Consider the following 54817-nt stretch of genomic DNA (forward strand, 5'->3'; position numbering starts at 1 on the left):
GCGTCGATTCCCTCCTCCGCCTCGCGATCGCACGCACCAGACCCCGCCGACCCCTCCCTCCCGGGCGGACGACGCCACTTTGACGACACTCCCTAGGCGCCCCCCGGGGCGGTTCCCGGGAGCGGGCGCCTCAGCGGGTCGGCCGTTCGGCCGCCCGTACGGCGCCCGCCAGGGCGATCCAAACGAGCAGCACCACCGCCGGCGCCAGGGCCCAGCGCGGTCCGTGGTGGATCGTCAGCAGCCCGCCCGCCAGCGCCCCGCAGAACAGGACCGCCACGGAGACGCCCCTCCGTACGGCGGCCCTGTCCCACGGGTCGGCGGCCAGGCCCGTCAGCGTCCGGGTGACCACGGTGGTGGTCAGATCCGGCACGCCCAGCCGGTGCACGACGGCGTTCTGCAAGCCCATGCCGAGCGCCAGCAGCCCCACGACCGCCAGCGTCCCCGCCCCGGCCGCCGACACGGCGAGCGCCGCGGCCACCAGCACGGCCTGCGCCGCGACCAGCGGCGCGAACGTCCGCGCCGGCTCCCGGCCCCGGCGCAGCCGCCCGCCGGCCGTCGCGCCGGCCAGGAACGCGCCGAGCGCCAGCAGGGAGGCCGTGGCCGACAGCTGGCGGTCCCCGGCGAGCGCGAACCCGAGGAAGGCCACGTTGCCCGTCATGTTCGCCACGAAGGTGTGGTCGAGCCCGAGGTAGCTCACCGCGTCGACCACCCCGCTCACGAAGGTGAGCGCGACCAGCAGCGCCGGCAGCACCCCGTGCGGCCCGTGCCCGCCCTCGGGCCCCGGCGGGAAGAGCAGCGCGGTCAGCCGCCGCAGCATCCCGGGCCGGCCCGCACCGGCCGTCACCGCGGCGGACCCGCCGCCCCGGGCCCGGCGGTTCGGGCCAGCAGTGCGAGTTGCAGCCGGTTCGCGGCGCCCAGCTCGGCCAGCATCCGGCCGACCAGATCCCGTACGGCGCCCTGCGCCCTCCCCAGCCGCTCGCCGATCTCCCGGTTCGACAGCCCCTCGGCGACCAGGCCCAGCACCTCTGCCTCCCGCGGCGGCAGCAGGTCCAGCCGCTCCCTGGCCCGCCGGCTCCGCGCCGCGGCCGGAGCGCCCAAGCCCTCCAGGACCTGCCGCAGCGCCTCCGGGGACAGCACGGCGTCCCCGTCCCGTACGGAGCGCAGGGCGGCGAGCAGCTCCTCGCGCGGGGTGTCCTTGCGGAGGAAGGCGTCCGCGCCGAGGGCCAGGGCCCGCTCCACGTCCGCGTCGAGCCCGAGACCCGTCATGAGGACGATGTGCGCGGCCGCCTCCGCGGCGTCCGGTTCCGGTGCGCGCAGCTCCGCCGTGGCCTCGACGCCGTCCAGCCCGGGCATGCGCAGGTCCAGCAGCAGGATGTCCGGCAGGTGCGCCCGTACGGCCTCCACCGCCTCGTGCCCGTCGCCGGCCTCGGCCACCACGTGGAATTCCCCCGTCGACTCGACGGACGTCCGCAGCGCCCTGCGGACGACGGGTTCGTCGTCGGCGAGGACCACCCGCCCCACGTGGCCGAACTCCATGCACCAACCCCGTTCCGAAAGGGACTTCCGGGGAGAAACCGTACCCGCCGAACGAGCGGCATCGGCGGAACGACCCGGCGTCCCGGGACGGCTTCCGGGGCCGTTGTCCGTGCTCCTCAGTAGGGTCCCTCCCATGGCATACACATTCCAGGTGACCATCGACTCCGCCGACCCGCACCCCCTCGCCGACTGGTGGGCCGAGGCCCTCGGGTGGGAAGTGGAGCCGACCGACGAGGAGTTCATCCGCAAGATGGTGGCCGAGGGCCAGGCCTCCGAAGAGGACACCACCACCCACCGCGGGGCCCTCGTCTGGAAGGTCGGCGCCGCCATCCGCCACCCCGAGGGGATCGAGCGCGCACCCCGGGTCCTCTTCCAGCTCGTCCCCGAGTCCAAGACGGTCAAGAACCGGGTCCACCTGGACGTCCGCACCGGCTCCGACGATCCGAAGCAGGTCGTCGAGCGCCTGATCGCGAAGGGTGCCCGCCACCTCCACGACAGCAGCCAGGGGCCGTACACCTGGACCACGCTCGCCGATCCCGAGGGCAATGAGCTCTGCGTCTCGCACTGACCTTCCGGCGCCGGTGTCCGGTCCCGGAGCCTGCGGCCCCGGGACACAACCGGCGGGGCCACGAAGCCCCCCGGACCAGCGATAATTCGGTACCGGGCCACGCCTCCCGCACGTGAGAATGAGCCATCTCGAACCGGGAGGAACCCATGGGCCAGAGCCAGGCCTACCCGACCCTGCACGACCTGCTGCCGCGCCAGGAGCTGGCGGCCGCCATCGACGCCGGGTACGTGACCCGCAAGTCGCACCCCGAACTGCCGCTGTCCATCTACACCTACACGCGGACGGCGCAGTACGAGCACGTCTGGAACCGGGTCACCGTGCGCTGCCGCGGACTCGTCGCCGACGACGACACCGGCGCGATCGTCGCCCTGCCGCTGCCGAAGTTCTTCAACGTCGGCGAGCACGAGTCCGGCCGGCCGTACGCACCGGCCCTGCCCGACGAGCCGTTCGAGGTCTACGACAAGGTCGACGGCAGCCTCGCCGTGGTCTTCCACTACGCGGGCAGCTGGCGCGTCGCCTCCAAGGGATCCTTCATCAGCACCCAGGCCGCCCGGGGCCAGCGCCACCTCGACGGCCGCGACACCTCGGCCCTGGTCCCCGGCGTGACCTACCTCGCCGAGATCCTCTACCCGCAGAACCGTATCGTCGTCGACTACGGCGACCGCCGGGACCTGGTGCTCCTCGCCGCGTTCGAGACGGACGGCACCGAGGTCCCGCTCGCCGAGGCGGCGGTCCACTGGCAGGGCATCGGCTCCGTCGTCACGGTGTGGCCCGCCATGCCGCTCGCCGAACTGCTGGCGCTGGCCGAGTCGAACACCCTGCCCGGCGGCGAGAACGCGGCCGGTACCGACGCCGAGGGCTTCGTGCTGCGGTTCGCCTCCGGCGTGCGCGCGAAGGCCAAACTGTCCGAGTACGTCCGCCTGCACAAGCTGGTCACCGGCGTCACCGAACGGGACATCTGGCGCACCTACGGCATCGAGCGCTTCGCCGGCCTGCCCGCCAAGGATCTGGCGCAGGGCCTGAACTGCTCCGCCGCCGACATCGAGGCTTCGGGAGGCAAGCCGCTCGAAGCGCTGCTCCAGCAGGTGCCGGACGAGTTCGACAGCTGGGTGCGCGCGGTGGTCGCCCGTCTGGAGGACGCGGCGGCCGAGCGCGAACGCGCCATCGACGAGGCGTATGCACGGCTGGCCCATCTGGCGGGGGACCGGGGCGCGTTCGCCCGAGCCGCCAAGGCGCTGCCCGACCCCCGGATCCGCGCCGCGGTGTTCCTGCGCCTGGACAGCCGGTCCACCGAGCTCGTCGTATGGCGGCAGGTGCGGCCCGAGGCGTCCGACCCCTTCACGACCGATGAGGAGAACTGACCAGTGTCCGAAGACCCCGCCCGCCCCGTCGTCCACGTCATGACGGGGCTGCCGGCCTCGGGGAAGACGACGGCCGCGCGCGCCCTGCAGGCCGAGGCCGCCGGCCGGATGCGCCGCGTCAACCTCGACGACCTGCGGGCCATGCTCGACCTGCCCGACCCGGAGCGCGGCCGCTCGTACCGGCACGAGCAGACCGTCCTGGCGGTCCAGGACGCGGCCGTCCGGGCGGCCGTCGAGGGCGGGTTCGACGTGGTCGTGGACAACACGCACCTGACCTCGAACATCCCCAAGCGGCTCAAGGCGGCGGTCGCCGGGCTCGCGACCTTCGTCGTGCACGATTTCACCGACGTGCCGGTGGAGGAGTGCCTGCGCCGGGACGCCGCGCGGGAGCGGCCGGTCGGCGAGGAGATCATCCGGATATTGAACGAGAAGCACCTGAGCGCCAAGAAGGGCGGCTGGCGGCTCACCGAGCAGTGGCTGAACGACCAGCCCGTGGTCGAGCCCTACGTGCCCGACCCGGCGCTGCCCTCCGCGGTGATGTGCGACATCGACGGCACGCTCGCGCTGACCGGCGACCGCAGCCCGTACGACTTCTCGCGCTGCGAGATCGACGCGCTCAACGAGCCGGTGCGGTACGCGCTGGACGCCTTCCGGCGCGCCGACGGCGACACGATCGTGCTGCTGTCCGGGCGCGGGGAGGAGCACCGGCCGCAGACGCAGGCGTGGCTGCGCCGGCACGAGGTGCCGTACGACGAGCTGTGGATGCGGCCGCTCGGCGACACGCGCCGAGACGACGTGGTGAAGGCGGAGCTGTTCGACGCCCACGTGCGCCACCGGTACGCGGTGCGGGTGTCGCTCGACGACCGGGACCGGGTGGTCGCGGTCTGGCGCCGGATGGGCCTGCCGACCTGGCAGGTCAACTACGGCGACTTCTAGCAGCCCGAGGCGCCGCCTGGCTGCCCATACTGGGAGCATGAGCGTGTTGATCGTGGACGCCGCGAACGTCGTCGGATGCGTACCGGACGGCTGGTGGCGGGACCGGCGGGGCGCGGCCGAGCGGCTGCGCGACCGCCTCGCGGAGCGGGACCGGGCCGCGGGCGGGGAGTTCGAGGGGATCGGGGCGGTCGAGGAGATCGTCCTCGTCGTCGAGGGCGCGGCCCGGGGCATCGAGTCCGTGCCCGGAGTACGGGTGGACCCTGCGCCCGGCAGCGGTGACGACCGGATCGTGGAACTGGCCGCCGCCCACGCGGAGCGCGGCTGCGTCGTGGTCACGGCGGACCGGGAACTGCGCGAGCGGGTCCGGGCGTACGGGGCGCGGTGTGTGGGGCCGCGGACCGTACGCCCGGCGGACTGACCGTCCGGTGCGGGGACCGGGAGGTCAGTCGCACCACTCCACGCGGTCGAGGTTCTTCACGTAACGGGCGGTGACCCAGGCCTGCTTGCGGTCCTTGTCGTTCATCACGTCCATGCGGTCCCGCGCCGGCCCACCGTCCGAGGCGTCCGTGCCGTCCTCCCTGCCCGAGGCCTCCGGCCGGCCCATGGGATCCCGGCCGTCCCGCTCCTTGACGTGGAGGAGGTACCAGATGTCGTTGCCGTCCACCTTCTCGCCGCGCACCTTGCACTCGATGGCGACCTTGTGGTCCGGCTTCACGTGCCCGACGGACTTCGAGCGGCTGGTCGGCTTGGAGCGGAGCGTCAGCGGCGCGTGCGAGACGACCTTGCCGACGGAGTACTCCCTGCCCTGGTAGCTGCCGGCCTGGTCGCCGTCCGGTTCGAGAACGACCAGTTCCTGCGACGGGCCGTCGGCCATCGGGCCCTCGTCCGCCACGGCGGCGCCCGCCCCGGCCCCGCCGAGCACCAGGCTTGCGGCGGCGAGAGCGAGGATGGTCCTGGTGGGCTTCCGCATGTGCAGGCTCCTCTGCGAAGACATCCGCCCGGCCGCGGTGGACCGCGGGCCGGGGTGGCGGCCAGTCGGCTGCCACGGTCGACTATGGCCAGAGGGGGTCGGGCAGCCCCGGTGACTCACCGTCGTTTAGCCCGAAATGCCCAATAAGCGCCTTATTATCGCTAAGGTCGGATCATCGGGACATCATCCGGTCGAGGCACCCATTCGAGGGACTCCCGTGCCCCGTACATCTGGCTAGCATTCCTGTCATGCAGATCAGCAACGGCGTGCTGGCCGGCGCGGTTCCCGGCGTGGTGTGGATCAAGAGCAGTGCCAGCGTGGGCAACGGCAACTGCGTGGAAGTGGCCTCCCTCGCGGGCGGTGACGTGGCGGTGCGGAACTCGCGGTTCCCCGACGGCCCGGCGCTGGTGTTCACCGCCGCCGAGATCGAGGCGTTCCTGCGCGGCGCCAAAGACGCGGAATTCGACCACCTGACGGGATGACGACGGGGGCCGTACGGCTCCCCGCGAAGCCGGAGCACGAGGGGGTGGACCGATGGGCGGCGATCGGGTCCGGGCGGCGGCCGACCGCATGCTGGGGAGGGAGCTGCGCAGGTGCCGTGAGGCCCGTGGCCTCACCCTGCGGCAGGTGGCACCGGTCATCCGCGGCTCGGTGTCGAAGATCAGCAGACTGGAGCGCGGCGAGAGCCCGCCCAGACCGCGCGACGTACGCGACCTCGCCCGCCACTACGGCGTCGACGCCGAGGAGATGCGCGCGCTGGAACGGCTCCTGGAACACGCGCGGCACTCCGAGTGGTACGAGCAGTTCGGCGATGTCACCCCCGATTTCCTCAAGCGCCTGATCCAACTGGAGGGCGATGCCGAGGAGATCTGCGTCTACGAGAACCTCGTGGTTCCCGGCATCCTCCAGACCCGCGCCTACTCCCGGCACACGGTGCGGGCGGTCATGCCGGGAGCCGGCCGCGAGGAGGTCGACCGGGTCGTCGAACTGCGCGCAGAACGGCAACTGCGCCTGATGGACCGGCCGCTGCCCAAGGTGACCGCCCTGCTGGAGGAAGGCGTACTGCACCGCCGCTGCGGGAACGCCGCCGTGATGGACGAGCAGCTGACCCACCTGCTGCGGGCCGGGGACCGCGGCAAGGTGAGCATCCGGATCCTGCCGATGGCCCGCGCCTGCGGGGCCACACCGCCCTATGCCATCACCCACCTGCGGTTCCGCGACGGGGAGCACGCCGAACTGGCGTACGTGGAGCACATCAACGGCGCGACCTACGTGACCCGGCCGCGCGCCCTCGACGACTACCGCGACGCCCTGGCCGGCCTGCGCCGCGCGGCGGCGGCGGAGGAGGAGAGCGTCGAGCTGATCCTCGCGGCGCGGCGCCGGTTCAGCGCCGGAGAACTCCGGGTGGGCTGAACGCCCGCCCGAAGGCCCGCTCCCGAGGGGGCCGGTGATCGTACGCGGGCCGTGCCCGCCCCCGAACGGGCACGGCCGCGCGGCGGGGCCCCGGGGGGCAGGGCCGGTGCCGGCTCGGGCCGGCTGAAGGGAATCTACGCGCGCCGCCCGGCGGCCTCGCCCATCCAGGGGGTGAAATCCGCCTACCCCCCAGGGGAGTCACCCTGTACAACCGGGGGTGTACTCAAGGGGGGTGACGTGCAGCTGTCCGCACATCCGGCGATGGTCCGGCTCCGAGCCGTGCTTCCGGCCGTCGGCGAGATCGTGTACGCCATCGGCTCGCTGTGGATCTCGGCCACCATGCTCCGCAACTGGCCCGACCCCCAGGACTACTGGCGCGACACCGACGCATGGGCCTACGCGCTGCTCGCCGCGATCTACCTGCCGCTCGTCCTCCGCCGGCGCTACCCGGTCGCGATCCTGGTCAGCACCGCCCTCTGCGTCGCCTGCTACTTCACCCTCGGCTACTACCACGTCGTCGCCGTATGCGGCCTGGCGCTCGCGCTGTACACCGTGGCCTCGCTCCGAGACCGGCGAGTTTCGGCCAGATGTGCGGCCGGTGCCCTGCTCGTCCTGCTCTGGGGCACCCGGCTCGCCGAACCGGGCATCGGACCGCTCAGCGTCGGCTTCGTCACCGTCACCACCATCGTCTGCCGGGTGACGGGTGACGGCTCCCGCCGACTGCGCGAGCTCACCTTGCAACTGCGCCGGGAGCAGGTGGAGAAGGCCCGGCGGGCCGTCATGGAGGAGCGCATCCAGATCGCCCGCGAACTGCACGACGTCATCGCCCACCACGTCTCGGTGATCTCCGTCCAGACCGGCCTCGCCGGGTACGTGTTCTCCCTCCGACCCGCCGACCGCCCGCCGGGCCCTGGACACCATCGGGGACAGCGCCCACGAGGCCCTGGCGGAGATGCGCCGGATGCTGGTCGTGCTCCGGGACGACGGCCGGGCGCCCGCGGGGCCGGAGACGGCCCGGGGCGCCGGGCTCGGACGACTCGACGAACTGGTCGAACGGGTCGGCGAGGCCGGTGTCCCCGTCGAGGTGTCGATCACGGGGACCGCATACCCGCTGCCGCCGGGGATCGACCTGTGCGCGTACCGCGTCGTACAGGAGGCACTCACCAACGTGATCAAGCACGCCCCGGCGGCGCGCACCACCGTCCGCGTCCACTACGGCGAGGACGAGGTCCGCGTACGGGTCAAGGACGACGGCAGCGCCCGCGCGGCGGCCCGTACGGGGGCGCGCGTTTCGGCCGCCGCCCCCGGCGGCACCGGTCAGGGCTTGATCGGCATGCGCGAGCGGGCCACGATCTACCACGGCACGGTGACCGCCGCACCGGCTCCGGGAGGCGGTTTCGAAGTCAGCCTCCGGGTCCCGGTGCCCCGGGCCGCCGCCGAGGCCCGGGCACGGAGAGAGTAGAAGAGGCGCCATGCTGCGTGTGCTCGTCGTCGACGACCAGTTCCTGATCCGCTCCGGGCTGACCGCGCTCCTGGGCGCCGCGCCCGGCATCGAGATCGCCGGTGAGGCGGCGGACGGCGAGGAGGCCGTCCGGCTCGCGGCCGAGACCCGCCCCGACGTCGTCCTGATGGACATTCGCATGCCGGGCACCGACGGGATCACCGCCACCGGGCGGATCCTCGCCGAGGCCGACGCCCGGGCCGCCTCCGAGGCCGGTGCGGATGCCGGTGCGGATGCCGACGGGGGTGCCGACGGGGGTGCCGACGGGAGTGCCGGGCGGGCCCGCCCCAAGGTGCTCGTGCTGACGACCTTCGACTCCGACGAGTACGTCTTCCGGGCCCTGCGCGTCGGCGCGAGCGGGTTCCTGCTGAAGGACACCCCGCCCGACCGGCTGCTCGCCGCCATCGCCACCGTGCACGCCGGCGAGATGCTGTTCAGCCCCAGGGCGCTCCAGGGGATCATCGCCGCGTACGCCGCCCCCGTCGCCCGGGACCCGCACCCGGGACTGGCGGCCCTGACCCCGCGCGAACGCGAGGTGCTCGGCCTGGTCGGCGCCGGCCTGTCCAACGCCGACATCGCCGAGCGGCTCGTGCTCAGCGCCGCCACCGTCAAGACGCACGTGCACCGCTGCATGAGCAAGCTCGGGGCGTCCAGCCGCGCCCAGGCCGTGGTCCTGGCCCACGAATCGGGACTCGTCGCCCGGCCGTCCTGACGCGGACGCGGAAGCGGACGCCGCCGCCGACACGTGCGCCGGAGGCGGCCGGAACGGGCCCCCTCCGGATGCGCGGGCCCGCGCCCGCGCCCAGAGTGGTTGCCATGGGTATCGAAGATTACAGCGGCGGCCCCGGGGCCCAGCAGACCGGCGTCCTGGTCGTGACGACGAACGACGTTCCCGGGTACCGGGTCGAGCAGGTCATCGGTGAGGTCTTCGGCCTCACCGTCCGCTCCCGCCACCTCGGCAGCCAGATCGGCGCGGGCCTGAAGTCGATGATCGGCGGCGAGCTGAAGGGCCTGACCAAGACCCTGGTGGAGACCCGCAACCAGGCCATGGAACGGCTCATCGAAGCGGCGAAGGCCCGCGGCGGGAACGCCGTCCTGATGATGCGCTTCGACGTGACCGAGGCCGCCGACGTCGGGACCGAGGTGTGCGCGTACGGGACGGCCGTGGTGATCACCCCGGCCGCCTCCTGATCCCCGGCACCCCCACCACCCCCACCACCCCCACCACCCCCACCACCCCCACCACCCCCACCACCCCCCCTTCACCCACCTCCGTAAGTCCAGGACGGGGCTCCGCTTTGTCCATGGGCCTGCGCGGGCGCGGTCCGCAAGCTGACAGGTCAGTGAGCGGACCGCGGGCCTCCGTGCCGTGCGGTCTTCCGCCCAGGAAGCACCGACCCCCGGAGGCCCGATGCGCACCCCCCTCTGGCCGACCGCAGCCGCGGTCGCCGGTCTCCTCGCCACCCTGGTCGTCTCCGTGCCCGCGGCCTCGGCCGCCGGTCCCGCCGCAGCCGCCGGCGCACCCGTGACGATCAGCTCGCCCGAGCTGTCCGTCAGCGTCGACAGCGGCTTCCCCCGGGTCGTCGGCTACACCCGGCGGGCCACCGGCGACGTCCTGGACGGCAACGAGGACACGCTGAGCACGGTCCTCGTCGACGGCACCGCCTACACCCCCACCGTGACCTCGACGCGCTCCGCCTCCGCCGTGGACTACGTGCTGTCCTTCTCCGGGGTGACCATCAGATCCCGGCTCTCGGTGACCGGTTCGGTCGTGGAGTTCAAGGTCACGGCGATCGAGGACACCGCCGCCCTGCGCGTCCACAGCCTCGCGATCCCGGACCACACCCTCGTCAGCGTCCGCAGCGACCAGCCCGGCGCCGCGCTGGCCACAGCGAACATGTACACCGCCACCACCGGCACCGGGGACACCTTCACCCCCGTCACCGCGAACACCCCGGTCGACCCCGCCGCGACGACGGTGATGTACGCGCTGGCCAACACCGCGAAGCTGGCCGCGGCCATCGACTCCAACTCCCTCTACGACACCCCCTCCGGCGGCACGGCCCGGGAGAACGGCCGGATCAGCGAGCGGGTCACCGACAAGGGGACCCACCGCCGCGCCGGACTGTGGAGCGGGGCCTGGCTCCACCGGGCCGCGGGCGCCGCCGACACGGACACCGAGCCGCTCCCGTACGCGCGGATCGCGATCACCGGGGACCGCAACGGCGACGGGGCCGTCGACTGGCAGGACGCCGCCGTCGCCTACCGCGACATCTGGACCCCGCCCACCGGCTGGCAGCAGACCGCCGACCGGGTCGTGCAGCGCATCCCGTTCAACTTCGCCTCCCAGGCCACCCACCCCTTCGCCGAGACCCTCGACGAGACCAAGCGCGTCAGCCTCGCCACGGACGGCCTCGGCCAGTTCGTCCTCCTCAAGGGATACGCCTCCGAGGGCCACGACTCCGCGCACATGGACTACAAGAACATCGGCTCCAACCAGGGCGGCGTGGCCGGCCTGAACGCCCTCACCACCGCCGGGCACGCCTACAACGCCGACTTCGGGGTCCACGTCAACGCCACCGAGGAGTACCCGGTCTCCGCCACCTTCGACCCGGCCCGTCAGAGCGGGGGAGCGGGCTGGGACTGGCTCGACCAGTCGTACTACGTGGACACCCGCAAGGACGGCCAGTCCGGCGACCGGCTGAAGCGGCTCCAGGACCTCAAGGCGGCCGCGCCCGGACTCGACTTCCTGTACGTGGACGTCTGGTACGGGGACGGGTACGTGTCCCGCAAACTCCAGCGCGAGATAGGCGGCCTCGGGTTCCAGCTCGCCACCGAGTTCCCCAACACCCTGACCGAACAGTCCCTCTGGCACCACTGGGCCGCCGACGTCGACTACGGCGGCAGCGACCTCAAGGGCATCAACTCCACGATCGCCCGCTTCATCGCCAACCACACGAAGGACGACTGGATCGCGGCGAACCCGCTGCTCGGCGGCGCCGAACTCGCCGCGTACGAGGGCTGGCAGGGCAAGAAGGACTACCCAGCCTTCCTGAACACCACCTTCGCCGTCAACCTGCCGACCAAGTACCTCCAGGAATCCCCGATCGTGAAGTGGACGGCCGACACGGTCACCCTCGCGAACGGCACCACCGCCACCACCGCCGGCGGCGCCCGGAAGATCACCACCGCCGGGCGCACCGTCCTCAGCGGCGGGAGCTACCTGCTCCCGCGCGACGGAAAGCTCTACCACTGGAACGACAAGGGCGGCTCCAGCACCTGGACCCTGCCCGCCGGCTGGTCCGCGCCGCGGCTGTACAAGCTGACCGACACCGGGCGGCAGCCGGCCGGCGACCTCACCGTCAGCGGCGGCCAGGTCACGATCAACGCCGCCGCGAAGACCGCCTACGTCGTCACCGACGGCGCCGCGCCCGCCCAGGGCGACCCGAACTGGGGCGAGGCGACCGCGGTCAAGGACCCCTCCTTCTACGCGGGCGATCTGAACGTCTGGACGGTGACCGGGACCGGCGCCGCAGTCACCCGCAACACCCAGGGCCAGAGCGAGCTCACCTTCGCCGCCGGGACCGCCCCGACCGTCTCCCAGCAGCTCACCGGCCTGACCCCCGGCACGTACGCCGCCTCCGTGTGGGTCTCCACCCCGACGGGCCGGGCGGCGACCCTGACCGTCGCCCCGGCGGCCGGCGCCCCCGTATCCGTGTACGCCGACTCCTCGCCGCTGACGAACGACCTGGGCGGCAGCGAGAAGAACGGCACCGGGATGCAGCGCATGAAGGTGCTCTTCGACGTACCGGCCGGACAGTCCTCGGCCACCCTCAAGCTGTCCGCCGCGGCCGGCTCCGGCACCGTCCACCTGGACGACGTGCGGGTGGTCCGTTCGGCCCGCACCCCGCTCTCCGGCCACTGGTTCACCGAGGACTTCGAGAACGTGGACGCCGGCTGGGGCCCCTTCGCCTTCGGCGGGGCCGGCGGCTCGGCCACCGACCCGCGCACGCACATCGCCCAGCGCAACGCCCCTTTCACCCAGGCGGGTTGGAGGGGCAAGCTCGTCGACGACGTGATCTCCGGGCAGAACTCGCTCAAATCGCACGAGGAGCGCCAGGGCCTGGTCTACCGCACCCTTCCGCAGACGCTGCGGCTCACCCCGGGCCGCTCGTACAAGGTCAGCTTCGGCTATGAGAGCGGCTTCTCGGGCGACTACCGGTTCATCACCGGCTCCGGCGGCACCGAGACGGCGACCGCGCTGAACCAGGCGCGGACGGCGACCACCTTCACCAAGACCTTCACCGCCGGGGCCGACGCCTGGATCGGCATCCGCAAGGTCACCGCCGAAGGCTCCCACGACGAGGCGGACTTCATCCTCGACGACCTCGCGATCGACGACCTCGGGCCGGCGGGCGGTGGTGAACGCCTCGTCCCGCAGGGGCAGATGGGCGTGGAGGCCGTCGACAGCCAGGAGACCGCCGGCGAGAACGGCAGCGCCGCCAACGTACTGGACGGCGACCCCGCCACCATCTGGCACACCCAGTGGTACGCGGCCACCGCGCCGATGCCGCACGAGATCACCCTCGACCTGGGGAGGTGGGCGGCAACCCCTGGACCTCGGTCGCGGAGCTCAACATCGGCTATCTGCCCTGAGGCCGGGGAAGCGTCGACTGCTGCCGGCGGAAGCGGACGGGCGCCATGCCCACCCTGCGGCTGAACAGCCTGCTGAAATAGGCCGCATCCTCGTACCCGACCCGCCGGGCGATCCCCGCGACCGGCAGGTCGGTCCGGGCCAGCAGCTCCTTCGCCCGGCTGAGCCTGATCCCGAGGAGGTACTCCTTGACCCCCTCCCCGGTGCTGCGCCGCACGGCCGCGCGCAGCTCGGGCAGGGGGATCCCGAGCCGGGCCGCGTGCTCGGCCACCGGGATCGGCAGCAGCGCGTCGCGGGCCAGGGCGTCCATCACCGCGTCCCCGTGCCGGGACACCTCGGCGCGGGCGTAGCGCAGGGCCACGAGCAGTCCGTGGACGGCCGCGGCGGCCTCCACCTCCAGCAGCGGTCCGCCGCGCCGGGCCGCGCGTACGATCCCGTCGACCACGTGCCGTACGCCCTCCGTCCCGCTCAGCGGCACCAGCGGGCGGTCCGGGGTGACGTAGCCGAGGTCGGTGTACGCCTCGACGCCGCGCCCCGCGAAGTCCACGAAGCACTCGTCCCAGCCCGTCTCCGGGTCCGGTCCGTAGTGGTGCTCCACGCCCGGCACCAGCCACAGCAGCGCGGGCGCGGCCACCGGCTGCGGCGGTCGCCCGCCGTGGCTGAACCAGCCCCGCCCCCGGGTGACGACCACGGCGACGTGGTGGTCCAGGGCCCGGGGTCCGACCACCGGCAGCAGGCCCTGCTGCACCCCGACGCCGAGACAGACCAGGCCCAGGCGCCGGTGGTTGGCGGTGGGGGAGAAGTACCGCATCCAGCTGCTGTACGGGGGCTTCGGCATCTGCGGATTGTGATCCACCGGGCCGGGCCCCCTCAAGGGGACGCGGGAGCCCGCTCCTCGTGCGGCCGCGGCCGGCTCGGCACGGGCCCACGTCGGGGGCCGCGGAGCCCGGCCGCCAGCCCGGCGACCACCACGACCAGGCCCAGCCAGACCGGCGGCCCGGGCGTCCCCCCGCCGCACAGCGCCCCGATGGCGGCCGCGGCGAGGGGGGCGACCCCGGTCAGCAGTCCGGCACGGCCGGCGCCCACGGCGGCCACCGTGCGGTACCAGAGGAGGAAGGCCACCGCGGTGACCATGACGGCGAGGTACCCGGCGGCCGCCCACCGGGCCGGCCCGAGGGACAGCACGTCCGCCGGGCGCTCGGTGAGCAGCGTCAGGACCGCCAGCAGCACGGCCCCCATCCACACCGCGTGTACGGAGACTCCCCACGGGCCGTGCCGGCGCAGTACGGGTACGGCGAGCAGGGTGAACGCGGCCTCACAGGCCAGGGCGAGCGCCGCCCAGGACACTCCCGCGGCGTCCGTCCGGCCCGTGCCCTCCACGAGGACGGCCCCGGCGACGACCACGACGGCCGCCACCAGGATCCGGCGGCTGGGCCTGCGGCCCTCCAGCAGCGGACCGAGCACGCCGAGGAGAACCGGTACGGAGGCCACCGCGACGGCGATGACGGCCGGTTCGGCGTGCGCGACCCCTCGGACGACGGCCACGTTGAACAGCACGAGCCCGGTCGCCGCGATTCCGGCCAGCCACAGCCACTCCCGGCCGCGCGGACGCAGGACGGGTACCCGCGCGACCCGGGCGAACACGATCAGGAGGAGCGTGGCGGCCGCGTAGCGGACGGCCTGGGTGGCGAACAGCGGGGCGTGGACCAGGGAGCGCGAAACGCAGACGCTGCTGCCGACCAGCACCATGCCGAGGGCGCCGGGGGCGAGGTCGCGCAGCGGGCCGCGCGGGCGGGGAGCGGAGGTGTTCATGAGGTTCAGGCTCTGTCAGCATTGGACCCGTGGACAGTGCCGATGAGGAGCGATCCGAGGGGTCCGAAAGGCCCGTACGCGCCGCCGCCACCGGCTCGGACTTCCTCCAGCTCGACCTGGACCAGGCCCCGCCGGGTGGCCGCACCGAGTGGCTGACGGCACGCATCCGGGCCGCCATCGCCGACGGCACCCTCCCGCTGGGCAGCCGGCTCCCGTCGAGCCGGGTGCTGGCGGCGGAGCTCGGCGTCACCCGGGGCCTGGTCACGGAGGCCTACCAGCGCCTGGCGGACGCGGGCCAGGTCCAGGGCAGCGGCCGCTCGGGCACGCGGGTGGTGGCCGTCCCGCTGCCTCCGCCCATCCCGACGGGAGGGCCCGGACAGTCCCCGCCGGGTACGGGTGGGCCGTTCGGGCCGGGGGCCGACGGGCCGCTGGTCGACGTACTGCGGGCCGTGCCGTGCCGGATCGACCTTTCGCCGGGGATGCCCGACCTGACCGCCTTTCCGCGTACCGCCTGGCTCCAGGCCGAGCGGCGCGTGCTCGCGGGGCTCACGGCCGCCGACTTCGGGTACGGCAACCCGCAGGGCGCCGCCGCGCTGCGGGCGGCGGTCACCGGCTGGCTCGCCCGCAACCGCGGGATCCGCGCCGACCCCGACGAGGTCGTGATCGTCGCGGGGGTGGCCCAGGCGCTCGCCCTGGTGGCGCACGTCCTGCGCGAACGCGGCGTGCGCAAGGTCGCGGTCGAGGACCCCGGCTCGCTCGGGGCGCGACAGCAATTGGAGTACGGACGGCTGGAGACCGTACCGGTGCCCGTGGACGAGCGCGGGCTGGACACCGCCGCGCTGCGGGCGAGCGGAGCCCGCGCGGTGCTGCTGACCCCGGCGCACCAGTTCCCGACCGGGGTCGTCCTCGACGGAAAGCGCCGCCGGGAGCTGCTCGGCTGGGCGGCGGCCGGGGGACTGGTCGTCGAGGACGACTACGACGCCGAGCACCGCTACGACCGGGCGCCCGTCCCCGCCCTGCGCGCCCTGCTGCCCGAAGGGGTCTGTTACGCCGGGAGCGTGTCCAAACTGCTCGCCCCGGCGCTGCGGCTCGGCTGGCTGCTGGTCCCGCCGCGCCTGCACGACGCGGTGGTCGCCGCGAAGCGCTACGCCGACCTCGGCAATCCGGTCCTCGCCCAGCTGGTGCTGGCCCGGCTGATGGACTCGGGCGAGCTGGAGCGCCACCTGCGCTTCGTCCGGCGCCGTCACCGCCGCCGCCGGGACGCCATGCTCCGGGCCATCGCCCGGCACCTGCCGGGGGCCCGGGTCCACGGCGCGGCGGCGGGCCTGCACCTGGTCGTGACCTTCGACGGCGCGGACTTCGAGGACACCGCCCTGGCGGCCGCGGCCCTGGAGCTCGGGGTCAAGGCCCACCCCCTGTCCTGGCACCGCGTACGGCCGGGCGCCCCCGGACTGGTCCTCGGCTACGCGGCGGGCCCGCCGGGCGAACTGGAAGAGGGCACCGCCCTCCTCGGCCGCGCCCTGTCCCGCCTCCGCTGAGGGCGGCCCCCTCCGAAGGCGCGGAAGCGGAACTTTATGCTCAGCTGCATGCACCACGCGTCCGTCCCCGACATCACCGTGATCATCGCCGTCTACAACGCGATGCCCTACCTGAACGAGTGCCTCGACTCCGCGCTCGGGCAGAGCCTCGGCGTCGAGCGGCTGGAGGTCATCGCCGTCGACGACGGCTCCACGGACGGCAGTGGCGCCGAGCTGGACCGCTACGCCGCCCGGTACCCCCAGCTGCGCGTCCTGCACCAGCCGAACTCCGGCGGCCCCGGCGGCCCCCGCAACCGGGCCCTCGACCTGGCCCGCGGCCGGTACGTCTTCGTCCTCGACGCCGACGACCACCTGGGCCCCGAGGCCCTGGAGCGGCTCCTGGACATGGCCGAGGCCCAGGACAGCGACGTCGTGCTCGCCAAGCAGGTCGGGCTCGGCCGGCCGGTGTCGGACAAGGCCCACCGGCACGCCGAGGAGGCCGGTCTCCACACCTCCGAGGTCTACCGCTCCCTCCACTCGGCCAAGCTGATGCGCCGCCGGATCATCGAGGACGCCCGCCTGCGCTACCCGGAGGACCTCTGGTACGGCGAGGACCAGGTCTTCGTGACCGAGGTGTACCTGGCAGCCGGGAAGATCTCGGTCGTCGGCGACTACGACTGCTACTTCCTGCGCCGCCGCGAGGACGGGCAGAACATCACCGCGCGCCCCCGCACCGCGGCCGAGACGGTGGCTCACATCGAGCGCGTCATGGCCCTGGTCGCCGAGCGGGTGCAGGACCCGGTCGGGCGGCGCCGGATGCTCGGCCGGCACTTCCGCAGCCTGCTGCGCACGGCGCTTCGGCCGGCCGTCGAGGCGCGCCACGACAACCCCGGCTTCACCGCCGAGGTGTACGAGCGGGCTCGGGCGCTGGTGCAGACGTACTGGCGGCCGGAGATGGGCGGCGAGCTGCCGACCGTCGACTGGATCCGGCTGTACGCCTTCGCCTGCGGCCCGCTGCCCGCCTTCGAGCAGCTGATGGAGTACGACCCGGCCCTGGAGCCGGCGCCGCGGGAGATCGTCGACGACGGCCGCGTGTACCGCTGCTACCCGCTGTTCCGCGACCCGGCGGCGGGACTGCCGGACGTGCTCTTCGACGTGACCGACAAGCTCAAGACGCAGCACCGGCTGGCGTCGCTGACCTGGCAGGGCAGCCGAGTACGGCTGACCGGGCACGCGTACGTCCAGTCGCTCGGGACCGGCCGCATGGAGACCGAGCTCGTGCTGCGGTCGAGGGAGACGGGCGACGAGCACCTCGTGCCCGCTCTGGCCCGGCCGGCCCCGGAGCTCACCGAGCAGAACCCGGAGCTGATGATGGCCGGGTTCCTGGCGGAGCTCGACCTGGCCACGCCGGCCGGCGGCGGGCCGATATCCCCCGGCACCTGGGACTGCTTCCTGAACGTACGGGTGGACGGGGTCACGCGCACCGTCCGGCTCGGCCGCCGGCACGCCCCGGAGCTGGACCGGACGGCCCGCCGGGCCAAGGTCCTGGCCCGCGACGCGGGCGGCGCCACGGAACTGACGGCCGCCGCCTTCTTCACGACGTACGGGAATCTGAGCTTCGAGGTGGTCCGCAGGATCCCGCTGCCGACAGCCTGAGAAAAATTCTTCGGAATCGGCGGCAACCTCCCGGGGGGTCGCGCGTCGTGCGGGGGTGAAGGGCGGCATTGCGAGCCCTGCACCGGATGTGACCGTGACCCGACCGTGGAGAACCACTGTGATGAACCTGAAGCGCGTCCCCTCGACCGTCCGCCGGGCGGCCGTCACCGCTGCCGCCGCCGGGGCGGTCCTCGCGCTCGCCGGACCCGCCTTCGCCGCACAGGCCGCCTCGGCCACCCCGTCGCCCGCCCCCAGCACCTCGCCGACCGCCCAGCCCACCCCCTCTCGGAGCGTCCCGCCGACCGCCCAGCCCACCCCCTCTCGGAGCGTCCCGCCGACCGCCCAGCCCACCCCCTCGCGCAGCGTCCCGCCCACGGCGGCGCCGAGCGTCCAGCCGACGGGCGGGACCGACGCGGTGCCCACCGCCGCGCCCTCGCCGGCCGGGGACGAGCTCGCGAAGACCGGTTCGTCCGCGACCACCGCCGCCATCGGGGGCGGGGCCGCCGCCCTCATAGCCGCCGGGGCCGGCACGCTCTACGCCGTCCGGCGCCGCGCCAACGGTTAGGAACCCAGGACTCCAGTGCTCCATCTCGTACCACCAGCACCATCCGCACGCCCCGTCATGCTCGGCTTCGGCCGGTCGTGGCGGGGCCGGCGGTCGTGGCGGGGCCTGTGGTCGGCGGTGCTGCGCCGCGAGCGCACGACCCCGCCGCGGTCCGCGCAGCCTTACGGGCAGGGGACCGCGTACGGGGCCCGGGCGGGGGCGGGTGCCGGGTACGACGGCGACGCGCCGCAGCCCACCGTCACCGAGCTCTACCACGCGCACCGGCTGCGCATGGTCCGGCTGGCGGTGCTCCTCGTCGACGACCTGGCCACCGCCGAGGACGTGGTCCAGGACGCCTTCACGGCCCTGTACCGGCGCCACGGGGAGCAGATCAGCGAGGTCGACAACGCGCTCGGCTACCTGCGGACCGCCGTCGTCAACACCTCCCGGTCCGTGCTGCGCCGCCGCCGCACGGCCCGCGCGTGGACGCCGCCCGCGGCGGCCGAGGTGCCGTCCGCGGAGGACCACGTCGTCCTCGACGAGGCACACCGCGAGGTCCTCGCCGCACTCGCCCGGCTGACCCCGCGCCGCCGCCAGGTCCTCGTACTGCGCTACTGGGCCGAACTCAGCGAGGCGGAGATAGCGACCACCCTCGGGATCAGCCGGGGCGCGGTGAAGTCGAACGCGAGCCGCGCCCTGGACGCGCTGGAACGGATTCTGGAGGGACGGACATGACGCACGGCGAACGCCCCGTCGAACGCAGGCTGCGCCAGGCCCTCGACGCCCGCGCGGCCGGGGTCACCGTCCGCGAGCTGCGCCCCGCGCAGCCGCCGGGTCTGCCCGCCGGGCGGCTGCCCGCCGCGCGACTGCGGATGAGCCTGCGCCGGTACGCGCTGCCGCTCGCGGGACTGGCCGCGGCCGCCGCCGCGGTGACCGGGTACCTCGTACTGGGCCCGGACCCGTCCCCGCCCCGGCCGGTGCCGCCTGCCTCGCCCCCCGAGATCACCGGCCCCGGGCCGACACCGGATTCCGGTACGGGAACCGGCAGCCCGCGTCCGTCGGTGGCGCCGTCCCCGCTGCCCTCCACGGCCCCCGGGACGCGTTCGGCGCACCCGCCCGAGGCGACGCCGACCCCGTCGGGGGCGCGCTCGCCGCTCACGCCGTCGAGGTCGCCGTCCACCGCCCCGTCGTCCACCCCGGTCCGTTCCTCCCCGCCCCCGAGCCCCAGCGCCTCCAAGGGCTAGGGGGTGTTCTCCACTGCCGCGACCAGCGGGGCGAGTTCCGGGTTGCGGCCGGCCTCGGCCAGCGCCTCGCGCAGCGCGCCGTCGTTGGTCGGCCGGGCGGCGGCCAGCAGGGCCAGGCCGGCCTCGCTCACGTCGGTGTAGATGCCCCGGCGGTCCGTATCGCAGATGTAGCGGTTGAGCAGCCCGCGGTCCTCAAGCCGGCTGACCAGCCGGGTGGTCGCGCTCTGGCTGAGCACCACCGAGTCGGCCACCTGATGCATCCGCAGGTGGCCGCCGGGGCCGCTGTGCTGGCGGCTCAGGACGTCCAGCAGCGAGTACTCGCGCACGCTCAGCCCGTGTCCGGCCTGCAGGGCCCGCTCGATGTGGGACTCGATCCGCCCGTGCAGCAGGGAGAGGGCGCACCAGCCCTGGGCGAGGCCGGTGAGTGCGCTGTCGGTGGCCGTCATGGCTGCTCCCTGCTCCTTCACACCGCTTCCGGTGTTCCCGTACCGCGTACCCGTGTTCCCACGGGTGCCCTCCCAGGATAGGTCACCCGCGCAATAGCCCGCGCTTGCAATTATCCCGCGTCTGCAATTAATGTGGACGCACGTAAGCGGCGCTGGCAAGTGCTGCGAAACCGCACCACCACCTCCCCTGAAGGGCACTCCCCTCATGCCTCTCGCACTCCTCGCCCTGGCCATCGGGGCCTTCGGGATCGGCACCACCGAATTCGTGATCATGGGTCTGCTCCCCGAGGTCGCCGCCGACTACGGCACCTCGATCCCCACTGCCGGCTTCCTGGTCACCGGATACGCCCTCGGCGTCGTCCTCGGGGCCCCGCTCATGACCGTCCTCGGCACCCGCGTCCCCCGCAAGCGCATGTTGATGCTGCTCATGGGCCTGTTCATCGCGGGCAACGTGATCTCCGCGCTCGCCCCCGCCTTCGGCGTCATGCTCGCCGGGCGCGTCGTCGCCTCCCTCGCCCACGGCGCCTTCTTCGGCATCGGTTCGGTGGTGGCCGCCGGGCTCGTCGCCCCCGAGAAGAAGGCCGGAGCGATCGCCATGATGTTCACGGGCCTGACCGTCGCCAACGTCGTCGGCGTCCCGCTCGGCACCCTGGTCGGCCAGAGCCTCGGCTGGCGCGTCACCTTCCTGATCGTCGCCGCCCTCGGCGTCCTCGGCCTGGTGGGCATCGCCAGGCTGGTCCCCGAGCTGCCCCGCCCCGAGGGCGTCCGGATCCGCCACGAGCTGGCCGCCTTCCGCAACGTCCAGGTGCTGCTCGCGATGGCGATGACCGTCCTCGGCTTCGGCGGCGTCTTCGCCGCGATCACCTACATCACGCCGATGATGACCAACGCGGCCGGGTTCGCCGACACCTCCGTGACCTGGCTGCTCGTGCTCTTCGGCCTCGGCATGGTCGCCGGCAACCTCATCGGCGGCCGGTTCGCCGACCGCGCCCTGATGCCCATGCTGTACGTGTCCCTGGGCGCCCTGGCCGTCGTCCTGGCCGTGTTCACCGTCACCGCCCATCACAAGATCGCCGCCGCCGCCACGATCGTGCTGATCGGCGCGCTGGGCTTCGCGACCGTGCCGCCGCTGCAGAAGCGCGTGCTCGACCAGGCCGCCGGCGCCCCCACCCTGGCCTCCGCCGTCAACATCGGCGCCTTCAACCTCGGCAACGCGCTCGCCGCCTGGCTGGGCGGGCTCGTCATCGCCGCCGGGCTGGGCTGGACCGCCCCGAACTGGGTCGGCGCCGCGCTCGCCGCCTCCGCCCTGGTCCTCGCCCTCGTCTCCGGCGGACTGGAGCGCCGTACGGCCGCCCGCGCGGGCGCCGGGGGCCGGGTCGTGGCGGGCGGAGCCGCGAGCGCCGCCCCCGTACCCGTCCACCACTGATCCACCACCCATCGTTCCCTTCCCCCCCGCACCTCGATTCAGGAGAGCCCGCATGGCCGCCACCACCACTCCCGCCCGTACCGCCGTCGCCCCGCTGACCACCGAGGACGCCGAGCTGCTCGTCTCCGCCGCCCGCGCCGCCGCCGAGGGGGCCGGGGCCACGGTCAGCGTCACCGTCCTCGACGCGGGCGGCCACCTGCTCGCCTTCCGCCGCGACGACCGGGCCGTGCTGATCTCCGGCGAGACCAGCACCCGCAAGGCCTTCACGGCCCTCCAGCTCGACGCCCCGACCGCGGACCTCGTCGGCGCCGTCCAGCCCGGCGGGCCCTTCCACACCCTGCCCACCGCCCTCGACCGGCCGCTGCTGTTCATCGCGGGCGGGCTGCCCGTCCACCGCGACGGCCGCCTCATCGGCGCCGTCGGCGTCGGCGGCGGCGCCCCCGACCAGGACCACGGCTTCGCCGCGGCCGCCCTCGACGCGCTGGTCTGACGCTTCCCGCCCGGCCTCCGGGTCGCGCGCCCGGGTCCCCCGTGCCAGGTTGGTACGGGGGACAGGGGTGCATGATGCGAGAGTCGATTCAGGTCAGGTCCGGTCAGGTCGGGTCCATGCGGGGCAGGTCCATGAGGGTCAGGTCCATGAGGGTCAGGTCCGGGAAGCCCAGGCGGAGCCACGCCATCGCGACGGCGGTCGCCGCCGCGCTGGTCACCCTCGCCGTACCCGGGTGCACGGCCGCTTCCGAGGAGCCCCGCGGTTCCGGGGAGGCCAGCGCCACCGGCTCCGCCGCCACGGTGTCCGCACCCACCGCCCCGCCCCCCTCACCCACCCCGTCGTACGCGCTGTCCAGCGCCCCGCGCACCATCCCGGCCGTACGGGAGCACACCCCGGCCCGCGGCCCCGGCTGGAAGCCGGCGGCCGGTGCGCGGGTCGTCGTACCGCCCGCGAACGCCGCGGCCCTCGCCGACGAGGGAAAACTGCTCGCCGGTGAATTGCGCATGGGCTTCGCCGAGACGGCCGACGCGCGTCCGGGAGACGTGGAACTGGCCCTCGGCGCCAAGAACTCCGGGGCGCCCGAGTCGTACACGCTCACCGTGCAGGGCAACCGGGTGCGGGTCACCGGCCCCGACGAAGCCGGGGTCTTCTACGGCACCCGCACCCTCAAACAGGCGGTGAAGTCCGCGGGTTCGGCCCCCGAGGGCACGGTGCGCGACGCCCCGGCCAAGCCCCAGCGCGGTCTGAACCTCGACATAGCGCGCAAGAACTTCACCGTCGGCTGGATCGAGGACGAGCTGCGCCGCATGGCCGACCTCAAGCTCAACCAGCTCGGCCTGCACTTCTCGGACGACCAGGCCTTCCGGATCCAGTCCGACACCCACCCCGAGATCGTCTCCACGCCCCACCTCAGCAAGGCCGAGGTCCGGCAGATCAACGCCCTCGCAGCCCGCCTGCACATCACGGTCGTCCCCGAACTCGATTCGCCGGGCCACCTGGGCGCCGTGCTGCGCGCCTACCCCGCCCTCCAGCTGCGCGACGTACAGGGCAGGGCCGTGAAGGGCGCCGTGGACATATCGAACCCGGCCTCGGCCAAGCTCATCGACGAACTGCTCCGCGAGTACCTGCCGTTGTTCCCCGGCGCGTTCTGGCACCTGGGCGCCGACGAGTACCAGGCGCTGGTCTACCGCGACCCGCAGGCCTCCTTCCCGCAGCTCGCGCAGGCGGCGCGGCAGAAGTACGGGCCCTCGGCGCGCATCCAGGACCTGGCGGAGGGCTGGCTGAACGACCGGGCGGACGTGGTGCGTCCGGCCGGCAAGGTGCCCAAGGCGTGGAACGACGGCTTCTTCACCGGGGGCGTGGTCCAGGCGGCCAAGGACATCCAGGTCGAGTACTGGACCGGCAAGGAGAACGGGGCCCGGCCGCCGCTGGAGTACCTGCGGGAGGGCCGCAAGCTGGTCAACCTGAACGACGAGTACCTCTACTACGTGCTCGGTCAGCCCAACCAGTTCACCTATCCCACCGGCAAGCGCATCTACGAGCAGTGGACCCCGCTCGTCCTGCGCGGCACGACCCCGGTGCCCGCGCAGTACGCGGCGCAGATACTCGGCGCCCGGCTCGCCGTGTGGTGCGACCTGGCCGGAGCCCAGACCCAGGCCCAGGTCGCCGAAGGGATACGGCTGCCGCTCGCGGCGCTCGCCCAGAAGGTCTGGGACGCCCGCCCGCCGCAGCCCGCCTGGCCCGAGTTCAAGGCGCTGGCCGACCGGCTCCAGCCGCCGGGCTGACCCGGTCCGGGTGGCGCCGGATATTCGCTGGCCGGACCGGAGCCCGCGTTGCTTGGATGCGGGGATGAACAGTGAGCTTCCGGACGGCCATGAGCTGTCCACCGACCCCGCCCGCCTCGACGCCGAGCTGGTCCACCGCTGGCTGTCGCAAGACGCGTACTGGGCCCTGGGACGCAGCAGGGAGAAGCACGACCGGGCCGTCGAGCAATCCCTGAACTTCGGGGTCTACGAAACCGTTTCGGGTGCTCAGGTGGGCTATGCCCGCGTCGTCACCGATCTGGCCACCTTCGGCTGGCTGTGCGACGTCTACATCGACCGGGCCGCCCGCGGCAAGGGCCTGGGCACGATCCTCGTCGCCGCGATCCGCGACCACCTGGCCCCGTACGGGCTGCGCCGGGTGATGCTCGCGACGGCCGATGCGCACGCCGTGTACGCCAAGGTCGGGTACGCGCCGCTGGCGGACGGGGAGAAGTGGATGCTGTACGGCGAGCAGTAGGAGAGCGGTCGCCCGCCGGAGGCCTGGCAGCACCTCCCAGAGCCCCCAGAGCCGCCGGAGCCGCTAGAGCCGCTCGGCGTGCTCGCGGCGCTGCCAGCGGCGGCGGATCCACTGGCCGACCAGCGGCAGGGCCAGCACCACGGTCAGCGTCCAGGCCGCGGCGAACCCCCAGATCAGCGGGAGGGACACGGTGACCGCGGCCGCCACCAGGAGGGCCAGCGTCACCGCTCCGAGCAGGCAGGCGGCCAGGGTGCGGTGGCGCGGCCGGGTGTGCGCGGCACGCAGGATCCGCTGGAGGGAGCGGTCCGCTTTCAGATCGGCCTCGATCGCCGAGAGGGCGCTCCGCTCCTGGTCGGACAGTCCGGCTCCGTCCATGACGACCTCCATCGGCCGGCGTCGCCGGGCGGCGCGCACCACAGCCTCTGGCCTGCGAATACCCGACCAGGGGCGGCCCAACCCTCGTGGGCCGTCCCCGGTCCGCCGGGGGAGTGTCACCAGATGGAGTTGACCCACTCCGGGTGGTCGATGAACGGGTTCCGGTTGTGCTGGAACTGGTCGAATATGACCTGGTTGCGGCGCTGCTCGAAGGCGTCCGGCGGGTCCTGCTGGCTCCACTGCTTGAGCACGCTGATCCGGCCGATGGCGGGGGCGCTGCCGTTGTCGACCTTGTCGTTGACTTCCAGGTTCGCGAAGCCGTCGCCACCGTCGTAGCGCACGGCCATGTAGAGGAGCATGCGCGCGACATCGCCCTTGACCGCGTCGCGCGGCTCGAAGGAGTCGGAGTCGGTGAAGCTGCCGGGGGCCTCGGCGACGGGGCTGCCGCCCATGTCGAAGTCCTTGTTGCCGCGGGTGCTGTTGACCGTGACGTCCTCGGGGCGCAGGTGGTGCAGGTCCGTGCCCGGGCCGGTGGCGGTGCCGAAGTCGCCGTGGCTCTTGGCCCAGACGTGCTCGCGGTTCCAGTCGTTGACTCCGCCGCCGTTGGTGGACTTGGACTGGGAGCGGCCCGAGTAGACGAGGATGACGTTGTTCGGGTTCGCCGGGTCCTGGTCGGTCACCTTCAGCGCGTTCCACACGCCTTCGTAGGTCACCTTGGACTGGGTCTTGATGATGTTGTGGAGCGCGGTCTTCAGCGCGGCTCCGGTCTTGCCCTCGGCGGCCGCGTAGTACGCGTCCACGGAGGCGGCGGTGGTGGCCGCGGTGACGGCCGAGCCGGAGGCGGCCGCGTCGGCGTGGGGAGCCGCCGTCCGCTGCGAGCCGGCCGACGCGGTGGCCGGAACCAGGGCCAGGGCCGCGACGGCGAGGCCGGCGACCCAGGGGGCGCGTGGGGAGATTCTCATGATGTGGGGGATACCTCTTCGCAGGCACCGCCCCCGCCATGGCAGTTGGCGGGGCATCAGGTGGCAGAGCTGAGGCTCACATTGTCATGTGCCTTACAGGTAAAATCCATGTGTCGGAAGGCCGGATTCTGCCCCCGCCGCCGACGGGGCCGAACGGGTGAGGTCCTCTTGGCAGATCGCCTCGCCGCGGGCACGGTGGCGGTGGCCCTGGACGGGGCCGCTCGGACGTGCACACCGTGAACACCCCCACCGGGAGCAGCCCATGGCAGCGAAGATCCTCATCGTGACCGGCGACGCGGCGGAGTCGCTGGAGGTCCTCTACCCCTACCAGCGTCTGCGCGAGGAGGGGTACGAGGTGCACATCGCGGCCCCGGCGGTCAAGAAACTGCGGTTCGTGGTGCACGACTTCGAGGAGGGCTTCGACACCTACACGGAGAAGCCCGGCTACACCTGGCCCGCCGACGTGGCGTTCGCCGACGTGGCGCCCGAGGAGTACGCGGCCGTGGTCGTACCGGGCGGCCGGGCGCCGGAATACCTGCGCAACGATCCCGAGGTGCGGCGGATCCTGGCCGCCTTCACCGGCTCGGACAAGCCGGTCGCCCAGATCTGCCACGGCCCGCTGATCACGGCCGCGAGCGGCGGGCTGGAGGGCCGCCGGGTGACCGCGTACCCGGCGCTGGAGCCCGACATGAAGGCGGCGGGAGCCGCGTACGAGGACTCCGAGGCCGTGGTCGACGCCGCCATGGTCTCGGCGCGCGCCTGGCCCGACCACCCGGCCTGGATGCGGGAGTTCCTCAAGGTGCTGCGCGCCAAGGCTCCGCTGGCCTGACGTACGCGTACGCGTACGCCGGCGCGGTCTTCGGTCCCGGCCGGCCGGAACCGAAGACCGCGCCGGCGGGCGTCAGCTGCCCGTCGTGATCTGCGGGGCGGGCTCGTTCTTGTAGTTGGCCGGGCCGAAGTTCTTCTTCACCGCGGTCTCCCAGGAGCCGTCCTGGACCATCTTCTTCAGGGCGGCGTTGACCTTGCTCTGGAGGTCCTTGTTGCCCTTCTTCACGCCGATGCCGTAGTTCTCGTTGCTCAGGCTCAGCCCGACCAGCTTGAACTTGCCGGTGTTCTCCTTCTGGGCGGCGTATCCGGCCAGGATGGAGTTGTCCGTCGTGAGGGCGTCCACCAGACCGTCCTGGAGCGCGACGACGCACTCCGAGTACCCGTCCAGCTCCAGGACGCTGGCCTTGGGAGCGAGGGTCTTCTTGACGTTCTCGGCCGAAGTGGAGCCGGTGACCGAGCAGAGCTTCTTGTTGTTGAGGTCCTCGGCCTTGGTGATCGACGTGTCGTTCGCGCGGACCAGCAGGTCCTGGTGCGCGAGGAAGTACGGGCCGGCGAAGTCGACCTTCTCCTTGCGCTTGTCGTTGATCGAATAGCTGGCCGCGACGAACTTGACCTCGTTGTACTGGAGCAGCAGCTCGCGGTCGGAGCTGTCGACCCGCTTGAATTCGATCTGCTCCGGCTTGTAGCCCAGCTCCTTGGCGATGTACGTCGAGACGTCCACGTCGAAACCGGAGAAGGTCCCGCCCTGCTCGCGCAGCCCCACGCCGGGCTGGTCGAATTTGATGCCGATCGAGAGGTTCCCCTGGGGGCCGCTGTCACCGCCACACCCGGAGGCGGTCAGGGCGAGGCCGACCACTGCGACCAAAGCACCGGCCTTGGGAACCTTCATGCTGCACTCTTTCCTCAGGGCCGCGGGATGCGCTGCGGGGATCGCCGGCAGCGGGGGGAACCGCGGATTGGTACGAAGCGTCAAGAAGAGTCGTGACGCGTGTACCAGGAAGCTAGGAATACGCCCGGCGCGGTGTCACTGCAATTGAGCAAAACTTGAGGTAACGATCCGGCGCGGCCGACATTTCTCCGTCGAATTGTGTGGCGAACGGGATAAAGGGGCCGGGCGCGTGGCGAATTCGTCGGATTCGGTACGGGTGGCAGGGAACGCATTGCTACGGGGCTAAAAGGTGCGGATCGGCGCCATCAGTACATTTCGCCTGCCCGAATCAGGGAGCCGGCCGCCCCGCCCCCGCCGGTCGACCGGCCCGCGTCCTCTCAAACTGGTGATCGATTCCAGGCCTGCCGGTGGGTATGATCTCCCGCAGCAAGGCCGTAGCGCAGAGGTCGTCGCGCCCACGCATCGAGCTGGAGGACGTCGGTTCGAATCCGACCGGTCTTGCGTCTTCTTCATGCTTTTTCCCATGCCGTTGTGGACGCCGGGCACCGGCGCAGGAACCGGTGGAATGGTGATGACACAGCCCACACCCGTACGGTGCCCCGCGATCGAGCACCCCGACGTGCCGCTCGCCGACCCCGCCTGCCTCGACCCCCTCCTCGCGCGGCTCGCCGCCGGAGCCCCCGTCGAGTCCGACGAGACCTTCCCGATCGGAACCCTGCGCGCCGACGGCCGCGTCGACCTGTGCAAGCAGGGCCTCGGACCGGCAGGGGCCGCCCGGGTGGCCGCCGTCGCCGCCGGTTCCGCCCACGCCCGGCACCTCCTCCTCGGCACCAACTCCATCGGCGACGAGGGCGCCCGTACGCTCGCCGGCGCCCTCACCGGCGGACACGGACTGCGCACCCTCTACCTGGGATGCAACCGCATCGGCCCCGACGGCGTGGCCGCACTCGCCGGCGCCCTCGCGGACGACACCGGCGTCAAGGCCCTGTGGCTCAAGCGCAATCCGGTCTTCGAGGACGGCGCCCGCACCCTCGCCGCCCTGCTGCGCCGCAACCGCACCCTGCGCACCCTCGACCTGGTCAACACGGGCATCGGCATCGAGGGCGTACGCCTCCTCCTCGACGCCCTGCGCACCCGCGAGACCCCGCTCGAACGCCTCTTCCTCGGCGGCAACGGCCTCGGCCCCGAGGCCGCGCCGCTGCTCGCCGCCCTCCTCCGGGAGGCCGGAGTGCGCGAGCTGTACCTCCCGGCCAACCACCTCGGTGACGAGGGCGCCGCCATCCTGGCCGCCGCCGCGGCCGCCGACCCCGCCCGGCCGGTCCGCCTCGGACTCGGCGGCAACGGCATCGGGGCCGCCGGCGCCCGGGCCCTCGCCGGGGCCCTCGGCGGGATCGAAGCCCTCGACCTGGGCCGGGCCATGTCCGAGCGCAGCCTCGGCTCCGCCGGCAACGACACCGGCGACGAAGGCGCGCGCGCCCTGGCCGCCGCCCTCCCCGGCAGCCCGCTGCGCCGCCTCGAACTGCGCCACACCGGGCTCACCGGGCGCGGCGCCAAGCACCTGCTGGCCGCGGTGACCGAGGACTCCCCGCTGGAGTACGTGGGCCTGGGCCCCGGACTGCCCCGCAAGGTGAAGCGGTCCTTCACCGCCCGGCTGCGGCCCGCCCGGCCCGCCCACCCCGACCTCGGCGCCATCACGAGCGTGTACCGGTGAGCCCGCACCCGCACCCCGAACTCGACGAGCTGCCCGGGGGCTTCCGGACGGAGGACGGTCCCGCCTGGCAGCGGATCCGCCGCCACGCCGTACCCGGCTGGATGATCGAGCGCGCCACCGCGCACCGGCTGGCCGGCGACTGGCGGGCGGCCTGCGCCGCCGCCGCCGTGGACCTCGTCTTCGACCTGCCCGGACTCGCCGCGCGCCACGGGGCCCCCGTCGCGGAGGCGGTGGAGGAGGACCTGCGCCACCTCGCCCCGGACCTGGTGCGCTGGCACCTGCCCCGGGTGCTGGGCGGCCGCACGACCCTCGACCCCGACGTTCGCGTCCTGCTCGCCCGCTACGGGTCCGGTGCCGGCGCGCCCGTACTGTCCGTCACCACGGGCTCGATGATCGAGGGACCGCAGCGGCTGCGGCTGGACTGCGGACCGCTCGCCACGCCGCGGCGCACGTACTCCCTCGTCCCCCAGCCGCGCGCCGAGGACTGGACGGCGGCCCGCCCGCTCTGGGACGCCCGCCACGGCGCCGCACTGCGCGAGCGCCTCGGCGGCGGCGCGGGCCGGCTGCCCTTCTTCGCCCCCGACGGCACCCCGCTGCGACCGGACGAGCTGCCCGCCTGCGACCCCGGCGTCGCCGACCCGGCCGGACACGCCGAGTGGATCGCCCTCCTGGGCGTCCGCGACGAGGGCGCCGCGGCGTACGAGGCGGCGGGTCTCGAACGCGACGAGACGGCCCCGCGGCCCTCGCGGTACGGGCGGCCGTTCGACCCCGGGGCCTTCCTGCTCTCCGCCGACATCGACCTGACCCGGCTGGCCTCCGAGCTGCGGCGCCTCGCGGAGAGCGGGGCGGGGCAGCGCTGGCTGATCGGTTCGTTCTACCCCCACGCCCTGCTGGAGCCGACCGGCCCGGGTCCGGCCGACCGCATCCGGGTCAGGGTCGTCGAGCGCGAGGAGGCGAAGGGCGTGCCCCTGCTGCCGCGGTTCGCCTGGAAGCGCCAGCCCGACCTCGAACTGGTCCGTACCGGCCGGATCGCCCCGCGCGAGCTGCACCCGCTGGTCAGCGCCGCGCTGTTCCCCGGGGCCGGTCCCGCGGACGGTCCGCCCGGCCCCGCCGGGGCGAAGCCCGTACGGGTGCGCTGTCGCGGCGAATGGCACGAGGTCCGCTCCCGGGACGGCGTACTGGACCTGCTCCCGCACAGCCGGGAGGAGCAGCAACGGGAGCGCGCCATGCGGGCGTTCGGCGGCGCGATCCAGGGCTGCTTCGCCGTTCAGCAGATCTGGACCACCGGCGAGGGGCGGCTTCCCCGCGCCCTGCGGGAGGAGCGGCGCGAGCTGTTCCTGCGCGTCCAGCACGGGGACACCCCGGGCGTCGTCGCGTTGCTCGACGCGGGAACGGACCCCCGCGTCCGCGACGGCCGCGGCCGCACGCTGCTGCACGAGCTGCACCTGCTCGACCACGAGGAGCTCCTGCCCCGGCTGCTGGCGGCGGGCCTGGACCTGGAGGCCCGGACCAAGACGGGGCTCACCCCGCTCCAGATCGCGGTCCAGTGCGGCGGCTCCGCGGAGCTGGTCCGGGCGTACCTCGCGGCCGGCAGCCGGATCGACGTCGTCGACGACGCGGAACTGTCGCTGGCCCAGGTGGTGCGCCGCTACCGGCGCGCGGACCTCGCGTTCCTGCGCGCCCGGGTGGAGGAGGAGTTCCCCGACATCGGCTCCGAGTGGTTCGACGAGTACATGGAAGAGCGCGAGGCCGAAGAGGAGGGCGAGGACGCATGAGCACCCGGCCGCAGCGAGTGCCGCAGCCGCAGCGGGGGTCGCATCCGCGGCCCTCGGGCGCCCTGGCGGCCGCCGACGCGCTGGGCGCCCGGCTCCGCGCCACCCGTACCGAACCCGCGACCAACCCGCAACTGGAGGCACTGGCACTGGCCGTGACGGCCAATCAGCCCGTGCTGCTGTGGGGCGAGCCGGGCATCGGCAAGTCCGCCGGCATGCAGCAGCTCGCCACCGCCCTCGGTGTCGAGCTGGAGACCGTCATCGCCAGCGTCCACGAGCCCTCCGACTTCGCGGGGCTGCCCGTCGTCGGCGACGACCCCGCCACCACCGGCGTGCCCATGGCCCCGCCGGACTGGGCGGTCCGCCTCGCCCGCACCGGCCAAGGACTGCTGTTCTTCGACGAGTTGTCCTCCGCACCGCCCGCCGTGCAGGCGGCGCTGCTGCGCGTGGTCCTGGAGCGCCGGATCGGCAGTCTCGTCCTGCCCGAGTCCGTACGGATCGTTGCCGCCGCCAATCCGCCGTCCAGTGCTGCGGACGGCTGGCACCTCAGCCCGCCGCTGGCGAACCGCTTCGTCCACCTCGACTGGACGCACAACCCGCGCACCGTGGCCCGCGGCCTGGCGGGCACCTGGCCCGAGGTGGCCATCCCGGCCGTGGACGCGGCCCGCGCCCGCGGGGCCGTCGCCCGCGCCCGCGGCGTGGTCTCCGGCTTCCTGACCGCCCGGCCGGGCCTGGTCCACCACATGCCGAACGAAGCCGAGGGCCGCGGCCGTGCCTGGCCCTCCCCGCGCACCTGGGAGATGGCGCTGCGGCTGCTGGCCACCGGGTACGCGTCCGGCGCGGGCCGCGAGGCCCTGGCCGCCGCGCTCACCGGGGCCGTCGGGGACGCGGCCGGCATCGAACTGCTCTCGTACGTGGAACACCTCGACCTGCCCGACCCGGACCGGGTGCTCGCCGATCCCGACGCCTTCGCCCTGCCCGAGCGCGGCGACCGGCAGCTGGCCTTCCTCATCGCCGTGGTCGCCGCCGTCCAGGGCGAGCTCACGCGCCCCCGCTGGGAGGCCGGCTGGGCGGTCCTCGCCAAGGCGGTCGACGCGGGCGTGCCGGACGTCGCGGCGCGGGCGGCCACCGACCTGGCCGCCATGCGCGACCTGGACTGGCCGGTACCCGCCGGGATCGACGCGTTCGCCGAACTGCTCCAGCTCTCCGGCGCCCTGCCGGGCGGCGGCTGACGGGCCGATGGCGCTGCCCGCGGACCACGCGTCCGCCGACGGCCCGTCGGCGGACGGCGGGCGCCTGGACCGGGCCAAACTGCTGGCCGCCCGGTACAAGGCGGCCGAGGCCCGGCCGTACCTCGCCTCCGCCCTGTACGCGCTGACCGTGGTCCCCGCGGCCGCGGTCCCCACGATGGGCGTGGACCGGCACTGGCGGTGCTACGTCTCGCCCGCCTTCGTCGACGCCACGCCGGTCGCGGAACTGGCCGGGGTGTGGATCCACGAGGTGGCCCACCTGCTGCGCGACCACCACGCCCGCGCCGACCGGCTCCCGGCCGCCGACCAGCGTGACCGGGTCCGCGTCAACATCGCCCAGGACTGCGAGATCAACGACGACCTGATCGCCGACGGGCTGGCGCTGCCCGCGGGCCGGATGGAACCCTGGCTGTTCGGGCTCGCCACCGGCGGGATGTTCGAGACGTACCTGTCCGCGATCCCGGCCACCCCGCCGCACGCACCGGACTGCGGCTCCGGCGCCCACTGCACGCCCATGCCCTGGGAGCTGGGCGAGGGAGCCGGTCCCGCCCGCATCGGCCCGGTCGAGGCGGAGGCGCTGCGCCGGCAGACGGCCCAGGCCGTGCGCGCCCACCAGCGCACCCGCGGCCGGCTCCCGGCCGGCTGGCAGCGATGGGCGCAGGAGCTGCTGGAGCCCACCGTCGACTGGCGCCGCGCGCTGTCCGGGGCGGTCCGGGAGGCCGCCGCGTGGGCGGGCGGCGCCGTGGACTACACCTACCGCCGTCCCTCGCGCCGCACTCCGGCGCTCGGCGGCCGGGTGGTGCTGCCCAGCCTGCGACGGCCGCTGCCGCGGGTCGCGATCGTCGTCGACACCTCGGGGTCGATGGGCGAGGACGAGCTCGCCGCCGCGCTCGGCGAGGTCACCGGCGTGCTGCGGGAGGTGGGGGTGCGGGGCAACCGGGTCGCCGTACTGGCCTGCGACGCCGACGTGCACGCCGTGTCCCGGGTGACGAGCGCCGAGCAGGTGACCCTGGCCGGGGGAGGAGGAACCGACCTGCGCGTCGGAATCCGCGCGGCGCTGGCGGCGGCGGAGCGGCCGAACATCGTCGTCGTCCTGACCGACGGGTACACGCCGTGGCCGGACGAGACCCCGTCCTGCCGGCTGATCGCCGCGCTGATCGGGGCCGAGGCACCGCAGCCGCCGGGCTGGGTGGAGACCGTACGCGTGCTGCCGGCAGCACGGTGAGGCCGTATCCGGCTCAACTGGCCGAAAGCGTACGACAGTCCGGCCCGCAGGGGCCGTCGCATGACAGCATGGGCGGGCAACACCCGGTAAGCGGAGGGGGAGTTCGGTGAGCACGTCCACGAGCGGCGTACGCAAGGGCCTGGCCAAGGTGGAGATCGCACTGCGGTGGGATCCGAGCCCCGCGGGCACGCCCGCCCACGACCTGGACATCATCGCGGCGGTGTTCGGCGCCGCGGACCCCCACGGGGAGCCGGTCCACCTCGTGCACTTCGGCAGCCGTTCCCCCGACGGCACCATCACCTTGAACCGCGACAGCCACACCGGCCAGGGTTTCGGATTCGACGAGGTGATGACCCTCGAACTGGACCGGATGGCACCTGCGTTGGGGCGGGTCGTGGTCGGCGTGGTCATACAGGACACCGGGCAGCCGGGTGCCCGTACGAAGTCCTTCGCGGCCATAGGCGGTACCGGGGTCCGGATCCGGGAGGGCTACACCGACTTGGCGGTGACCGACTTCGCGGCGATCCCGGCCGCCACGGCGGCCACGATCGCAGAGTTCACGCGGGACGGTTCGGGAGCCTGGTCGCTGGACGCCGCCGTACGCGGCTTCGACGCGGATCCGCAGGAGTTCGTGCAGACCATGGGCGCGCCGCGGTCCTGACGCGAAGTCGTCATGCGGGGCCTTGACGCGAGGCCGCACAGACCGGGCGGTGGTCACTCCCTCAAGCGAGTGACCACCGCCCCGTCCGGGTGGCGCGCTGCCGCCGTCCCCACGAGGCAGCGCGGGCGGGTCGCCAGTCGGTCATCGGTGACGGCGGCCCACCGGTTCAGGGGGTCCCGGCCGGGTCCGGGTCCGGACCCGCGACGGCCGAGGGTTCGCGGGCCGGGGCGGGTTCGGGCGTTGGCCCAGACACGGCTTCGGGTGCGTGTTCGGGGACGGGGGCCAGGCCCAGGGCGGGCAGCAGGGCCGCGTCGACGAACCGGACCAGGTACTCGGCGTCCGCGTACCGCCCCTCCAGCACCGGCCGGATGCGCAGGACGCCCATCAGCTGCGCCGGCAGGAACTCCGTGGCCGGATGGCCCGCCGCGATCTCGCCGCGCGCCACGGCCCGGGCCACCATCGCGTCGAACGCGACGAGTTCCGGCTCGACCAGTGCCTCGCGCAGCGCCGCCTGAAGTTCCTCGTCGCTGAGCACGGCGTGCCCGAGGGCCTGGGTGAGGCGGGTATCGCGTCCCGAGCTGCCGGCCGCGATCCGGGCCGCCTCGCGCAGGTCGCCGGCGAGCGTGCCGGTGTCCACCGCGGCCAGCGTGCCCTGCCGGTTCGCGCGCAGGGCGGCCGCGACCAGCTGGGGCTTGGTCTTCCACTGCCGGTAGAGGGTCGACTTGCCGCAGCAGGCCCGGGCGGCGACGCCTTCCATGGTCAGCGCCTCGTACCCGTGCTCGCGCAGCTGGTCCAGGACGGCGTCGTAGAACTCCTGCACCCGTTCCGGGGTGATCTTGGAGCGGCGCGCGGCGGGCGCTGTCGACGTCATGGTGGGCGGCTCTCCTCGGGGGCTCCGCAGCTGATGTATCCGTGAGGAAAGTGTACGGGAACGCGAGCGTATCGGTACACCCGCGTATCGATACGCGAATGTATCGATACACTGGCGTGTCGATGTCGCGTACAGGGCGGCGCGCGAGCACAGAGAAGGAAGCGGGGGAAATGAGCTCCCACACCACACCGGGCGGGCCGGCCGACGGCCCGGCAGCCGGTCCGAGGCGCCGACTCATACGCGAGCTGCTGCTCGTCGCGGGCCTGTTCGCCGTCTACAAGGCCGGCCGGATGCTCTCCACGGACCGCACCGACGAGGCGTTCCGCAACGCGGGCCGGATCTGGGACGCCGAGCGCGCCCTGCACCTGCCGGGCGAGGGCGCGATCCAGCGGCTCCTCCTGCACGGGGACCCCCTCGTGCACACGGCGAACACCTACTACGCGGCCGTGCACTTCCCGGCCACCGTGCTCTTCCTGATCTGGCTCTACGTGCGCAGGCCCGGCCACTACCTGTGGGCCCGGCGCGTACTCGCCGTCCTGACCGGCGCGGCCCTCGTGCTGCACCTCACCTTCCCGCTCGCGCCGCCGCGGATGCTCGGCGCCGCGCACCTGGTGGACACCGCTCAGGTCTACGGGCCCTCCGTGTACCGGGCCGCCCCCACCACCGACACCATGGCCAACCAGTTCGCCGCGATGCCCTCGCTGCACTTCGGGTGGGCGCTGATGCTGGCGCTCGGCATGATCGCCGCCACCCGCTCCCGGTGGCGCGTGCTGTGGCTGCTGCACCCGCTGGTGACCCTGTTCGTGGTCGTCGGCACCGCCAACCACTACTGGCTCGACGCGATCGTGGCCACCCTCCTGCTCGGCGGGGCCCTGCTGGTGGTGCCGCGTCCGCAGGTCCGTACCGGGTCGTTGGCGGTCGTACGGCACCTGCCGCGCCCGCAGCGACGCGTCCGGCCCCCGGCGGCTGCGAAGGCCCCGGCCGAGACCGTGGGGGCGGGCCGGTGAACGCCACCCTCCTCGCCGTCCTGCTCTGCCTCGCCTCGGCGGTGGCGTACGCGGCCGCCGCCGTGGCCCAGGAGCGGCTCGCCCGCGCCGCCGTGGCCCGCAGTGCCGGTGCCCTCCTCGGCAACGGGGCCTGGTGGTGGTCGGCCGGTCTCAACGCCGGCGCCGCGCTGCTGCACGCGGCCGCCCTGCGCTACGGGCCGCTCACCCTGGTCCAGCCGCTCGGCGCGCTCACGCTCGTCGCGGCCGTCCCGCTGGGTGCGCACGGGGCCGGCCGCCGGGTCGCGGCCACCGAATGGCGGGGCACCCTGGCCACCGTCGTCGGACTCGGCCTGCTGTTGCTCCCCGCCTCGGGGCCGGCCCCCGACGACACGCTCACCCTGGCCGAAGCGCTGGCCGTGTCCGGGGCCACGCTCGCGGTGATCACGCTGCTGACCGTACGCCGGGACGTGCGCTCGGGGCTGCGCCACGCGACGGCCTCCGGGCTGGCCTCCGCCGTGGCCTCCGCGCTGACCCAGACGGTGGCCGTCGCGGGCGGGCGCGGCGGGGCCCTGCTCAGCGTGCGGGTCGTCGCCGTCGCCCTGCTCGTGGTGGTGTTCGCGGTCGGCGGGATGCTGCTGTCGCAGCGGGCCTACCGGGGCGGGCTCGGGGCGCCGCTCGCCGTGGTGAACCTGGCCAACCCGCTGGCCGCGGCCGCCATAGGCATGATCCTGCTCGGTGAACGCCTCCAGGGCGGAGCGGTGGGGCTCCTGCTCGCCGTGGCCGGCGCCCTGGCCGCGGCGCGCGGGGTGCTGCTGCTGACGCGGACGGCGCCGGACGCGGCGCCCGCCCCGGCCGCCGCCGCCTCCGCGCCGGTACGCGTTCCGGCTTCCGTACCCGCGACCGCTTCCGTACCCGTACGCGCTTGTGCACCCGCGACCGCACCGGTACCCGCGTCCGTGGCTCCGTCCGCACCGGTGACCGTACCGGCGGCCGCCGTACCGGCCGGCCGGGTGCCGGTCTGAGGCGGCCGAGAACCGTTTCGCCGGTGTTCGCGTCCTCCCTGATGAGAACGCGAACACCGACGTACGAACGAAGCGGAGTGAACGACCATGGGGATCGTCAGCTGGATCGTCCTGGGGCTGCTGGCCGGGATCATAGCCAAGGTCCTGCTGCCCGGCCGTGACCCCGGCGGGCTGATCGGCACCACGTTCATCGGCATCGCCGGAGCCTTCATCGGCGGCTGGCTCTCCGCGAAGTTCCTCGACAAGCCGATCGGCCACGACTTCTACGACCCCGCGACCTGGGGCTCCGCCATCGCGGGCTCGCTGGTCCTGCTCATCGGCTACCGCATCCTCTTCGGCAACTCCCGCGACTGAGCGGCTCCGGGGCCACCGGTTAGGCTCGGGCCGCACGGCGCGACGTACAGCTGCGAGGAGTCCCGAGTCCCATGAGCGTCACCCCTGTCACTCCCGTCACCCCCATTCCCACCAGCGACCTGTACGACGAGCACGGTGAGGGCCTGGCCATCTGCACCACGCCCTTCCGCCAGTTCGGCGGGCGCCGGCTGTTCGCCGGCCCGGTGCGGACCGTCACCTGCCACGAGGACAACGCGCTGCTGCGCGAGCTGGTCAACACACCGGGTGGCGGCGCGGTCCTCGTCGTGGACGGCGGCGGCTCCCTGCGCACCGCCCTCACCGGCGACCTCATCGCCGGAGCGGCGCGGCGCAACGGCTGGGCCGGCCTGATCATCAACGGCGCGGTCCGCGACAGCGTGGCCCTCGGCGGGCTCGACCTGGGCATCAAGGCACTGGGCACGGTTCCGCGCAAGAGCGGCAAGACGGGCGCGGGCACGGTGGACGAGCCGGTCACCCTCGGTGAAGTGACGTTCCGCCCGGGGGACACGGTCCACGCGGACGACGACGGTACGGTCATCGTCCCCACCGCCTGACCTGGTCACGGGGGGGCGAGATTCGGCCAGGGGCGGGCCGGGACCCCTGGTGCCGGGCCCCTGGGGCGGGCTTCACTGCGGGGCCATGACACGACACAGGATCACGGGCCTGCTCGGCGCGCTCGCGCTCGCCGCGGGCACCCTGGCCGGCGCCGCGGGACCCGCGGCCGCCGCCGACCCGACCGGGCGCGAGAGCGGGGTCCACGGCGCCGCCGCCGAGCCGCCCGCCGAGTTCGGAACGGACTGGCACGATCCCCTCACCGCCGCCCCGCCCGTCGCCCGCCCCGCGACCCGCTCCTGCGAGGTGACCGTCGCCGAGGCCCGGTTCAGCGACTACACCCCTTACGCGGGGACCTACGCGCCCCCGGCCGCATGCGGCGGGAGCTGGGCCAAGATCGTCCTGCGCCTCGACGGCAAGGTCAAGGGCCGCCAGTACGACCGCTTGGGCCACCTCTCCCTCGGCGGCGTCGAAATCCTGCGCACCTCCACCCCCGAGCCCTCGCCCGACGGCATCACCTGGTCCGTCGAGAAGGACGTCACCCGCTACCGCGACACCCTGAGCAAGCCGCAGCCCGTCGAGATGCTGATCGGCAACTTCGTCGACGACACCTACACCGGCGTCATCGACGTCAAGGCCACCCTCACCTTCTACGCCGCCGACCGGGACCGCCACGTCCCCGCCCCCGACACCCCGGACCGCGTCCTGCCGCTCACCACCCCCTCGGTCACCACCCCGCGCAACACCGAGCGGCTGCTCGCCGAGGTGTACGCCACCGGCTCCGGCGGCGGCTGCGAGGAGTACTGGTACATGACCACCCCCGACGCCGCCCCGTACTCCTGCAAGGCCGCCGACGGCCCCTACCGCGAGGTCCGGATCTCCGTCGACGGACAGCTCGCCGGCATCGCCGCCCCCTTCCCGACGGTGTGGACCGGCGGCTGGTCGAACCCGTTCCTCTGGTACGTCACCCCCGCGCCCCGCGCCTTCGACGTCCAGCCGATCGTGTACGACCTCACCCCGTACGCCGCCCTCCTCAACGACGGCCGCCCGCACCGGATCGAGGTCGGCGTCGCCGGCGTCCCGGCCGGGCAGAGCGGCTGGAGCACCCCGGCGAACCTGCTCCTCTGGCAGGACGAGGGCCGCGCCGTGGTCACCGGTTCCCTCACCCGCCACGAGGAGGGCGAACCGGCCAACTCCAGCCGCTGGACGCCCGCCGTGCCCGGAACCCCCGCCGCGCAGCACCGCCTCGACACCGAGGGCGGCCACCGGCTCACCGTGGCCGGCCGGCTCGACACCTCACACGGCCGGGTCACCACCACCGTCACCCGCGCCGTCCACAACACCTCCGTGCACCGCTGGACGGAGGGCGAGAACCAGGACGCTCTGACGGCCACGTGGACCGACGAGGAGAGCGTCACCCGCGGCCCCGCCACCGTCCGCACCGCGCGCACGTACACGATGGACGGCGAGACCACCCTCGGCGCCGGGGACCGGCTGCGCACCGTCATCTCGCTCGGCGACCGCGCCGAGACGAGCACCCTGCGCGGCGGCCGCACCGTGGACCGTACCGTCCTCGACGACCGGTACACGGGCGACGCGAGCTACACGGCGAACGTCCCGCGCGAGCAGCGGCACGCGGTCGGCACCAGCACCGAGCACTACCGGCTGTACGGGTCGGACCCGGCACGCGGCTGCTACGACCGCACCCTGTCCACCGCCCAGGGCACGGTGACGGTGGACCGCCGACGCTGCTGACGGTGGCTGCGCCTACGATGACCGGCCATGGACATGAGTGAGGCCGGCAGACAGCTGGTCGACGGCCGCTTCGAACTGATCGCGCCGCTGGGCGCCGGCGGTATGGGCACGGTGTGGCGCGCCCGCGACATCGCACTGCACCGTGACGTCGCCCTGAAAGAGGTGCGCCCGCCGGACCCGGCGACCGCCGCCGCCCAGCCCGGGCTCACCGAACAGCTGCGCGAACGCGCCATCCGCGAGGCCCGCGCGCTCGCCCGGCTGGCTCACCCGCACGTGGTGACGATCCACCACATCGTCGAGCACGCCGCCGGCACGGACGGTCATCCGTGGATCGTGATGGAGCTGGTCAAGGGCGGCTCCCTGCACGACAGGCTGGAGTCGGGGCCGATGCCCGTCGCCGACGTGCTGCGGCTCGGCCTCGACGTGCTGTCCGCGCTGCGGGCCGCCCACGCCGAAGGGGTCCTCCACCGCGACGTGAAGCCGGCCAACGTGCTGCTGCGCCCCGACGGCTCCGCCGTGCTCACCGACTTCGGCATCGCGGCCCTGCACGACTCGACCGCCCTCACCTCCACCGGCGTGCTCATCGGCTCGCCGGAGTACATCGCCCCGGAGCGGGCCCGCGGCGAGGAGGGTCTCGCCGCCTCCGACCTGTGGTCGCTCGGCATGCTGCTCTACGTGGCCGCGGAGGGGGCCCACCCGCTGCGCCGGGCCACCACGCTGGCCACCGTCGTCGCCGTCCTCGACGAGCCGATCCCGGCCCCGGCGCGCTCCGGTCCGCTGGGGCCCGTACTGGAACGGCTGCTCGTGCGCGACCTGTCCGTACGCCCCGACGCGGCGCAGCTGGAACAACTGCTCCGGGACGCGAGCAGTGCTCTGGCCGGCGCCACCCCGTCGGCCCCGTCCGCCCCGGCGGCCACGGTCCTGGGCCAGTACGGGCCGCCGACCCCGCCGCCGGGCCTCGGCGGCGGCCTCGGCGCCGGCCCGACCCGGCCCGCGCAGCAACCGCAGATCCCCCATCCCTACGCGCCCTCGGCGCCGTTCACCCCCGGTGGCGGCTCCCCGTACTCGGTCACCGCTCCCGTCCCCGCGACGCGGGCCCCGCGCCGCCGCCCGGTGCTGCTCGCCGCCCTCGTCGCGCTGGTCCTGGCCGGCGGCGCGATCGGCTTCGCCCAGTGGTTCCCCGGCGGCGACTTGGGCGACAAGGGCGGCAGCGGCGAGGCCAAGGGCGGCGGCGCCAGCGCGAGCGCCGGCCCCTCCACCCCCCGGCCGCAGCAGAGCCCGGCCAAGTCGGCCGGCAGCCAGACCGCCCCCAAGGGCAGCCTGCTCACCCCCGCCAACGTGCGCACCGCGATCGATGCCTTCAAGCAGAAGACGGGCACCACCCAGTTCGTGGAGATGAACATCTACGAGGAGTACGTGCTCGCCTCCATCCCCACCGCCCCCGGAGCCAAGACCTACGACCGCTACCAGTACCGCGACGGCGAGGCGAAGCGCACCGGTCCCGGCAGCACCATCAAGGCGGACGAGCCCCTGATCGACATGGCGACCGTCAACTGGGACGCCCTGCCCGGCCTCCTCGACCAGGCCAAGCAGGAGCTCGGGGTGGCCAACCCGACCTCCCGCTACGTCATCGTCGAGCCCTGGCTCCTCGACAACACCCCGTCCATGCGGCCCTACCTCACCGACGAGTACGGCCAGGGCGGGTACGTCTACGCGGACACCCAGGGCAAGGTGAAGAAGGTCTACCGCTCCTGACATCGTGTACCCGTACGGTCAACGGCCCTTCACGGTTCGGTTCGAGGAGCAACACCACCATGCCCAGCTGGCGCACCACCCTCACGGCGGCCGGAATCACCGGCCCCCGGCTGCGCGAGGACTACACGCACGTCGCCCGCCGGGTCCTGCGCCGCGAGCCGGCCCCGTACGTGACGCTGCGCCTGCTCGCCGCGCCGCCGTTGGTGCCCTGGCTGACGGCGGGGGTGGCCTTCATGAACCTCGTCGACGACGTGGCCGAGACCGGCACCGCGCAGGAGCGCTCCGCCGGTCTGGCCGCGCTCACCGGGCAGGTGGAGACGGCCCTGGCGACGGGTGACGGCCCCGACCCGCTGATCCGCGCGTACGCCCACGCCGTCGCCACCCGCGGGCTGCCCGTGCACTGGGTCTCCCGGTTCCTGGAGGGCGCCGCCACCGCCGAGGCCGGCTTCGAGGGATTCGACACCGAAGAGGACTTCCAGGCCTACCTCGATGCCTACGCCTGGCCCGGGGTACTGGTCTTCACCGGGCTCCAGTACCGGGGCGGGCCCGACGAGGAACAGGCCGCCGGGTGGCGGCGGTTCGTGGACGCCGCCCAGCGGGTCGACTTCCTCGCGGACCTGGCCGGAGACCTCGCGGACGGCCGGCTGTGCCTGCCGCGCGCCCGCCTCGCCGAGCACTCCGTCACCCGGGCCGACCTCGAACGGGGCCGCGACACCCCGGCCGTACGCGCGCTCCTCGCCGACGAGACACGGCGCGCCCGCAAGGCCCTCGACGACACCCACGGCATCCTCGGCCTCGTCGAGCCGGGCCTGCGCCCCGTGATCGCCGCGATGACGGAGCTGATGGGACACCAACTCGCCGCCGTGGAAAGGGCCGGAGCCCGGGCGCTGCGCAAGGACGTCGGCTACGGCCTGGCCGCCCCCGTGCGCACCCTGCTGCGCGCCCGCGCGGGCCGGTCCCGGCTCCGGACGGCCGCGTGAGCACCCCGCCGCACCGCGGGCCGGGACATTTGTACTGGTGGGGTCCGTACATGCGGATCTGCCGGGGGGCCCGCTCCGGTTCATAACGTGGTGGGCATGACGAAGACGACACGGACGGCCCCCGGGACACGGACCGAGCCGCCACCGCACGAAGAGCCCGCGATCCGCTTCCGGCACGCGGCCAAGTCCTTCGGAGCCGTCCGCGCCGTCGCCGGCATCGACCTCGACGTCCGGCGCGGCGAGACGGTCGCCCTGCTCGGCCGCAACGGCGCCGGCAAGTCCACCGCCATCGGCCTGCTGCTCGGGCTCGAAGAGCCCGACGCGGGCAGCGTACGGCTCTTCGGCGAGACCCCCGACCGGGCGGTCCGGGCCGGCCGGGTCGGCGCCATGCTCCAGGAGGGACGCGCCGTACCGCGCATCACCGTGCGCGAGCTCATCGGCTTCGTGGCCCGCACCCACCCCGCTCCGATGCCCGTCGCCGAGGCGCTGGAGCTCGCCGGACTCACCGAGGTCGCCGGCCGCCGCATCGACCGGCTCTCCGGCGGACAGGCCCAGCGCGTCCGCTTCGCCGTCGCCCTCGCCGGGAACCCGGAGCTCATCGTGCTCGACGAGCCGACCGCCGCCCTCGACGTGGAGGCCCGCCGCGCCTTCTGGGAGTCCATGCGCGGCTACGCCCGGCGCGGCAACACCGTCCTCTTCTCCACCCACTACCTGGAGGAGGCCGACGCCCACGCCGACCGCATCGTGGTCGTCGACTCCGGCCGGATCGTCGCCGACGGCACCGGCGATCAGCTGCGCCGGGCCGCCGGCGGCGCACTGGTCTCCGTCGACCTGGCCGGGCGCCCCACCGAGGGCCTCGGCGAGCTGCCCGGGGTGGTCTCCGTGGAGGTACGGGGGGACCGCGCGCGGTTGCGCACGGAGGACCCGGACGCGACGGTCGTCGCCCTCGCGGGCCTCGGCGCGGTCCGGGGGATCGAGGTCACCGCCCCCTCGCTGGACGACGCGTTCCTCGCCCTCACCGACGGCCGCACCGACGCCCTCACCGGCGGCGTCACCGACAGCCGCACCGACACCATCTCCGCCGGGAGCGCCCGATGATCACCGCCTACGTCCGTCTGGAAGTCCGCCGGACCCTGCGCGACACCTCGTTCGTCGTCTTCGGCATCGGCATGCCGGTGCTGATGTACCTGCTCTTCACCAACATCGGGTCCGGCGCCGACACCGGCGACTGGAAGACGGCGTCCATGGTGGCCATGGCCGCCTACGGGGCGCTGGGCGCGGCCCTGGGGACCGGGACCGGCGTCGCCGAGGACAAGGGCATCGGCTGGCTGCGGCAGCTGCGGGTGACCCCGATGACCCCGCGCCAGGTCGTGATCGGCCGGGCCCTGACCGGCTCGGTGACCGTGCTGCCCGCCGTGGCCGCCGTGCTGGCGGCCGGCGCGTTCGTCAACGGGATCCGGCTGGAGGCCTGGCAGTGGGCCGCGGTCGCCCTCGTCCTGTGGCTCGGCGCGCTCCCCTTCACCCTGCTCGGCATCGGCAACGGCTACCGGCTGACCGCCCAGACCACCGGCGTGGTCAACGTCGGGTGCAGCCTCGCGCTCTCCATCGTCGGCGGACTCTGGTTCCCGACCGAGCTGTTCCCGCAATGGCTGCGCTCCCTGTCCGGTTTCACCCCGACCCGCCGCTTCGCCGAGATCGGCCAGTCCCTCGCCGCGGGCGCGGCCCCCGGCCCGGCCGCGGTCGCGGTGCTCGCCGTATGGGCCCTGCTGTTCGGTACGTACGCGGTGCTCTCGTACCGTCGGTCCGCGAGGACGGTGTAACGCATGGAGCGGGAAATGGGCGCGAAGATTCAGGACTGGCGCAGGAACAGGGCGGCGCGCAAGGCCGACTGGGAGGTCCGCAAAGCCGAATGGCGGGTGCGGGAGAAGCTGCGCAAGGCACGTGGCGAGGCCCCGGACCACGGGTGCGGCCCGATGGCCCCCTCCAACCCCTTCGCACTGCTGCCGTGGCTGCTGCTGGGCATGGGGGCCATCTCCAACGTCATCAAGGGGGAGACCCCCAACCCCTGGATCGGTGTTCTGGGCCTTCTGCTGTTCAACTCCCTCTACGTCACCCTGGTGTTCCGCGCCTTCGACCGGCGGGCCCGGGAGGCCGCGGGCACCCGCTGGTGCCTGGCCGCACTCGGCGCGGTCACCTGCGCCCTCGCCCTGGCGTACGGGGGCAACTGGCTGCTGTTCTTCCCGCTGTGGGGCCTGGCCACCGGAGCGGTGATCCGCGGCCGCATGCTGGGCCCGGTGATGTTCGTCGTCACCGCCCTCGCCGGGGCGGTCGCGGGACTCGACGAGGGCTGGGACACCCTCGGCATCGCCTACGGGACCCTGGTCTCCGGCATGGTCACCGCGGCCATCCTCGCCCTGTCCGAGACGGTCAAGGAACTGCGCGAGACCCGGCAGGAGCTGGCCCGGGCCGCCGTGGACCAGGAGCGGCTGCGCTTCTCCCGGGATCTGCACGACCTGCTCGGCCACACCCTGTCGGTGATCGTCGTGAAATCGGAGGCGGCCCGGCGGGTCGCCCCCCGGGACATGGACGCCGCCCTGGGCCAGATCGCCGACATCGAGGCGGTCGGCCGGCAGGCGCTCACCGAGATCCGGGAAGCCGTCACCGGCTACCGCGAGACCAGCCTCGCCGCGGAGCTGGACCGGGCCCGCGGCGCGCTGACCGCCGCCGGGATCGAGCCCGTCGTACGGCAGTCCGGGCCCCCGCTGCCCCCGCAGGCGGCGGCGCTGCTGGGCTGGGTGGTGCGCGAGGGCGCCACCAACGCCATCCGCCACAGCGGTGCGACCACGTGCGAGATCGAGGTGCGGAGCACGGGCGAACGGGTCCACCTGGTGATCACCGACAACGGGAACGGCGTAGGCTCGACCCCGCCGGGCAGTGGACTGACCGGCCTGACGGAACGGCTCGCCGCGGCGGGCGGCACCCTCGCCGGCGGCCCGGTCCCCGGCCCGGGGCGGGGGTTCCGGGTCACGGCCGAGCTCCCGGTGGAGAACGCGGAGAACGAGGAGAGTCGATGATCAAGGTCCTGCTCGCGGAGGACCAGGGCATGATGCGCGGCGCGCTGGCCCTGCTGCTCGGGCTGGAGGAGGACATCGAAGTCGTGGCGCAGGTCGGCGCCGGGGACGAGATCGTGCCCGCCGCTGTCGAGGCGCGGCCGGACGTGGCCCTGCTCGACATCGAACTCCCGGGCCGCAGCGGCCTCGACGCGGCCGCCGAGCTGCGCACGAGCCTTCCGGACTGCCGGGTGCTGATCCTGACCACCTTCGGCCGCCCCGGCTACCTGCGCCGGGCGATGGAGGCGGGGGCCGCGGGGTTCCTGGTCAAGGACGGGCCGGTGGAGGAACTGGCAGCCGCGATACGGCGGGTGCTCGCGGGGGAGACCGTGATCGACCCCGCGCTCGCCGCGGCCGCGCTCAGCGCCGGACCGAGTCCACTGACCGCGCGCGAGGCCGACGTGCTGGTCGCGGCGGTCGACGGGGCGACCGTGGCCGACATCGCGGCCAGGGTCCATCTGTCGGAGTCGACGGTACGGAACTACCTGTCCTCGGCCATCGGCAAGACGGGCACCCGCAACCGGATGGAGGCCGTCCGTGCGGCCCGCCGCCAGGGCTGGCTCTAGGGGGTGTCCGTGAAGTGGCGGCGTCCGCCCGCGGGGCGGGCCCGCGGGGTCCGGTGCGGCGAGAGCGCGTGCCGGGGGCCGCGGGGCAGGCGGGACTTTGCGGACACCCCCAGGGCCCGCTCCGGGGCGGCCCTCCGGGGCTCCTAGTAGGCGCCGTTGACGTTGTCGATCGAGCCGTAGCGGGCCGCCGCGTAGTTGCAGGCGGCCGTGATGTTGGCGACCGGGTCGTAAGAGTCCAGGGAGGTTCCGGGCACGTGGTAGGCGCGGAAGGTCGGGTCGATGACCTGGAGCAGGCCCTTGGAGGGAATGCCCGCCGCGGCGTTGGAGTCCCAGTTGTTGATGGCCATCGGGTTGCCCGAGGACTCCCGCATCACATTGCGGTGAATTCCGTTGTAGCTGCCGGGGATTCCGTGCCGGGCCATGACGTCCAGCGACTGCCGGATCCAGCCGTCGAGGTTGTTCGCGTACGTGGTGGCGGTCGTGACCGCCGCGGCCGCCTTCACTCCCGTCGCCTTCGCGGCGGCAGCCTTCGCCGCCGCGCCGATGCTCAGCTTGAGCCCGGGACGGATGATCGCGGGATTGGACCCGATGGCGTTCCGGTTGGCCTCGTACAGGGCCTGCCAGCCGCCGCTCACGGCGTGCTCGACGGCGATCTTCGAAAGGGTGTCGCCCACGGTCACGGAATAGGTCAGCGGGAGCGCCGCCTTTTCCACCGCCGGCTTGACGGCGGGCAGCGCGACGGTCTTGGCGACGGGTGCCGCGGCCGGCTGGGTGACGGCCGCTCCGGCCGTGGTCGCGCTGATCAGCGGCAGGGCGAGGGCGGCGCCGCCGGTGCCGGCGAAGGCCAGCTTGCGGGTGATCGGGCGCTGCTTGGGCCGACGGTGCTTACCGAGTCCGGGCATGGCGGAATTCCTCACGTGGGGGTGCGGGGGATCCCTGGCGGCCGCCGGTTTCGGCGGCTGCCCGCTGGGAATGACGTGAAGGTAAGCGAGTCCGCCGGGCGGGAACAAGGCTCGAATTCCCCCGGGTGATCGACTTGCCGGTTTCGGGGTCGGAGACGACCTTGGGGGCGCCTTCCGGGAATGCCGAAATTCCTTTCCGGTAAAAGGGAATCGCTCGTTCCGGATTAATGATGTTGCTCCTATTCGAGTGACCCACATCACGGGTTCCGGAACCCTTTCCGGGAAACGGACAAGTCGCCCGTTCCCCCGCCCGATTCGGGCATCTCGCCCGTTGTTTGCGAACCGCCCACGGGGGGTGGTTCCGGCACATCCGCCGCGGCGACGGGGGCTACCCGACCTCCGCCAGCCGTTCCAGCGCCGCCGACACCGCCGCCGCGCCCGCCGGCAGCAGCGGCAGCCGTACGTCCGGCGTCGGGATCCGGCCCCGGGCGTGCAGCACGCCCTTGACCACCGCCGGATTCGGTTCGGCGAAGAGCGCCGCCGAGAGCCGGGCCAGGCCGTGGCCCAGGGCCCGCGCCCGCGGTACGTCCCCGTCCCGCCAGGCCGCCGCCAGATCCGCGTACCGCGCCGTCGCCAGGTGCGCCGAGGCCAGGACCCCGCCCGTCGCACCGAGCGCCAGCAGCGCGGACACGTACAGGTCGTCGCCCGCCAGCACCGCGAACCCCTGCGGCAGGTCGCCGAGCAGCGCCACCGCCTCCTCGCCGACCCCGCCGCCCGCGTACTTCATCCCGGCCACCCCCGGCAGCGCCCCGAGCGCCCGCAGGGTGGGCGCGTCCAGGGGCTGACCGGTCCGGTACGGGATGTGGTAGACGACCAGCGGTACGGGGCTCGCCTCGGCCAGCCGCGCGAAGTGCGCCAGCACCCCCGCGGCCCCGGGCCGGACGAACGCGGGCGGGGTCACCAGCGCCGCCCGCACCTCGGGCCACCGCGCCAGCCGGCCCAGCGCCTCTCCGGCGGCCCGGGTGCCGCTCGCCCCGGCGCCCACGGTCAGCATCGCCCCCCGCTCCCGGCAGACCCGGGCGCAAACGCCGGTGACGAGGTCGCGCTCCGCCTCGTCGAGGGCGGCGGCCTCACCGGTGGTGCCGAGGGCGACGATCCCGGTGGCGCCCTCGTCGAGCACCTGGTGGGCGAGCGCCTCCAGGGCGTCGGCACAGACGTCCCCGGCGCCGGTGAAGGGGGTGACGAGCGGTACGTGAATCCCGTGGAGGGAGAGGTCCTGTGCCATGTCACCGAGCTTCATCCGCCCCGAGCATCAAATCCAGTTCGCGTTTCTTACCCAACCCGTAAGCTGAGCCGATGCTCGACGTACGACGTCTGCGCCTGCTGCGCGAACTCGCCCGCCGCGGAACCATCGCCGCCGTGGCCGAGGCCCTCGCCTTCAGCCCTTCGGCGGTGTCCCAGCAACTCTCCGTCCTCGAACGCGAGGCGGGCCTGCCGCTCCTCGAACGCACCGGCCGCCGCGTCCGGCTCACCCCCGCCGGGCAGAACCTGGTCCGGCACGCCGAAGCCGTGCTGGAGCGGCTGGAGGAGGCCGCCGCCGATCTCGCCGACGCGCGCAGCGGCCTGGCCGGGGTCCTGCGCATCGGGGCCTTCCCCACCGCCACCCGGGCCATCGTCCCCGCCGCCCTGGTGTCCTTGGCCCGGCGCCATCCGGGGCTGGAGCCGATGGTTTCGGAGACCGACCCGGCGGCGGTCGCGCACGCACTGCGCGCCGGGGACCTGGACGTGGCCCTGGTCCACGAGTACGACTTCGTCCCCGCGCCGCAGGAGCCGGGGCTCGCCACACGGCCCCTGTACCGCGAGTCGATGTACCTGGCCGCCGCCGCGCCCGTCGCCGTTCCCGCGCCCGTCGCCCCCGCGCCGGTGACCGCTCCCGCGCGGGCCCCCGACCCGGGCCCCGACCAGGGCGCGGTCCTGCGGGCGTACGCCGCCGCCCCCTGGATCACCGCCACCCACGGCACCCTGTGTCACGCGATGGCCGTCCGGGCCTGCCAGGCCGCCGGGTTCACCCCGCGGATCCGTCACCGGGTCGACGAGTTCCCCGCCGTGCTCGCCCTGGTGGCGGCCGGTCAGGGCGTCGCCGTCGTCCCGCACCTCGGGGTCACGGGCGGCCCCGCCGATCCGGCCGTCTCCCTCACCCGGCTCCTCATGGAGCGCCGCACCATGGTCGCGTTCCGCAGCGGCGCCGCCGCCCACCCGGCCGTGGCCGCGTTCGCAGCGGCACTTCGCGCCGCCGTACCGCCGGAACTCGCCACCGCGAGTTCCACGGAGTGACACGGCTCCCTTCCACCGCCGCGTCCGTGTACGTTCGTTGATCCAGACAGAACCGACCAGAGCGGGGTACGACGTGACGCATCGCGTACGAGGGGTCATCGCCCGGAGCAAGGGCGCACCGGTGGAGACGACGACGATCCTCGTGCCCGACCCGGGACCCGGCGAGGCCCTGGTCAAGGTCCAGGCCTGCGGGGTCTGCCACACCGACCTGCACTACCGCGAGGGCGGCATCAACGACGAGTTCCCCTTCCTGCTCGGCCACGAGGCCGCCGGAATCGTCGAATCCGTCGGCCCTGACGTCACCTCCGTCGCGCCCGGCGATTTCGTCGTCCTCAACTGGCGCGCCGTGTGCGGCACCTGCCGGGCCTGCAAGCGCGGCCGCCCCTGGTACTGCTTCGACACGCACAACGCGACGCAGCCGATGACCCTGGAGGACGGCACCCCGCTCTCCCCGGCGCTCGGCATCGGCGCGTTCGCCGAGAAGACGCTGGTCGCGGCCGGCCAGTGCACCAAGGTCGACCCGGCGGCCTCCCCGGCCGCCGCCGGACTCCTCGGCTGCGGGGTGATGGCCGGCCTCGGCGCCGCGCTGAACACCGGCAACGTCGGACGCGGCGACTCCGTCGCGGTCATCGGCTGCGGTGGCGTGGGCAACGCGGCCGTGGCCGGCGCCCGCCTGGCCGGGGCGGGGCGGATCATCGCCGTAGACCTCGACGACCGGAAGCTGGAGTGGGCGAGGGGCCTCGGGGCCACCCACACCGTCAACGGCCGTACGGAGGACGTGGTCAAGGCCGTCCAGGCCCTCACCGGCGGAAACGGCGCCGACGTGGTCATCGACGCCGTGGGCCGTCCCGAGACCTACCAGCAGGCCTTCTACGCCCGCGACCTCGCCGGCACCGTGGTCCTGGTCGGCGTGCCGACCCCCGAGATGAAGCTCGAACTCCCGCTGCTCGACGTCTTCGGCCGCGGCGGCGCCCTCAAGTCCTCCTGGTACGGGGACTGCCTGCCCGAGCGGGACTTCCCCCTCCTCATCGACCTCTATCTCCAGGGCCGCCTCGACCTGGACGCCTTCGTCTCCGAGACCATCCCCCTGGACGCCGTGGAAGAGGCCTTCACCCGCATGCACCGCGGGGAGGTCCTCCGCTCGGTGGTCGAGTTCTAGCCGTACCTCCGCCATCCGGCCCCCGCCCGCCGCAGCCGCAGGCGGGGGCCGGTGTGCGCGGCGGGCCGGTACTAGACTCGGCCGGGCCGCCGATCCCGTGCCACCGGTCGCGATCCGACCGGGGCCGCCGCACTCCCAGGGGCCGTTCGTGACCATCGACCGCAGCTACCGTCAGCCCGGTGTCGTCCTCACCGACCACCGCTTCAGCGTCCCGCTCGACCACGCGCGCCCGGACGGGGAGCGCATCGAGCTGTACGCCCGCGAGGCCGTCGCCACCGGCAAGGATCCGCGGACCCTGCCCTGGCTGCTGTACCTGGAGGGCGGTCCCGGCTTCGGCGCGCGCCGCTTCACCGGCCGGCAGGCCTGGCTGGAGCGGGCCCTCACCGAGTACCGCGTCCTCCTGCTCGACCAGCGCGGCACGGGCAGCTCCACCCCGGCGAACCGTCAGACCCTGCCCCTGCGCGGCACGCCCGCGCAGCAGGCCGAATACCTCGCCCACTTCCGCGCGGACTCCATCGTGCGCGACGCCGAGGCCATCCGCCCCGGCCTGACCGGCGGCGCCCCCTGGACCGTGCTCGGGCAGAGCTTCGGCGGCTTCTGCACCACCCACTACCTCTCCACCGCCCCCGAAGGCCTGACCGCCGCCCTGATCACCGGCGGTCTGCCCGCCCTGACCGCCACCGCCGACGAGGTGTACGAGGCCGCCTACCCCCGCATGGAACGCAAGAACCTGGCCCACTACGCCCGCTACCCGATGGACGTCGAGCGGGCCCGGCGCATCGCCGCCCACCTCGTGGAGCGCCCGGCCGGCCTCCCCGGTGGCCACCGCCTCACCGCCCCGGCCTTCCAGTCCCTCGGCATCCTGCTCGGCACCGGCGACGGCAGCCACCGACTGCACCACCTGCTGGAGGACGCCTTCGTGCCGACCCCGGCGGGCCCGGCCCTCTGCGACGCCTTCCTGGAACAGGTGCAGGGGCTGCTCTCCTTCGCCGCGCACCCCTTGTACGCCCTGCTCCACGAGGCCATCTACGCCCAGGACCCGGCCACGCCCACCGCGTGGGCGGCCGAGCGGGTCCGCGCGGGCCACCCCGCCTTCGACGCCGCGAAGGCCCTCGCGGGCGACGCGCCCGTGCTGTTCACCGGCGAGACCGTCCACCCGTGGCAGTTCGCCTCGGACCCGGCGCTGGCCCCGCTGCGCGAGACAGCCGAGCTGCTGGCCGCCCGTACCGGCTGGACACCCCTGTACGACCCGGCCCGGCTCGCCGCCAACACGGTCCCGGTGGCCGCCGCGGTCTACCACGACGACCTGTACGTGGACACCGCTCACTCGCTGGAGACGGCCGCGCGGATCCGGGGCCTGCGCACCTGGGTGACGGACGAGTTCGAACACGACGGGGTCCGCGCCGGCGGCACCCGCGTCCTGGACCGCCTGCTGGCCCTCGTACGCGACGAGGTCTAGGACTCGGCCCGCGGAACGCGGGCGTCCGGTGCCGGGCGTCTATGGTGCGGGCATGACCGAACAACTGGATCAGCCCGCGCCCTTGGAGCCGATGCCCGCCGACTGGCAGCGCGCCCTCGCGGTGGTCGCCCACCCCGACGATCTGGAGTACGGCGGAGCCGGGGCGATCGCCCACTGGACGGACGGCGGCCGTGAGGTCGTCTACCTCCTGGCCACCCGCGGCGAGGCCGGCATCGACACGATCCCGCCCGAGGAGTGCGCCCCGCTGCGTGAGGCCGAGCAGCGCGCGAGCGCCGCGGTCGTCGGGGTCTCCGCGGTGGAGTTCCTCGACTACCGCGACGGCGTCGTGGAGTACGGCCTGGACCTGCGCCGGGACATCGCGGCCGCCATTCGCCGGCACCGCCCCGAACTGCTCATCACCCTCAACCACCGCGACACCTGGGGCGGCCAGGGCGGCGGGGGCAACTGGAACACCCCCGACCACAAGGCCGTGGGCCGGGCCGCCCTGGACGCCGCCGCCGACGCCGGCAACCGGTGGATCTTCCCCGAGCTCATCTCCGAGCAGGGCCTTGAGCCCTGGAACGGGGTGCGCTGGGTCGCGGTGGCCGGGTCCTCGACGCCCACGCACGCGGTGGACGCCGGTCCCGGACTGGAGCGTTCGATCAAATCGCTGATGGAGCACAAGGCGTACATCGAGGTCCTCACCGACCAGGACCCCGAGGAGTACGTGCGCGGCTTCCTCACCGGCTACGCCCAGCAGGCGGCGCCGCGGTTCGGCGGCCGCCCGGCGGTGACCTTCGAGGTCTTCTCCCGCTGAGCCCGACCCCCTATTCTGACGGATCGTCAGAAGGAGGGGTTTCGTGATCGACACCATCGGCACCGAGGTCGCGGAGGGTGAGGAGCGCATCCGGCTCGACACCGAGGACGGCATCGCGGTCCTCACCCTCTGCCGCCCCGACCGGCTCAACGGCTGGAGCTGGGAGTCCACGCGCCAGCTGGGCCTGCTCGCGGACCGGATCCGCTTCGATCCGGGGGTACGGGTGGTGCTGCTGCGGGCCGAGGGCCGCGCCTTCTGCGCGGGCATCGACGTGAAGGCCCCCGGCGGCGCCATCACGGGCGCCACGACCGCCGAGCGGACCCGCAACTACTACGAGGGCATCCGCTGGGTGCACGAGCGCTTCGCCGTGCTCTCGCGTCTGCCGCAGCCGGTGGTGGCCGCCGTACAGGGCCACTGCCTCGGCTTCGGCTTCGAACTGGCCCTGATGGCCGACTTCCGCGTCGCCGCCGAGGACGCCGTCTTCGCCCTGCCCGAGGCGCAGCTGGGCGTGGCGGTGGACGCGGGCGGCGATCTGCGGATCGCCCGCGAGGCGGGCGCGGGGTGGGCCAAGTTCCTGGCGCTGACCGGGCGCCGCATCGACGCGGAGACGGCGCACCGGCTGAACCTGGTCCAACTGCTCGTCCCCCCGGCCGAACTGGAGGGTTCGGCCCGCGCGGTGGCGGCGGAGATCGCGGCCAACGCCCCGCTCGCCGTGCAGGGCATCAAGCGCGCGATCGACGCCTACGCGGACGCCGCCCTCGCCCCCGCCCTCGACCGCGTGGCGATGACGGCGGCCATGACCCTCACCTCCGAGGACTGCCGCGAGGGCTACGGCGCCAAGGCGGCCCGCCGCCCGCCGCACTTCACCGGAGGCTGAACACCGGCCGGGTCGAGAACTCCTCGCCCATCCCCGCGCCGTCCGGCCCGTACACGAACTCCGCCATGGACGGGTTGCGGTTGGCGGTGGCCAGCGGCAGCCACGCCAGGAGGGCGCCGTATCCGCCGCAGACGGCCTCGCCGCCGTCGCCGCCGTGCACCGCCGTCCGGTCGCCGCTCAGCTCCGTGGCGTAGCTGTCGTACGCGATGTGCAGCCCGAAGGCGTTCGGTTCGTGCCGCACGCCACCGCCGCCCCCGTACGAGGGCTCGTCCAGCGGGCACTCGTTCCCCCAGCGGAACAGGGTGGCCGCCCCGGCCCCGCAGGCGTGCTCCCACTCGTCGGCGCTCGGCATCCGCAGCCCGCGCGCCGCGAGCACGTCCGCCATCGCGTCCGGGCACTCGGTCAGCGTCTCGTCCCGCACCGCCATGAGCACGGTGGGCGCCGTCGCGGTGCGCACCGGGCTGAGCACCTCGGCGAGATAGTCCTTCAGGGGGAGTTCGTAGCCGTACCCCTCCGCCCGGCTCTCCTCGTGGTCGGCGATCTGCGCGGCGGTCGGCTCCCAGGCGTCCAGGTCGAACCCGAGCCGTACCCGTCCGCCGGGTACGAGGGCGAATTCCTGCCCCTCGCGCTCGATGCGGACGCGGTGCAGCGGCGCGCCGAGGTGGTCGACGGTGTCGAGCAGCACCACGCGGCCGCCCGCCTGATCGGCGGCCTCGCGGGCCAGGCGCCCGGCGGCGGCCCGGTCGAGCGAACGCCAGTGGTCCAGGGTCAGTTCGGCGAGAGACATGCGGCGATCTTCGCACCGGGCACTGACAACCGGCGCTCAGGGGGCGAACGGGCCCCGGCCCAGCTGGGTGCGGACCGGGACCACCTCCGGGTTGACCAGAGAGCGGCGCTGCCAGTTCGCCCCGTCGACCACCAGCGTGTGCCCGGTGATGAACCGGGCGTACGGAGAGGCCAGGAAGGTGGCCGCCCAGCCGAGTTCGCGCGGGGCGCCGACGCGCAGGGCGGGCTGGCGCGCGTCCTTCGCGTCGGGCGCGGCGCGCTCCAGGCCGCCGCGGACGTCCGCGCTCATGTCGGCGTGCGGGAACAGGCCCGGGACCAGCCCGTTGACCTGGATGCCGTAGGGGCCCCACTCGACGGCGAGGGTCTCCACCAGGTTCTTGACGCCGGCCTTGGCCGCCGCGCTGTGGGCGAAGCCCGGCCCGCCGGTCCAGGCGTACGAGGCGCCGATGTTCACGATGGACCCGGGCGTGCCGGCGCCGAGGTGGCG

General features: G+C 74.0%; 54 protein-coding genes and 3 pseudogenes (1 of these 57 cut by a window edge). 43 read left to right on the forward strand and 14 right to left on the reverse strand.

Going from position 1 to position 54817, the window contains the following annotated elements:
* Positions 1 to 130 precede the first annotated feature (130 nt).
* Positions 131 to 844 (reverse strand): YoaK family protein, encoded by a 714-nt coding sequence (locus AB0M92_RS21270; RefSeq protein ID WP_366103809.1) that lies wholly within the window; start codon positions 842 to 844, stop codon positions 131 to 133.
* The gene (locus tag AB0M92_RS21275; RefSeq protein WP_366103810.1) at positions 841 to 1536 is read right to left on the reverse strand and encodes a response regulator transcription factor; all 696 of its coding nucleotides are present in this window, start codon (positions 1534 to 1536) and stop codon (positions 841 to 843) included. Before AB0M92_RS21275 ends, AB0M92_RS21270 begins: the two co-directional genes overlap by 4 nt.
* Positions 1537 to 1669: 133 nt before the next feature.
* Here AB0M92_RS21275 and AB0M92_RS21280 point away from each other — a divergent pair, with 133 nt between their 5' ends.
* From AB0M92_RS21280 to AB0M92_RS21295, 4 genes are all read left to right on the forward strand, one after another.
* On the forward strand, positions 1670 to 2104 hold the full coding sequence (locus AB0M92_RS21280) for a VOC family protein (protein WP_366103811.1): 435 nt from the start codon (positions 1670 to 1672) through the stop codon (positions 2102 to 2104).
* Positions 2105 to 2250: 146 nt separating this feature from the next.
* Positions 2251 to 3465: a T4 RnlA family RNA ligase gene (locus AB0M92_RS21285; RefSeq protein ID WP_366103812.1), complete on the forward strand. Its 1215-nt coding sequence runs from the start codon at positions 2251 to 2253 to the stop codon at positions 3463 to 3465.
* A 3-nt stretch (positions 3466 to 3468) separates the two neighbouring features.
* Positions 3469 to 4401 (forward strand): AAA family ATPase, encoded by a 933-nt coding sequence (locus tag AB0M92_RS21290; protein WP_366103813.1) that lies wholly within the window; start codon positions 3469 to 3471, stop codon positions 4399 to 4401.
* Positions 4402 to 4438: 37 nt separating this feature from the next.
* Positions 4439 to 4819 (forward strand): NTP pyrophosphohydrolase, encoded by a 381-nt coding sequence (locus AB0M92_RS21295; RefSeq protein WP_366103814.1) that lies wholly within the window; start codon positions 4439 to 4441, stop codon positions 4817 to 4819.
* A gap of 24 nt (positions 4820 to 4843) precedes the next feature.
* Here AB0M92_RS21295 and AB0M92_RS21300 read toward each other — a convergent pair whose 3' ends face one another.
* Complete coding sequence (locus tag AB0M92_RS21300; RefSeq protein WP_366103815.1) at positions 4844 to 5371, reverse strand: hypothetical protein; 528 nt, start codon at positions 5369 to 5371, stop codon at positions 4844 to 4846.
* A gap of 248 nt (positions 5372 to 5619) precedes the next feature.
* Between AB0M92_RS21300 and AB0M92_RS21305 the strand changes: the two genes are divergently transcribed.
* From AB0M92_RS21305 to AB0M92_RS21335, 7 genes and pseudogenes are all read left to right on the forward strand, one after another.
* Entirely contained in the window at positions 5620 to 5853 is a 234-nt protein-coding gene (locus tag AB0M92_RS21305) for a DUF397 domain-containing protein (RefSeq protein ID WP_366103816.1), read from the forward strand.
* Between the two features lie 88 nt (positions 5854 to 5941).
* Complete coding sequence (locus AB0M92_RS21310) at positions 5942 to 6784, forward strand: helix-turn-helix transcriptional regulator (RefSeq protein WP_366103966.1); 843 nt, start codon at positions 5942 to 5944, stop codon at positions 6782 to 6784.
* Positions 6785 to 7564: 780 nt separating this feature from the next.
* Positions 7565 to 7621, forward strand: a pseudogene (locus AB0M92_RS21315) (histidine kinase); the annotation flags it as partial.
* Positions 7622 to 7745: 124 nt separating this feature from the next.
* Positions 7746 to 8246 (forward strand): ATP-binding protein, encoded by a 501-nt coding sequence (locus AB0M92_RS21320; RefSeq protein WP_366103817.1) that lies wholly within the window; start codon positions 7746 to 7748, stop codon positions 8244 to 8246.
* 10 nt (positions 8247 to 8256) lie between these two features.
* Entirely contained in the window at positions 8257 to 8997 is a 741-nt protein-coding gene (locus AB0M92_RS21325) for a response regulator transcription factor (RefSeq protein WP_366103818.1), read from the forward strand.
* A 104-nt stretch (positions 8998 to 9101) separates the two neighbouring features.
* The gene (locus tag AB0M92_RS21330; protein WP_053689141.1) at positions 9102 to 9476 is read left to right on the forward strand and encodes a YbjQ family protein; all 375 of its coding nucleotides are present in this window, start codon (positions 9102 to 9104) and stop codon (positions 9474 to 9476) included.
* 220 nt (positions 9477 to 9696) lie between these two features.
* Positions 9697 to 13005, forward strand: coding sequence for an endo-alpha-N-acetylgalactosaminidase family protein (locus AB0M92_RS21335; protein WP_366103819.1), 3309 nt, complete (start codon positions 9697 to 9699; stop codon positions 13003 to 13005).
* Here the strand turns inward: AB0M92_RS21335 and AB0M92_RS21340 are convergent.
* Positions 12929 to 13777 carry an AraC family transcriptional regulator gene (locus AB0M92_RS21340; RefSeq protein ID WP_366103820.1) on the reverse strand — a complete coding sequence of 283 codons (849 nt, stop codon included), beginning with the start codon at positions 13775 to 13777 and terminating at the stop codon, positions 12929 to 12931. The two genes, AB0M92_RS21335 and AB0M92_RS21340, sit on opposite strands and share 77 nt — an antisense overlap.
* Positions 13778 to 13809: 32 nt before the next feature.
* Positions 13810 to 14751, reverse strand: coding sequence for an EamA family transporter (locus AB0M92_RS21345; RefSeq protein WP_366103821.1), 942 nt, complete (start codon positions 14749 to 14751; stop codon positions 13810 to 13812).
* 29 nt (positions 14752 to 14780) lie between these two features.
* On the opposite strand from AB0M92_RS21345, the gene AB0M92_RS21350 reads away from it, so the two are divergent.
* The 5 genes from AB0M92_RS21350 (at position 14781) to AB0M92_RS21370 (ending at position 19712) form a co-directional block, all read left to right on the forward strand.
* Entirely contained in the window at positions 14781 to 16289 is a 1509-nt protein-coding gene (locus tag AB0M92_RS21350; RefSeq protein WP_366103822.1) for a PLP-dependent aminotransferase family protein, read from the forward strand.
* Positions 16290 to 16337: 48 nt separating this feature from the next.
* Positions 16338 to 17924 (forward strand): glycosyltransferase, encoded by a 1587-nt coding sequence (locus AB0M92_RS21355; RefSeq protein WP_366103823.1) that lies wholly within the window; start codon positions 16338 to 16340, stop codon positions 17922 to 17924.
* A gap of 121 nt (positions 17925 to 18045) precedes the next feature.
* Positions 18046 to 18489 carry an LAETG motif-containing sortase-dependent surface protein gene (locus AB0M92_RS21360; RefSeq protein ID WP_366103824.1) on the forward strand — a complete coding sequence of 148 codons (444 nt, stop codon included), beginning with the start codon at positions 18046 to 18048 and terminating at the stop codon, positions 18487 to 18489.
* 57 nt (positions 18490 to 18546) lie between these two features.
* Positions 18547 to 19203, forward strand: coding sequence for a SigE family RNA polymerase sigma factor (locus tag AB0M92_RS21365; RefSeq protein ID WP_366103825.1), 657 nt, complete (start codon positions 18547 to 18549; stop codon positions 19201 to 19203).
* A complete protein-coding gene (locus AB0M92_RS21370; protein ID WP_366103826.1) occupies positions 19200 to 19712 on the forward strand; it encodes a hypothetical protein in 513 nt (170 codons plus the stop codon). Before AB0M92_RS21365 ends, AB0M92_RS21370 begins: the two co-directional genes overlap by 4 nt.
* Here the strand turns inward: AB0M92_RS21370 and AB0M92_RS21375 are convergent.
* Complete coding sequence (locus AB0M92_RS21375; RefSeq protein WP_366103827.1) at positions 19709 to 20158, reverse strand: MarR family transcriptional regulator; 450 nt, start codon at positions 20156 to 20158, stop codon at positions 19709 to 19711. The two genes, AB0M92_RS21370 and AB0M92_RS21375, sit on opposite strands and share 4 nt — an antisense overlap.
* Positions 20159 to 20363: 205 nt before the next feature.
* Between AB0M92_RS21375 and AB0M92_RS21380 the strand changes: the two genes are divergently transcribed.
* From AB0M92_RS21380 to AB0M92_RS21395, 4 genes are all read left to right on the forward strand, one after another.
* A complete protein-coding gene (locus AB0M92_RS21380; protein ID WP_366103828.1) occupies positions 20364 to 21584 on the forward strand; it encodes an MFS transporter in 1221 nt (406 codons plus the stop codon).
* Between the two features lie 52 nt (positions 21585 to 21636).
* Positions 21637 to 22074 (forward strand): heme-binding protein, encoded by a 438-nt coding sequence (locus tag AB0M92_RS21385; RefSeq protein ID WP_366103829.1) that lies wholly within the window; start codon positions 21637 to 21639, stop codon positions 22072 to 22074.
* 146 nt (positions 22075 to 22220) lie between these two features.
* Complete coding sequence (locus AB0M92_RS21390; RefSeq protein ID WP_366103830.1) at positions 22221 to 23858, forward strand: glycoside hydrolase family 20 protein; 1638 nt, start codon at positions 22221 to 22223, stop codon at positions 23856 to 23858.
* 64 nt (positions 23859 to 23922) lie between these two features.
* Entirely contained in the window at positions 23923 to 24354 is a 432-nt protein-coding gene (locus tag AB0M92_RS21395; RefSeq protein WP_366103831.1) for a GNAT family N-acetyltransferase, read from the forward strand.
* 63 nt (positions 24355 to 24417) lie between these two features.
* Here the strand turns inward: AB0M92_RS21395 and AB0M92_RS21400 are convergent, their stop codons facing one another.
* Both AB0M92_RS21400 and AB0M92_RS21405 read right to left on the reverse strand, forming a co-directional pair.
* Entirely contained in the window at positions 24418 to 24729 is a 312-nt protein-coding gene (locus AB0M92_RS21400; protein WP_366103832.1) for a DUF3040 domain-containing protein, read from the reverse strand.
* A 116-nt stretch (positions 24730 to 24845) separates the two neighbouring features.
* The gene (locus AB0M92_RS21405) at positions 24846 to 25691 is read right to left on the reverse strand and encodes an endonuclease (RefSeq protein WP_366103833.1); all 846 of its coding nucleotides are present in this window, start codon (positions 25689 to 25691) and stop codon (positions 24846 to 24848) included.
* A gap of 262 nt (positions 25692 to 25953) precedes the next feature.
* Between AB0M92_RS21405 and AB0M92_RS21410 the strand changes: the two genes are divergently transcribed.
* Positions 25954 to 26520 (forward strand): DJ-1/PfpI family protein, encoded by a 567-nt coding sequence (locus tag AB0M92_RS21410; protein ID WP_366103834.1) that lies wholly within the window; start codon positions 25954 to 25956, stop codon positions 26518 to 26520.
* A gap of 72 nt (positions 26521 to 26592) precedes the next feature.
* Here the strand turns inward: AB0M92_RS21410 and AB0M92_RS21415 are convergent, their stop codons facing one another.
* Positions 26593 to 27408 carry a glutamate ABC transporter substrate-binding protein gene (locus AB0M92_RS21415; RefSeq protein WP_366103835.1) on the reverse strand — a complete coding sequence of 272 codons (816 nt, stop codon included), beginning with the start codon at positions 27406 to 27408 and terminating at the stop codon, positions 26593 to 26595.
* A gap of 428 nt (positions 27409 to 27836) precedes the next feature.
* On the opposite strand from AB0M92_RS21415, the pseudogene AB0M92_RS21420 reads away from it, so the two are divergent.
* The 6 genes and pseudogenes from AB0M92_RS21420 (at position 27837) to AB0M92_RS21445 (ending at position 34027) form a co-directional block, all read left to right on the forward strand.
* Positions 27837 to 27909, forward strand: a pseudogene (locus AB0M92_RS21420).
* Between the two features lie 70 nt (positions 27910 to 27979).
* A complete protein-coding gene (locus tag AB0M92_RS21425) occupies positions 27980 to 29119 on the forward strand; it encodes a gala protein (protein ID WP_366103836.1) in 1140 nt (379 codons plus the stop codon).
* A complete protein-coding gene (locus AB0M92_RS21430) occupies positions 29116 to 30894 on the forward strand; it encodes an ankyrin repeat domain-containing protein (protein ID WP_366103837.1) in 1779 nt (592 codons plus the stop codon). Before AB0M92_RS21425 ends, AB0M92_RS21430 begins: the two co-directional genes overlap by 4 nt.
* Positions 30891 to 32123, forward strand: coding sequence for an AAA family ATPase (locus AB0M92_RS21435; RefSeq protein WP_366103838.1), 1233 nt, complete (start codon positions 30891 to 30893; stop codon positions 32121 to 32123). The genes AB0M92_RS21430 and AB0M92_RS21435 overlap by 4 nt, the downstream gene beginning before the upstream one ends.
* A 7-nt stretch (positions 32124 to 32130) precedes the next feature.
* Entirely contained in the window at positions 32131 to 33366 is a 1236-nt protein-coding gene (locus AB0M92_RS21440) for a VWA-like domain-containing protein (RefSeq protein ID WP_366103839.1), read from the forward strand.
* A gap of 106 nt (positions 33367 to 33472) precedes the next feature.
* Positions 33473 to 34027, forward strand: coding sequence for a TerD family protein (locus AB0M92_RS21445; RefSeq protein WP_366103840.1), 555 nt, complete (start codon positions 33473 to 33475; stop codon positions 34025 to 34027).
* 283 nt (positions 34028 to 34310) lie between these two features.
* Here AB0M92_RS21445 and AB0M92_RS21450 read toward each other — a convergent pair.
* Positions 34311 to 34898, reverse strand: a pseudogene (locus AB0M92_RS21450) (TetR/AcrR family transcriptional regulator); the annotation flags it as partial.
* A gap of 170 nt (positions 34899 to 35068) precedes the next feature.
* Here AB0M92_RS21450 and AB0M92_RS21455 point away from each other — a divergent pair.
* The 11 genes from AB0M92_RS21455 to AB0M92_RS21505 all read left to right on the forward strand — a co-directional run bounded on the left by AB0M92_RS21455 (position 35069) and on the right by AB0M92_RS21505 (position 45996).
* Positions 35069 to 35905 (forward strand): phosphatase PAP2 family protein, encoded by an 837-nt coding sequence (locus AB0M92_RS21455; protein WP_366103841.1) that lies wholly within the window; start codon positions 35069 to 35071, stop codon positions 35903 to 35905.
* Positions 35902 to 36906: a hypothetical protein gene (locus AB0M92_RS21460; protein WP_366103842.1), complete on the forward strand. Its 1005-nt coding sequence runs from the start codon at positions 35902 to 35904 to the stop codon at positions 36904 to 36906. Before AB0M92_RS21455 ends, AB0M92_RS21460 begins: the two co-directional genes overlap by 4 nt.
* An 87-nt stretch (positions 36907 to 36993) precedes the next feature.
* Entirely contained in the window at positions 36994 to 37260 is a 267-nt protein-coding gene (locus tag AB0M92_RS21465; RefSeq protein ID WP_048478695.1) for a GlsB/YeaQ/YmgE family stress response membrane protein, read from the forward strand.
* 71 nt (positions 37261 to 37331) lie between these two features.
* Complete coding sequence (gene rraA, locus AB0M92_RS21470) at positions 37332 to 37832, forward strand: ribonuclease E activity regulator RraA (RefSeq protein ID WP_366103844.1); 501 nt, start codon at positions 37332 to 37334, stop codon at positions 37830 to 37832.
* Positions 37833 to 37917: 85 nt separating this feature from the next.
* Positions 37918 to 39585, forward strand: coding sequence for a peptide-N4-asparagine amidase (locus tag AB0M92_RS21475; RefSeq protein ID WP_366103845.1), 1668 nt, complete (start codon positions 37918 to 37920; stop codon positions 39583 to 39585).
* Between the two features lie 27 nt (positions 39586 to 39612).
* The gene (locus AB0M92_RS21480; RefSeq protein ID WP_366103846.1) at positions 39613 to 41340 is read left to right on the forward strand and encodes a serine/threonine-protein kinase; all 1728 of its coding nucleotides are present in this window, start codon (positions 39613 to 39615) and stop codon (positions 41338 to 41340) included.
* Between the two features lie 59 nt (positions 41341 to 41399).
* Entirely contained in the window at positions 41400 to 42320 is a 921-nt protein-coding gene (locus AB0M92_RS21485; RefSeq protein WP_366103847.1) for a squalene/phytoene synthase family protein, read from the forward strand.
* A 96-nt stretch (positions 42321 to 42416) separates the two neighbouring features.
* Positions 42417 to 43418 (forward strand): ABC transporter ATP-binding protein, encoded by a 1002-nt coding sequence (locus AB0M92_RS21490; protein ID WP_366103848.1) that lies wholly within the window; start codon positions 42417 to 42419, stop codon positions 43416 to 43418.
* Positions 43418 to 44140 carry an ABC transporter permease gene (locus AB0M92_RS21495; protein WP_366103967.1) on the forward strand — a complete coding sequence of 241 codons (723 nt, stop codon included), beginning with the start codon at positions 43418 to 43420 and terminating at the stop codon, positions 44138 to 44140. Before AB0M92_RS21490 ends, AB0M92_RS21495 begins: the two co-directional genes overlap by 1 nt.
* Before the next feature lie 15 nt (positions 44141 to 44155).
* Positions 44156 to 45394 carry a histidine kinase gene (locus AB0M92_RS21500; RefSeq protein WP_366103849.1) on the forward strand — a complete coding sequence of 413 codons (1239 nt, stop codon included), beginning with the start codon at positions 44156 to 44158 and terminating at the stop codon, positions 45392 to 45394.
* Positions 45391 to 45996 carry a response regulator transcription factor gene (locus AB0M92_RS21505; RefSeq protein WP_366103850.1) on the forward strand — a complete coding sequence of 202 codons (606 nt, stop codon included), beginning with the start codon at positions 45391 to 45393 and terminating at the stop codon, positions 45994 to 45996. The genes AB0M92_RS21500 and AB0M92_RS21505 overlap by 4 nt, the downstream gene beginning before the upstream one ends.
* A 143-nt stretch (positions 45997 to 46139) precedes the next feature.
* Here AB0M92_RS21505 and AB0M92_RS21510 read toward each other — a convergent pair whose 3' ends face one another.
* Positions 46140 to 46898, reverse strand: a complete 759-nt coding sequence (locus AB0M92_RS21510) for a transglycosylase SLT domain-containing protein (protein WP_366103851.1) — start codon at positions 46896 to 46898, stop codon at positions 46140 to 46142.
* 388 nt (positions 46899 to 47286) lie between these two features.
* Positions 47287 to 48183 carry a dihydrodipicolinate synthase family protein gene (locus AB0M92_RS21515; RefSeq protein ID WP_366103852.1) on the reverse strand — a complete coding sequence of 299 codons (897 nt, stop codon included), beginning with the start codon at positions 48181 to 48183 and terminating at the stop codon, positions 47287 to 47289.
* Positions 48184 to 48254: 71 nt separating this feature from the next.
* Here AB0M92_RS21515 and AB0M92_RS21520 point away from each other — a divergent pair, with 71 nt between their 5' ends.
* From AB0M92_RS21520 to AB0M92_RS21540, 5 genes are all read left to right on the forward strand, one after another.
* Entirely contained in the window at positions 48255 to 49232 is a 978-nt protein-coding gene (locus AB0M92_RS21520) for a LysR substrate-binding domain-containing protein (RefSeq protein WP_366103853.1), read from the forward strand.
* Positions 49233 to 49305: 73 nt separating this feature from the next.
* Positions 49306 to 50391: an S-(hydroxymethyl)mycothiol dehydrogenase gene (locus tag AB0M92_RS21525; protein WP_366103854.1), complete on the forward strand. Its 1086-nt coding sequence runs from the start codon at positions 49306 to 49308 to the stop codon at positions 50389 to 50391.
* Positions 50392 to 50545: 154 nt separating this feature from the next.
* Positions 50546 to 51850: an alpha/beta fold hydrolase gene (locus AB0M92_RS21530; RefSeq protein WP_366103968.1), complete on the forward strand. Its 1305-nt coding sequence runs from the start codon at positions 50546 to 50548 to the stop codon at positions 51848 to 51850.
* A 52-nt stretch (positions 51851 to 51902) separates the two neighbouring features.
* Complete coding sequence (locus AB0M92_RS21535; RefSeq protein WP_366103855.1) at positions 51903 to 52667, forward strand: PIG-L family deacetylase; 765 nt, start codon at positions 51903 to 51905, stop codon at positions 52665 to 52667.
* 43 nt (positions 52668 to 52710) lie between these two features.
* Positions 52711 to 53544 carry an enoyl-CoA hydratase/isomerase family protein gene (locus AB0M92_RS21540; RefSeq protein WP_366103856.1) on the forward strand — a complete coding sequence of 278 codons (834 nt, stop codon included), beginning with the start codon at positions 52711 to 52713 and terminating at the stop codon, positions 53542 to 53544.
* Here the strand turns inward: AB0M92_RS21540 and AB0M92_RS21545 are convergent.
* Together AB0M92_RS21545 and AB0M92_RS21550 are read right to left on the reverse strand one after the other, a co-directional pair.
* Positions 53531 to 54331, reverse strand: coding sequence for a hypothetical protein (locus AB0M92_RS21545; protein WP_366103857.1), 801 nt, complete (start codon positions 54329 to 54331; stop codon positions 53531 to 53533). The two genes, AB0M92_RS21540 and AB0M92_RS21545, sit on opposite strands and share 14 nt — an antisense overlap.
* A gap of 36 nt (positions 54332 to 54367) precedes the next feature.
* Positions 54368 to 54817: the end of an SDR family oxidoreductase gene (locus AB0M92_RS21550; protein WP_366103858.1), read on the reverse strand. Its footprint extends 450 nt past the window's final position; only the last 450 of its 900 coding nucleotides appear in the window; its start codon lies off the right edge, out of view — the gene reads right to left on this strand; its stop codon occupies positions 54368 to 54370.

The sequence above is a fragment of the Streptomyces sp. NPDC051582 genome (assembly GCF_040681715.1).
GTDB lineage: Bacteria > Actinomycetota > Actinomycetes > Streptomycetales > Streptomycetaceae > Streptomyces.

What these genes read in the sequence shown, in the direction of transcription:
- AB0M92_RS21275 (WP_366103810.1), bottom strand. Translation starts at nt 1,536, where the DNA reads ATGGAGTTCGGCCACGTGGGGCGGGTGGTCCTCGCCGACGACGAACCC.
- AB0M92_RS21280 (WP_366103811.1), top strand. Translation starts at nt 1,670, where the DNA reads ATGGCATACACATTCCAGGTGACCATCGACTCCGCCGACCCGCACCCC.
- AB0M92_RS21285 (WP_366103812.1), top strand. Translation starts at nt 2,251, where the DNA reads ATGGGCCAGAGCCAGGCCTACCCGACCCTGCACGACCTGCTGCCGCGC.
- AB0M92_RS21295 (WP_366103814.1), top strand. Translation starts at nt 4,439, where the DNA reads ATGAGCGTGTTGATCGTGGACGCCGCGAACGTCGTCGGATGCGTACCG.
- AB0M92_RS21300 (WP_366103815.1), bottom strand. Translation starts at nt 5,371, where the DNA reads ATGCGGAAGCCCACCAGGACCATCCTCGCTCTCGCCGCCGCAAGCCTG.
- AB0M92_RS21305 (WP_366103816.1), top strand. Translation starts at nt 5,620, where the DNA reads ATGCAGATCAGCAACGGCGTGCTGGCCGGCGCGGTTCCCGGCGTGGTG.
- AB0M92_RS21310 (WP_366103966.1), top strand. Translation starts at nt 5,942, where the DNA reads ATGCTGGGGAGGGAGCTGCGCAGGTGCCGTGAGGCCCGTGGCCTCACC.
- AB0M92_RS21320 (WP_366103817.1), top strand. Translation starts at nt 7,746, where the DNA reads ATGCTGGTCGTGCTCCGGGACGACGGCCGGGCGCCCGCGGGGCCGGAG.
- AB0M92_RS21325 (WP_366103818.1), top strand. Translation starts at nt 8,257, where the DNA reads ATGCTGCGTGTGCTCGTCGTCGACGACCAGTTCCTGATCCGCTCCGGG.
- AB0M92_RS21330 (WP_053689141.1), top strand. Translation starts at nt 9,102, where the DNA reads ATGGGTATCGAAGATTACAGCGGCGGCCCCGGGGCCCAGCAGACCGGC.
- AB0M92_RS21335 (WP_366103819.1), top strand. Translation starts at nt 9,697, where the DNA reads ATGCGCACCCCCCTCTGGCCGACCGCAGCCGCGGTCGCCGGTCTCCTC.
- AB0M92_RS21340 (WP_366103820.1), bottom strand. Translation starts at nt 13,777, where the DNA reads ATGCCGAAGCCCCCGTACAGCAGCTGGATGCGGTACTTCTCCCCCACC.
- AB0M92_RS21345 (WP_366103821.1), bottom strand. Translation starts at nt 14,751, where the DNA reads ATGAACACCTCCGCTCCCCGCCCGCGCGGCCCGCTGCGCGACCTCGCC.
- AB0M92_RS21355 (WP_366103823.1), top strand. Translation starts at nt 16,338, where the DNA reads ATGCACCACGCGTCCGTCCCCGACATCACCGTGATCATCGCCGTCTAC.
- AB0M92_RS21360 (WP_366103824.1), top strand. Translation starts at nt 18,046, where the DNA reads ATGAACCTGAAGCGCGTCCCCTCGACCGTCCGCCGGGCGGCCGTCACC.
- AB0M92_RS21365 (WP_366103825.1), top strand. Translation starts at nt 18,547, where the DNA reads ATGCTCGGCTTCGGCCGGTCGTGGCGGGGCCGGCGGTCGTGGCGGGGC.
- AB0M92_RS21370 (WP_366103826.1), top strand. Translation starts at nt 19,200, where the DNA reads ATGACGCACGGCGAACGCCCCGTCGAACGCAGGCTGCGCCAGGCCCTC.
- AB0M92_RS21375 (WP_366103827.1), bottom strand. Translation starts at nt 20,158, where the DNA reads ATGACGGCCACCGACAGCGCACTCACCGGCCTCGCCCAGGGCTGGTGC.
- AB0M92_RS21380 (WP_366103828.1), top strand. Translation starts at nt 20,364, where the DNA reads ATGCCTCTCGCACTCCTCGCCCTGGCCATCGGGGCCTTCGGGATCGGC.
- AB0M92_RS21385 (WP_366103829.1), top strand. Translation starts at nt 21,637, where the DNA reads ATGGCCGCCACCACCACTCCCGCCCGTACCGCCGTCGCCCCGCTGACC.
- AB0M92_RS21390 (WP_366103830.1), top strand. Translation starts at nt 22,221, where the DNA reads ATGAGGGTCAGGTCCGGGAAGCCCAGGCGGAGCCACGCCATCGCGACG.
- AB0M92_RS21395 (WP_366103831.1), top strand. Translation starts at nt 23,923, where the DNA reads ATGAACAGTGAGCTTCCGGACGGCCATGAGCTGTCCACCGACCCCGCC.
- AB0M92_RS21400 (WP_366103832.1), bottom strand. Translation starts at nt 24,729, where the DNA reads ATGGACGGAGCCGGACTGTCCGACCAGGAGCGGAGCGCCCTCTCGGCG.
- AB0M92_RS21405 (WP_366103833.1), bottom strand. Translation starts at nt 25,691, where the DNA reads ATGAGAATCTCCCCACGCGCCCCCTGGGTCGCCGGCCTCGCCGTCGCG.
- AB0M92_RS21410 (WP_366103834.1), top strand. Translation starts at nt 25,954, where the DNA reads ATGGCAGCGAAGATCCTCATCGTGACCGGCGACGCGGCGGAGTCGCTG.
- AB0M92_RS21415 (WP_366103835.1), bottom strand. Translation starts at nt 27,408, where the DNA reads ATGAAGGTTCCCAAGGCCGGTGCTTTGGTCGCAGTGGTCGGCCTCGCC.
- AB0M92_RS21425 (WP_366103836.1), top strand. Translation starts at nt 27,980, where the DNA reads ATGACACAGCCCACACCCGTACGGTGCCCCGCGATCGAGCACCCCGAC.
- AB0M92_RS21435 (WP_366103838.1), top strand. Translation starts at nt 30,891, where the DNA reads ATGAGCACCCGGCCGCAGCGAGTGCCGCAGCCGCAGCGGGGGTCGCAT.
- AB0M92_RS21440 (WP_366103839.1), top strand. Translation starts at nt 32,131, where the DNA reads ATGGCGCTGCCCGCGGACCACGCGTCCGCCGACGGCCCGTCGGCGGAC.
- AB0M92_RS21455 (WP_366103841.1), top strand. Translation starts at nt 35,069, where the DNA reads ATGAGCTCCCACACCACACCGGGCGGGCCGGCCGACGGCCCGGCAGCC.
- AB0M92_RS21465 (WP_048478695.1), top strand. Translation starts at nt 36,994, where the DNA reads ATGGGGATCGTCAGCTGGATCGTCCTGGGGCTGCTGGCCGGGATCATA.
- rraA (WP_366103844.1), top strand. Translation starts at nt 37,332, where the DNA reads ATGAGCGTCACCCCTGTCACTCCCGTCACCCCCATTCCCACCAGCGAC.
- AB0M92_RS21475 (WP_366103845.1), top strand. Translation starts at nt 37,918, where the DNA reads ATGACACGACACAGGATCACGGGCCTGCTCGGCGCGCTCGCGCTCGCC.
- AB0M92_RS21480 (WP_366103846.1), top strand. Translation starts at nt 39,613, where the DNA reads ATGGACATGAGTGAGGCCGGCAGACAGCTGGTCGACGGCCGCTTCGAA.
- AB0M92_RS21485 (WP_366103847.1), top strand. Translation starts at nt 41,400, where the DNA reads ATGCCCAGCTGGCGCACCACCCTCACGGCGGCCGGAATCACCGGCCCC.
- AB0M92_RS21490 (WP_366103848.1), top strand. Translation starts at nt 42,417, where the DNA reads ATGACGAAGACGACACGGACGGCCCCCGGGACACGGACCGAGCCGCCA.
- AB0M92_RS21500 (WP_366103849.1), top strand. Translation starts at nt 44,156, where the DNA reads ATGGGCGCGAAGATTCAGGACTGGCGCAGGAACAGGGCGGCGCGCAAG.
- AB0M92_RS21505 (WP_366103850.1), top strand. Translation starts at nt 45,391, where the DNA reads ATGATCAAGGTCCTGCTCGCGGAGGACCAGGGCATGATGCGCGGCGCG.
- AB0M92_RS21510 (WP_366103851.1), bottom strand. Translation starts at nt 46,898, where the DNA reads ATGCCCGGACTCGGTAAGCACCGTCGGCCCAAGCAGCGCCCGATCACC.
- AB0M92_RS21515 (WP_366103852.1), bottom strand. Translation starts at nt 48,183, where the DNA reads ATGGCACAGGACCTCTCCCTCCACGGGATTCACGTACCGCTCGTCACC.
- AB0M92_RS21520 (WP_366103853.1), top strand. Translation starts at nt 48,255, where the DNA reads ATGCTCGACGTACGACGTCTGCGCCTGCTGCGCGAACTCGCCCGCCGC.
- AB0M92_RS21535 (WP_366103855.1), top strand. Translation starts at nt 51,903, where the DNA reads ATGACCGAACAACTGGATCAGCCCGCGCCCTTGGAGCCGATGCCCGCC.
- AB0M92_RS21545 (WP_366103857.1), bottom strand. Translation starts at nt 54,331, where the DNA reads ATGTCTCTCGCCGAACTGACCCTGGACCACTGGCGTTCGCTCGACCGG.